Here is a 57,671-nt window from a genome sequence, read left to right as displayed (position 1 = left end):
AAATTTCCCGGTCAGCGCAAGTCCAAACACTACTTCCCGGTCGACAGACGTGATCCCCTGATCCCGCAGAACTCCCAGCTCACCGAACTGGGCAAGGCCTATGTAGTGGGCATCGATCAGACTCTGGTGGATATCGAAGCCCATGTGGATGAAGACTTCCTGAACCGGTACGGCCTGAGCAAGGGCCACTCCATGCTCATCTCCGACGAGGTGGCGGAGCTGGTCTACGACGAGCTCAAGGCCAACAACATGGTGGTGAGCGAATTTGCCGGCGGCACCATCGGCAACACCATGCACAACTACTCCGTGCTGGCGGACTCCCACTCCATCCTGCTTGGCGTCATGAGCCAGGACATCCGCATCGGCAGCTATGCCTACCGCTATCTGTGCAACACCTCCTCCCGGGTCAACCTCGACTACCTGCAGCCGGTGGACGGCCCGGTCGGGCGCTGCTTCACCTTCATCACCGAAGGGGGAGAGCGCAGCTTTGGCATCAACGCCGGCAAGATGGATCACCTGGATGTGGACCACATCCCCGAGACCATCATCAAGGAGGCCTCGGCCCTGGTGATCACCGCTTACCTGGTGCGCGGCGCCGACGGCACCCCCATGAAGGAGGCCGCCATGGCCGCGGTGCGCTATGCCCGCGAGGCCGGGGTGCCCGTGGTGCTGACTCTGGGCACCCGCTTCGTCATCGACGAGAATCCCCAGTGGTGGCGCGATTTCATCAGCGAGAACGTGACCGTGCTCGCCATGAACGAGGACGAGGCGGAGGCCCTGACCGGGATAAAGGATCCCCTCGGCGCGGCCGACAAGGCGCTGGACTGGGCGGACATGGTGCTCTGCACCGCCGGCCCCATCGGCCTCTACATGGCGAGCTACACCGACGAGGACTACAAGCGCGAGACCACCCACACCCTGCTGCCCGGCGTCATCCCCGAGTTCAACATGTACGAGTTCAGCCGCCCCATGGCCCGGGACAAGTGCCGCAAGCCTGCGCGTATCTACTCCCACATCTCCCCCTACATGGGCGGCCCGGAGAAGATCAAGAACACCAACGGGGCAGGGGACGGGGCGCTGTCCGCCGTGCTGCACGACATGGTGGCGAACGCCTACCACCGCATGAACGTGCCGAACTCCGCCAAGCATCTCTCGGAATTCCTGACCTACTCCTCTCTGGCCCAGGTGTGCAAGTACGCCAACCGGGTGAGCTACGAGGTGCTGGCCCAGAGCAGCCCGCGCCTCTCCCGCGGGTTGCCGGAGAAGGAAGACAGCCTGGAAGAGGTGTACTGGGAGCGGTGATACCTCTTCCTGTCGACCACGAGAAAGGGTGCCACTGGGCACCCTTTCTTGTTTTTGGGGCTGGATCATGTTTTTGGCATCGCTTTTGCTGACATCGTGGACAGCCCGCGTCGCGGCGGCATACCTTGTGTTAAGGATATGTAGCTGCTGCGGGGCGAGGGTATGTTGAGACAATGGAGTATCGGTCGGCGTCTGTCGCTGGTGACCCTGATGGTGCTGGCGCTGCTGGGACTGTTGCTGTTCTTCTGCCTGCAGATCTATCAGCAGGGGCTGATGGGTGAGAAGAGCCGCCAGACCCAGGCCCAGGTGGAGACCGCCTACAGCCTGGTGGCGGGGCTGGAAGCCAGGGTGCGCAAGGGGGAGCTGGACGAGGCGAGCGCCAAGGCCGAGGCGCTGGCGCTGATCAAGGGGTTGCGTTACGGCAACGATGACTACTTCTGGATCAACGACAGCCACCCCACCATGGTGATGCACCCCATGAAACCCGAGCTGGACGGCAAGGATCTCTCCGGGGTGGAGGACAAGCAGGGGCTCAGGCTGTTCGTCGCCTTCGCCGATCTGGCCCGGGCCCAGGGCGCGGGGGAGGTGGCCTACTACTGGCCCAAGCCGGGGGTGGACGAACCGGTACGCAAAATCTCCTACATCAAGCGCTTTGCCCCCTGGGACTGGATCATCGGCACCGGCGTCTATGTGGACGACGTCGAGACCCAGTACCGGGAGGTGCTGCACACCCTGCTGGGGATCGGGCTGGTGCTGGCCCTCCTGCTGTTTGCCGTGGTCGGCCTCATTGTGCGCAGCATCGTCGTGCCCCTCTCCCGCTCGGTCTCGGCCCTTGGCAACATCGCCAGGGGGGAGGGGGATCTGCGGGTACGTCTGCCGGAGTCGGGGCGTGACGAGCTGAGCCAGCTCAGCATCAACTTCAACCTCTTCGCCAGCCAGATGGCGCAGCTGGTGGCCCGCAGCCAGCAGATAGCGGATCAGAACCGGGTGCATGCCCACCAGCTGGCCGAGGTGGTGGAGCGTACCGGCGCCATCGTCACCGGCCAGGAGCAGGATACCCTGCGGGTGGCCAGCGCCATGGAGCAGATGACGGTGAGCAGCCGCGAAGTGGGCCAGCACGCGGCCCAGGCCGCCGACGCGGCGGACTCGGCCCTCAATCTGGCCCAGCATGGCCGCGAGGTGGTGGTCCAGACCCGGGAGTCCATCAGCCAGCTGGCGGACGAGATGGTGGAGACGGTACAGGCGGTGAGCCGCCTCGAGCAGGAGACTCAGCAGATTGGCTCCGTGCTCGACGTCATTCGCGGGGTGGCGGAGCAGACCAACCTGCTGGCCCTCAACGCCGCCATTGAAGCGGCACGGGCCGGGGAGCAGGGGCGCGGCTTTGCGGTGGTCGCCGACGAGGTGCGTACCCTGGCGACCCGCACCCACAGCTCCACCGACGAGATCCGGCAGATGATCCAGCGGCTGCAGGAGGGGGCCGGCAAGGTGGTCAGCGGCATCAGCCAGTTGCAGCAGCTCTCCCGCGCGACGGCGGACAGGGCCGGCGATGCGGATGTCGCCATCAATGCCATCGATGGATCCGTCCACACCATTACTGCCATGAATGGGCAGATTGCCACGGCGGCGGCGGAGCAGAGCCGGGCGGCGGAGGAGATCAACCAGCGGCTGGTGGCCATCACCCAGCTGGCGGCGGATGCCCTGGCCCAGAACCGGCTGACCGAGCAGGCATCCGGGCAACTGGCGCTGGCCTGCGACGAGCTGGGGGCCCTGGTGGCGAAATATCGCATCTGACGGCCTTTCTCCCCGCTTTTTCGGGATAAGGCTTGAGTCTGGGGGGCTTTTGGGACACCATCTGCCCCATTCTCGGCCAGCCTGGCCGACAGCCTGCCATTGCTTTGCAAGAGAGAGACCCCATGAGCAAACTAACTGACAATCTTGACGCCAATTTCCAGCTGTTCATCGAAGAAGTCCGCGAGTCGGGTCAGGTGTGGGGTCTGCGCTACGGTGAAGACTGGGTGGTGTGCCGCTCCGCCGAGTTCGAAGATGCGGACGTGATGCCGCTCTGGTCCGCCGAAGGGGATGCCCGCCTGCACTGCGTGGACGAGTGGGCGGATTACGAGCCGGAAGTGATCGAGCTCGAAGAGTTCCTGGACATCTGGATCAACGATCTGGACGAGGACGACGTGCTGGTCGGCCCGAACTGGAACGCCGATCTGGAAGGCCAGGAGCTCGAGCCCATCGAGCTGGCCAAGGCGCTGGTGGAACTGGACGCCTGAGTCTGCCGTCCTGCCGGATTGTGATGAACCGGCCCCCTTCGGGGGGCCGGTTTTTTATGGCCGCCATGGGCCATGAAAAGGCGATTTGCCTTTGCACCCGTCCCGGGGATGGGTCATCATCAACCCTTTGCCGATCGGGAGGTGCCATGTTTGTCTTTGACGTGACCACGAAGGCGGGGGCGCAGGGGAGGATCCAGGTGCAGGCGCTGGACTGGAGCCAGAGCGGCCCGGTGAGCTTTCAGTGTGACAGCGACGAGCTGGCCCTGGTGCTGCTGAGCGGGTGCCGCTGCGATGCCGTGGGGTACTTCAATCTACTGGGGGGCTGCAAGCCGCTCTACGTGGAGCAGTGGCTCACCTATTTGCAGGAGCGTGGCCAGCTGGAGAAGGTCACGGCCCGCCAGGAGAGCCCGTCCCAACCCGATTACCTGACCCGGGCCGGGCTGGCGGACGACGAGCTCAATGCCCTGCTCGGCCAGATCTACAAGGTGGCCGGGTTCAACCGCCTGCAGATCAACCGCTACCTCAAGCATCGCCACAACCCGACCATGCTGGCGACCCGTTACGATCAGAAGGAGCTGGAGCGCTATCGCCAGCTCAACGACATCATTCTGACCCTGTTGAAGCTGAAACCGTCTCCGTGAAGATCCCCATCTGACCGATCTCCGGTCCCAGCTCCTGGGGCCGGGCGATGAGGTAGCCCTGCAAGCCGTCCACATACATGCTCTGCAGCATCTGCTTCTGGCCTATCTGTTCCACCCCTTCCGCGATCACCAGGCAGCCCATGCGATGGGAGACGTCGACGATCATCCGCACGAACTGCTGGTTGGTGAGATCCTGCTCCAGCTCGGTGATGAGACCGGGGTCCAGCTTGATGTAGTCGGGTTTGAGCTCGCGAAACAGGCTGAAGGAGCCGATCCCCTTGCCGAAGTTGCAGATGGCCGAGCGGCTGCCGTGGCGCCTGAGCAGCTCGAACAGCCGCCTGGACCCGGTCAGGTTGCGCTCCAGGTGCTCCTCGTCGAGCTCGAACACCAGGTTGGCCCCGATGTCGGGGTCTTTTTGCAACTGGTGATCCAGCCAGATGAGAAAGGCGCTGTTTTGCAGCAGGGAGCCCGGCAGATTGAGACCCCACCGGCTGTTGCGGCCTCCGAAGGCGCGGTATTGGCGGATGACGTGGCGGATCACCATCTGGGCCAGGCGCAGTACCATGTCCAGCCGCTGCGCCATGGCGAGCAGGGTATCGCTTGGCAGCACGGTGCCGTCGCTGCTGCTGAAACGGGGATAGATCTCGTGGTAGGCGAGCATGCCGCGATGCAGGGGCTGGATGGGCTGGCAGGTGAAGCTGATGCTCTCCTGCTCCAGCAGATCGGTCAGCACCTGGGTCCAGTGACGCTGACCCTGCACCTCGACCACCTCGTCGTTCTGCTGGATGGCCCAGCCATTGACCACCTCTGTCTGGGCACGGGCCAGCGCGAGATCCGCCCGGGCCAGAATGGCCTCTATCTTCTGCTCGCTGCTCAGGCGGGTCATGCCCGAGTAGGCGGCGCTCTCGAGCTCGTGATCGTGCTGATAGCGATCGAAGGCGAGCTTCAGATCCCGTCCCAGCAGATGGGGCGGGATCTGGGCCAGGGGAGGCAGCAGGACGGCAAAATCGGCCCCCGAGATGCGATAGACCCGGTGGCCCGGGAAGCGGCTGACGGTGTGGCTGATGAGGGCGGCGATGTCCCGGATGTAGGCATCCCCGGACTGGAAGCCGCGCTGGGCGTTGAGGGTCCCGAGCTCGGTGGCGCGGATGAGCACCAGGATGGCGGTCTGGGTGTTTTCCTGTTGCAGCAGCTCGGTCAGATCGCGCCGGAAGGCGTGGCGGTTGCCAAGCCCCGTCATCTCGTCCCGGGTCGCCTGATTGTGCAATTCGGTGATCTGGCGGTGGGCATCGATCTCGGCCTCATTGAAGGATGCAAGGAGCTGGCGCAGAGCCGTTTGTGCCTGTACGCTGTCGAGCATGGCGGGATCCCGCTGCTGCAGCGCCAGCAGCCAGCGTTGCTCCTGCCTCGCCTTTTCCCCACGGCGCACGCTGTGGGTGAGAAAGAGCTGCAGGGCGAATCCCGTCAGGGTGGTCATCAGGACCAGCAGCAGGGTGAGCGGTGAGGCGGGGGGGGCGAGCAGCACTCCCTGCAACAGCAGCATGGGAATGCAGACCAGTGCGCTGACCAGCAGCAGGTTTCCCTCATGTTTATTCAACATCGTTTCATCCTTGATGATGTTCATGATGTAGAAATTCTAACCAAGTCGCTGGCGCAAAACATGAGTACTCACGCAACTCCACGATAAAGCGCCGGCGGAATGCAACTAAATGTGAGTGAAAACACTTTCATGGTCTGTAAAAAAAGCGAAGATGGGTTGAAAACAGCCCCAACAGAGCAGAGGTAGATATGTTGCTAGAACCCGTAGACACCGCCAAAGCACGGCAACTATTGAATCAGAGTATGGCCTTGGTGCTCGCAGGGGGACGGGGCAGCCGCCTGAAGCAGTTGACCGATAACCGCGCCAAGCCCGCCGTCCACTTTGGCGGCAAATTCCGTATCATCGACTTCGTGCTCTCCAACTGCATCAACTCCGGCATCCGCCGGGTGGGTGTGGTGACCCAGTACAAGTCCCACAGCCTGTTGCGTCACCTGCAATCGGGCTGGTCTTTCCTGCGCTACCAGATGAACGAGTTCATCGACCTGCTGCCCGCCCAGCAGCGGGTGGACGAGGTGCACTGGTATCGCGGCACCGCAGACGCCATCTACCAGAACGTCGACATCATCCGTGACTACGGTCCCAAGTACATCGTGGTGCTGGCAGGGGATCACATCTACAAGATGGACTACGCCGCCATGCTGCTGGATCACGTGCGCCTCGGTGCCAAGGTGACGGTGGCCTGTATCGAGGTACCACGCTGCGAGGCATCGGCTTTCGGCGTCATGGACATCGACGAGCAACGCAAGATCCGCGCCTTCGTGGAGAAACCGGCCAATCCGCCTGCCATGCCGGGCTGCGAGGATCGCTCGCTGGCCTCCATGGGCATCTACATCTTCGAGGCGGAGTACCTCTACCAGTTGCTGGAAGAGGACATCCACAACCAGGAGTCCAAGCACGACTTCGGCATGGACGTGATCCCGCGCATCGTGGGGGAGGGCAAGGCCTTTGCCCACCCGTTCAACATGTCCTGTGTCGGGGCCAAGGAGGGGCAAAAACCCTACTGGCGCGACGTGGGGACCCTGGATTCGTTCTGGGAGGCGAACATGGACCTTGCCTCCGTGGTGCCCGAGCTCGACATCTATGACGAGAACTGGCCCATCTGGACCAGCCAGAACATGTCGCCCCCGGCCAAGTTCGTGCAGGACAGAAACGGCCAGCACGGCATGACCATCAACTCCATGTTCGCGGGGGGCTCCATCGTGAGCGGCTCCTTCGTGCTCAACTCGGTGCTGTTCACCAACGTGCGGGTGCACTCCTTCTGTACCCTGGATCAGGCGGTGATCTTCCCCGGGGTCGAGATCGGGGCTGGTTGCCGCTTGCGCCGGGTGGTGGTGGACAAGGGATGCAAGCTGCCAGACGGCCTGGTGGTGGGGGAGAACGCGGACGAGGATGCACGCCGCTTCTACCGCTCCGAGCAGGGCATCGTGCTGGTGACCAAGCCGATGCTGGCCAAGCTCGGCTAACTTCGTCGACACAGACAAAAAAAGGGAGCCCTGGGCTCCCTTTCTATTGGTGGTCGATTTATTTCTCGCTGACCAGGGCCTTGCCGGCCATCACCATGGCGGTGCCATGCTTGCCACCGGCGGCGGTCACTTGCGGGACGCCATCTTCGTCGGTGTCGCTGCTGGCCCCCTCGATGACGTTCTCGCCGGAGTCGCCGATCCACTCGGCCATCTGCATGCCGCCGTTGACGGTGCCGCGGAACCAGCTCACGTAGCGCTGGGTCAGCTGGGCCAGCTCCAGCTCGGGTGCCTTCTCGGCCCCTTCGTTGCGCAGGTTCAGCATGGCAGAGCGCAGGGCGCCGGAGATGGCGGCCTGGGTCCAGGGGGTGTATTCACCCTGCTTGCCGGCGAGCCAGGTACCGGCCTTGGCATTGAAGTAGGCCTTGTCGGCGGCGATGAAGAGCTCGCGCGCCGCGGTGCGGTACTTGGCATCCGAGGTGGCCAGGAAGGCGGCGGTCAGGCCGCGGATGGCGGCGAACTGCGCGTCGATGGACTGACCGGCGTCAAGCTTGCCGCCCAGTGTCAGACCGTCATGGACCAGGCCGTTCTTGCCCTTGAGGTTGGCGAGGATGAAATCGGCCTGCTTGCGGACCAGTGCGATCGCCTGCTCACCCTGTGGGGTCTTGAGGTTCAGCTCGCCATTGTCACCGGCGGCGTAACCCACAGGCAGCGCATCCTGGGCGCGCTGGAAGATCTGCAGGGCGACCAGGGCGTAGGCGGCGTCGAAGGTGGTGACGTGCCCGGCCTGTTTGCCAGCTTGCCAGCTGTCGACCAGGGTGCCGGCCTTGGGCTCGAAGTGCAGGGCCAGCAGGTTCTTGAAGGTGAGGTTGGAGAGGTTCAGGGCCAGGGAGAAGGCATCGCTGCCCGCCACCGCCTTGCCCAGATCGTTGGTCTGGTTGGCAGCCGGAGCGGCGGCGAACGGGGCACCGTCAAACACGGCGTGGAAGGCCGGGTTCTGATTGGTGTTGGCCGTGCGCTGATCGCTGAAGGCGTAGAACTCGGAGAGGGGCCACAGCAGCATCCAGGCGTCGCGCAACTGGGCGGAGCCGTCCACGACCTCCAGCTTGCCGATGGCACCGGCGTCGTTCTTGCTGGTCTCGGTCACTTTCACCTGATGAGGGAAGTAGACAACCCCCTTGGCCGGATCGTACTGCGGGGTGATTTTGGCGCCCAGGGTCTTGCCGTCAAAGCCGAGCTGACCTTGCAGGATGGCGAGCTTGTCGATGGACTGCTCGGTCAGCATCATGCCGTTGAAGCCGTCGGCGGCAGAAACCCCCAGCTTGTGCTTGCCGTCCTGATCCATGGTGGCGGACGCGGCTTCCACCTCTTCATCGGTCTCGGCCACGTGCATGCCCCCGAGGAAGTCCTGGGACCACATCACTTCCTTGAGCAAGATGCCGCCCACGGCGGCCGGGACCAGCAGGTTGTCACTGCCGCTCCAGCGCAGGGTGGCGTAGTCGCGGAAGTAGGCGGGGACCTGGGTCTTGACGCTCTTCTCGTTGCCCTTGGCGGTCTTGATGGTGATCTGGTCACCGTTGACCGGGGTGGCGTTCACGGCCTGGGCGAACTCCGGGTTGGCGGAGGCGTAGGGCAGGGAGAGGGGATACATGCCCTGGGGAATTTCATCGGCGGGGAAGCCGACGGCCTCGGCCATGGCCAGTACCCGTTTGCCCAGGTCGGCCAGGGTGCCGCCACGGGCCTGGTTTTGCGGCCCGTTGACCAGATGGGGGCCCATGCCGGACTGGTAGTTGAGGGCGTACATTGCCTCTTCGGAGTATTCATAGGATTCGATGCCGGCGGCGAAGTCGAACGGGGTCGGCTCGTCGGCGCGGTTGGCGTCCAGCACATCCAGATCCAGACCGATGGCCTCGGCCAGCGGCTCGCCGGAGAGCTCGAATTCGGTGTAGGCCAGCATGTTGGCGGCGGTGTTGAACGTCTTGTCCTCCACCTTGACGGCAGCCTGTGCGGCGCTGCTGAGGAGTGCGCAGGCGATCGCCTGCACCAGTACGGTTTTTCTCATGTCCTTCTCACCATATTGTTGATTTTATTATGACGCTTCTCATGAATCTAAATGAGAATGGTGTGCATTATGGGGCAAAGGGCGGGGCTTGAGAAGAAAAAAACCGCGCCCCGGTGGGGTGAAGAGGAGGGGCGCGGCGGCAGGTGTCACATCAGTTTGAAGGGGATGACCAGTCGGCCCGGCTCCACCTTGAGGGCTTCGACCTTCTCCTTGATCCGCGCCTCGTTCTGGCGGCTGCCATCGAGCCGGTAGACGGGGGTCTGTGAGAGGAACAGAGAGAGGGACTGGTTGAAGGTGGGCAAGAGCGGGGAGAGGGCGGTGCCCACGTCCGCCGGCTCGGTCTTGACGGAGAGCAGCTCGAGATCGCGCAGATAGATGGCGCCCTGTTCGGCCACATAGTCCGGGCGTGCCCGCAGGGAGAGGCGGATCTTCATCTGCTGGCTGCCAAGGGGGCTTGCCACCTGCAGCTCGCCGGCGGCATCCAGCTCGACCTTGTCGGCCTGGCTGCGGCCGATGCGGCTTTGCATGTCATCGAGTCGGATCTTGCTCGACATGATGCCGGGGATCCCCAGCTGTTTCTCGAAGGCGACTCGCTCCTTGAGGTACTGGTTGATCTCCCCTTCGCTGACGCTGTACTGGGTCAGCGAGCAGGCCGCCAGCAGCAGGGCGAAGGGAAGCAGAAGCAGGTGTTTCAACATGGGAGGGTTCCATTTTCGGGGCTGTCACAAGAGGTGGCGCCATCTTAGAGGCAAAGCGGGTTGGCCGCCAGTGGGGCCTCTATGACCGGTTTCTGTCGCATCCCCCATATGGGGATGGCAATCCGTTTTCATTCGAGTAGCTGTTTCCCTTCACGGCCAGCAGGCCCGTCCTGGCGTCATCCCCGACATACCCACAGACAAGCTCCTGTTTTAACGATGCAAAATCCCATTGACCCCGCGATTTCAAAGCGAGTATTTTACCGCCGCACAAAGTCAAACTGATAATCATTATCATTTTGAATCTTCTTTGAGGGTATGACGTGAAGACTCGAGTAATGGACAATGGCGCACCTGCCGAGGCGAAGATGTCGCCTGATTTCTTGTTTACCTCGTGTCAGGGCACGATCAGTGCCACTGACCTGGGGCAACCCATCACCACCCCCGCCTGCGAGTGGCCCCTGCTGGCACAGCAGATAACCCTGGCCCTCGATGCCGCCAGGGCTGCCGGCCAGAGCAACCCCCTGCTCATCGGTGCTTTTGCGTTTGATCCGGCAGAGGCTTCCTGCCTCTATGTGCCCGGCCGCTATAAGCGGGGCGATCGCCCTGTCCCGGCAGCACAGGTGCCGGCAACAGCGGCGATGGCAGAGCAGGCCCCCGAGGCCAACCGGGTCATCTCGGTGCAGAGCACCCCGCCGGCAAGCGAATTTCAGGCCTCGGTCAGTGCGGCGCTGGATGCGTTTGCACAAGGTCGGCTCGCCAAGGTGGTGTTGTCGCGCAAACTCACCCTTACCCTGCACCAGCCTGCCGATCCTAAGCAGGTGATGGCCCGTTTGATGGCCCAGAATCCCCACGCCTTCCACTTCTCCCTGCCGCTCGGCCAGGACCGCCGCCTGCTGGGCGCCAGTCCGGAGCTGCTGCTGCGGGTCAGCGGGGGAGAGGTGTTCACCCATCCGTTGGCGGGCTCCGCCAGACGGGCGAGCGAACCGGCGCAAGACGAGATGGTGGCCCGGGATCTGCTGGCTTCTCGCAAGGATCAGCATGAACACCGCCTCGTGATCGACGAGATCCGCCGGGTGTTGACCCCCCACTGCCGCGAGCTGGCGATACCGTCCAGCCCCTCGCTGATGAGTACGGATACCCTCTGGCATCTGGGCACCCCCATCGCCGGGCGGCTCAATGGCGGCGAGGCATCGGTACTGTCACTTGCCTGCCAGCTGCATCCCACCCCGGCCCTGTGCGGCTATCCCACTGATCTGGCCCGCCAGTTCATCCGCGAGCAGGAGCCCTTCCGGCGCGCCCTGTTCAGCGGCATCGTCGGCTGGTGCGACAGCCAGGGCAACGGCGAGTGGGCCGTAGTGATCCGCTGCGGGGTGCTCGATGGCCATCAGGTCGAGCTGTTTGCCGGCGCCGGTATCGTCGCGGGCTCGGATCCCGCCATGGAGTGGGCCGAGACCGGCACCAAGCTTGGCACCATGCTCAAGGCACTGGGCCTGAGTCCGGAGGTGGCGCAATGAGCCAACTCAACCGCTTCCTGCCCTATACCCGCTGGCCCGAAGAGCTGGCCCAGCAGTACCGCGCCAAGGGTTACTGGCGCGGCGAGCCGCTGACCGCCATGCTGGCGCGTCAGTGCGAGCTGGCCCCCGACGCCGAGGCCATTCTCTGCGGCGAGCGCCGCGTCAGCTATCGTGAGCTGGACGCCGCCTCGAGCCGGCTGGCCGCGAATCTGGCCCGCCACGGCCTGGGGGTGGGGGACACCGCGCTGGTGCAGCTCCCCAACGTGGCCGAGTTCTATCTGGTGTTCTTCGCCCTGCTCAAGGCCGGTATTGCGCCGGTCAACGCGCTCTTTAGCCACAACCGGCTGGAACTCCTCTCTTATGCCGAGCAGATCACACCGCGCCTCTTTATCGGCTCGCTGGCTCATCCGCTGTTTGCGAGCAAGGGTCGCGAGAGCGAGCTGCTGACAACCATCAGCGCCGAGCTGGTGCTGCTGGATGGCGATGGGGGGGAGCTGGGGCTGACTCACTGGTTGACGAAGGGGGATGAGAGTGAGCCAGTGAAATATGGCCCGACCCCGGCGGACGAGGTGGCCTTCTTCCAGCTCTCCGGCGGCAGTACCGGCACTCCCAAGCTCATCCCGCGCACCCATGACGACTATTACTACAGCGTGCGCCGCAGCAATGAGATTTGTGGCCTCGGCTCCCATACCCGTTATCTGTGCGCCCTGCCGGCGCCCCACAACTTTCCCTTGAGCTCCCCTGGCGCCCTGGGGGTGTTCGAGGCGGGTGGCGCCGTGGTGCTCGCCCCCGACCCCAGCCCCATCAGCTGTTTCCCGCTGATCGCCCGCCACCGGGTCAACCTCACCTCGCTGGTGCCGCCGGCGGTCTCCCTCTGGCTGCAGGCCGCGGAAGCGGACCCCACCGCGCGCACCCAACTCGAGAGCCTCGACTTGCTGCAAGTGGGCGGCGCCAAGCTGGGGGAGGCGGTGGCCAGCAAGATTGGGCCGCTGCTCGGCTGCCGGCTGCAGCAGGTGTTCGGCATGGCGGAAGGGCTGGTCAACTACACCCGGCTCTCTGATCCCGACGAGAAGGTCATTCACACCCAGGGCCGCCCCATGAGCCCGGACGACGAGGTGCGCATCCTCGATGAGGCGGGCAATCCGGTTGCCCCCGGCGAGCCTGGCGCCCTGCACACCCGCGGCCCCTATACCTTCCGCGGCTACTACCAGAGCCCGGCCCACAACGCCCGGGTGTTCAATGCCGAGGGCTTCTACTGCTCCGGCGATCTGGTGGTACAGGATGCCGATGGCTACCTCACCGTGGTGGGGCGGCAGAAGGATCAGATCAACCGGGGCGGCGAGAAGATCGCGGCGGAAGAGGTGGAAAACCAGCTGCTGCACCACCCTGCCATCACCCATGCGGCCCTGGTCTCCATGCCTGACAGCGCCATGGGGGAGAAGAGCTGCGCCTTCATTGTCAGCACGGATCCCGCCTTGAAGCCGCTGGCCTTGCGCAAGTTTCTGCGCGAGCGCGGAGTGGCGGATTTCAAGCTGCCCGACCGCTTCGAAACCCTGGACGCCCTGCCCATGACGGCGGTGGGCAAGATTGACAAGCAGGGGCTGCGGGCACGCATTGCGCACGCCATCGCCGCCAACCAGCCTCTACAGCATAAAAACTAGTAAGGAATCATGACGTTATGGCTATCCCAACTCTGAACAATTACGCCATGCCCAGCCAGTGGAAGGCCAACAAGGTCAACTGGTCTCTGGATCCCAAACGTGCCGCCCTGCTGATCCACGATATGCAGGAGTACTTCACCGCCTTCTATGGCGAAAACAGCCCGCTGATCGCGGCGCTCACCGAGCGCCTGGCCGCCGTGCGCAAGCAGTGCAAGGCCCTCGGCATCCCGGTCTTCTACACCGCCCAGCCCAAGGATCAATCCCCTGAGGATCGCGCCCTGCTCAACGACATGTGGGGCCCGGGGCTCAACAAACGGCCCGAGCAGCAGCAGGTGGTGGCAGCCCTGCGCCCGGAGCGGGACGACACCGTGCTGGTCAAGTGGCGCTACAGCGCCTTCCAGCGCTCCGAGCTCGAGCAGATGCTCAAAGCGCTGGGGCGGGATCAGCTGATCATCGGCGGCATCTACGGCCATATCGGTTGCATGATGACCGCCTGCGACGCCTTCATGCGCGACATCCAGCCCTTCTTCCTGGCGGACGGGGTGGCGGACTTCTCCCTGGCCGACCACCAGATGGCGCTCGACTACGTGGCGACCCGCTGCGGCAAGGTGATCCGCTGCGAGGAGGTGCTGGCCCTTGCGCCGGTTGCCGCTTCTGCCGTCCAGAGCAATCCGTTGCTGACGTATGAGGGGCTCAAGGCGCGGCTGCTGAGTCATATCGACGAGGACGAAGATGAGTTTGACCCCGATGAGAACCTCATCGACTACGGTCTGGATTCGGTGCGGATCATGGCCCTGCTCACCGAGTGGCGCGCCGCCGGGGTCGAGCTCGGCTTCGTGGATCTCGCCAAGTTGCCGACCCTCAACGGCTGGTGGCGCCTGATCGAGGCCAGGCTGGCAGCCCAGGCGCTGGAGGTGACCCCATGAACCGCTTCCCCTTGACCATACCTCAGCAGGGGCTCTGGTCCGGACATCTGCTGAACGACGACAAGGCGATGTTCAACACCGCCGAGTGCATCGCCTTCGACGGCAAGGTCGAGGCGGCCGTGCTGGCCGCGGCCCTTGCCAAGGCGGTAGGGGAGTGCGAGGTGCTCAAGGGCCACTTCGAAGACGATAAGGAGGCGGTCTGCTTCGTCTCGCATGAGCTGCCCCTGGCCTATGAAGAAATCTCCCTCGAGCACGATGACGAGACGCTGGCCCGCGCCTGGGCCTGGGCCGATCTGCGCCGCCCGTTCGAGCTGACCCAAGAGGCACCCTGCCGTTTCGCCCTGCTGCGCGGCCCCGGCCGCGATTATCTCTACAGCTGCGTGCACCACATCGCCCTCGACGGCTTTGGCACCACCTTGCTGTTCCAGCGCATCGCCGAACTGTATGCAGAGGGGCTGGCCGGTGAGATGAACTCCCCATCCCCCTTCGGCTCGTTGGCTGAAGTGCTGGCAGAAGAGGCGAGCCGCGAGCAGAGCGGCAAGAACGACGCCGCCCGCGCCTTCTGGCAGGAGCAGCTGCAAGGCTGGCCCGAGGTGAAGTCCTTTGGCGAGACCCGCGCACCCATCGCGGCCGAATTTATCCGCGAGAGCCGCCCACTGCCGGCGGCGCTCTGGCAATCCCTGACCGGCTTTGCCGACGAGCACAAACTGGGCTGGCCCGATCTGCTGCTGGCCGGTATCTCTGCCCAGCTGTCGCTGTCGAGCGGCCAGGATAAGACCCTGCTCGGCCTGATGATGATGAACCGCATCGGCTCGGCGTCGCTGACCGTGCCCTGCATGCAGATGAACATCACCCCCCTTGCTCTGGAACTCGAAGAGGGGTTGAGTCTGGCGGGGGCCGCCGGCGCCGTGGCCAAGGCCAAGCGCGGGGTGCGCAAACACCAGCACTACCGCTACGAGCTGTTGCGCCGCGACCTTGGCCTGGTGGGGGGCGACAAACGCCTGTTCGGCCCGCTGGTCAACATCATGCCCTTCGATCACGCTCGCCGCTTCGGGCCGCTATCTGCCCATATTCTCAACATCAGCGCCGGCCCGGTGGAGGATCTCACCATCGAAGTGCAGGTCGGCGTCGATGGCCAGCCCAGACTGGATCTGGACGCCAACCCCGGCTGCTACCAGCAGGGAGAGCTGGCGGTCATCGCCGATACCCTGTTTGCCCTGCTGGGCCGCTGGCTGGCCGAGCCTGCTCAGACCCTGGGAACGCTCAAGGCCGACTGGCTGGCCGAGCAGCGAGCCAGGGCCCTGATCGCCGGCCCCTCCCATGAAGTGATCAAGGCACGGCCTGTGCTGGAGGCGATCTGCCACTTCGCCGCCCAGACACCGGACAAGATTGCCTTGATTCAGAGCACGGCGCAGGGAGAGGCCCGCTTCAGCTACGAGGCGCTGCTGGCCAGATCCGAACAGATGGCGGCTGCCCTGCAGGCCGCAGGCGTCGCCCCCGGCGACAAGGTGGGGGTCATGCTGGCCCGCACCCCCCAGGCCATCTTCGCCCAGCTGGCTGTGCTGCTGGCGGGCGCCGTCTATGTGCCGCTCGATCCCGAGCAGCCGCTGGAGCGCCAGGGCCATATCCTGCGACTGGGGGAGGTCAAGACCCTGATCACCCAGGCCGAGTACCGCCACAAGCTGGCCAGCCTGTTTGAGGGGCGCACCCTGCTGGCGGGGGATCTGGTGAGCGATGATCGGCTCAACCAGCCGACAGCCGGCCGCGCCGTCGCCTACCTGATGTTCACCTCGGGCTCGACCGGCCTGCCCAAGGGGGTGGCGGTGAGCCACGGCGCGCTGGATCACTTCGCCGCCGCCGCCCGCTGCCGTTATCACCTGAATGAAGAGGCGCGGATGTTGCAATTCGCCCCCTTCAACTTCGACGCCAGCATCGAGGAGGTGTTCGCCACCCTGAGCGCCGGCGCCACCCTGGTACTGCGCACCGACGCCCTGCTCGAATCCATGCCCGCCTTTGCGGCCGGGGTGGAGCAGATGGGGATCACCCACCTCGACCTGCCCACCGCGTTCTGGAACGAGTGGGTGGTGGCATTGACGGCGGGTCAGGCCCACATTCCTGCCGGGCTTACCACCGTCATCATCGGCGGCGAGGCGGTCTACCCCGAGCAGCTGGCCCAGTGGCAGCGCCAGGGTCGCTCCGATGTGCGCCTGTTCAACACCTACGGTCCCACCGAAACGACCGTGGTGGTGACCACTCAGGAGCTGCAACAGGAAGACCCGAGCCAGGCCCAGTTGCCCATCGGTCTGCCGCTGCCCGGCATGCAGGCGCTCATTCTGGGGGCGGGGGAGCAACCCGCCGAGGAAGGCGAGCTGGTACTGCTCGGCCCGCAGCTGGCCAACGGCTATGTGGGGGGCGTACAAGGCAGCTTCAATACCTTGCGGGTTGGCGCGGAGCTGATGCCCGTCTATCGCACCGGCGATCGGGTGCGCCTGGTGTCCGGCCGGCTGGTCTACCTCGGCCGGCGCGACAACGAATTCAAGATAAGCGGCTATCGCATCCAGCCCGGCGAAGTGGAGGCCCAGTTGCTGGCCCTGCCCGGGGTGGACGAGGCGTGCGTGCAGGGGGTGAGCATCGGCAGCGTGCGCCGACTGGTGGCCTTCGTGGCGGGGTCGGAGCGCGACAGCCGGGTCATCAAGGCGCAGCTGGCCAGGGTGCTGCCTGCCGCCATGATCCCCACCGACTATCGCCACTATGACCAGCTGCCCCGCACCGGCTCCAACAAGCTGGATCGCAAGACCCTGCTGGCCGCCTACCAGGCGGGCGGCGAAGCCCTGACCCTGGGCAGCGAGACCGAGAACCGGGTCGGCGCCATCTGGCAACAGATCCTGGGGCTCGCCACCATGGCGCCTGCCGACAACTTCTTCGAACTGGGGGGCCAGTCCCTGCAGACCATCCAGATCGTCAACCGGCTCGGCGCCGAGTTCGGGGTGCAGGTCAAGGTCTCCGACGTGTTCGATCACCCGCGCCTCGATGATTTCTGCCGTTTCCTTGACGGCCTGCTTTCCGAGGACGAAGAGAGCGTGGAGATGGTGTGGTGATGGATAAGGAGCAACAAGCAATGGCCTTTGATTTCACTGGCAAGCGGGTCTGGGTGACCGGGGCCGGGCGCGGCATCGGCCGCAAGGTGGCGACGCAGTTCGTGGCGGCCGGAGCAATCGTGGTGGGGCTGGATCTGGCGTTTCCCGAAGCCGACTACCCCTATGCCACCCGGCTGCTCGATATCGGCGATTCGAAGGCGGTCAACGCCTGCTGCGCAGCGCTGCTGGCGGACGGCGGGCTCGATGTGCTGGTGAACGGGGCCGGGGTCTTGCGCCTCGGCTCCACCGAGACTCTGAGCGATGACGACTGGCACGACTGCATGACGGTCAACGCCAGCGGCGTCTTCTATCTGCTGCGGGCCCTGGTGCCCCACTTCAAGGAGCAGCGGCGCGGCGCCATCGTCACCATCGGTTCCAACGCCGCCCATGTGCCGCGCATGCAGATGGCGGCCTACTGCGCCTCCAAGGCGGCGGTCACCAGCCTGACCCAGACGGTGGGGCTGGAGCTGGCCCCCTTCGGCGTGCGCGCCAACCTGGTGTCGCCGGGCTCGACGGATACCCCCATGCTGCGCGGCATGCTGCCAAGCGAGGAGGCCATGGCCCGCACCATTGCCGGGTTGCCGGAGCAGTTCAAGCTCGGTATCCCCCTGCGCAAGGTCGCCACCCCGGCGGAGATCGCCCATACCGTCCTCTTCCTGGCCTCGGATCTGGCCAGCCACATCACGCTGCAGGATCTGGTCGTCGACGGCGGCGCCACCCTGAGTGCCTGAGGCTTGAGAAACAGATGAACAATATGATTTTGCTGTTGAAACAGCTGGAACGGCAGGGAGTGAAGCTGGCGCTGAACGACAAGGGCCAGCTTATCTCCCAGTCGAGCAAGGAGGCGGTGACGCCGGCCATCGGTGCCACCATCAAGGCCCACAAGGATGAGCTGGTGCGCTGCCTGGCGGCCCGTGCCGCCTTCGAAGAACCTATCGCCGCCGAGGGCGCCCGGCAGGGGCCGCTCTCCTCGTCCCAGAGCGGGCTCTGGTTTATCGAGCAGTACGAGGAGGCCTCCCACCTCTACAACATGCCGGTCTATTTTCGCGTCAAGGGAGAGCTGGACACGGTGGCACTGGAGTTTGCCTTCGACCACCTGTTTGCCCGCCACCCCAGCATGCGTACCCGCTTCATCAAGGACGAGGCGGGCAGGGGGGCCCAGGAGATCCTGCCCCACACGCCCTTCAAGCTGCAGATAGAGGACGTGAGCACAGAGCCCGCTGCCGAGCGCGAAGCCTATGTGGCCAGGCGGGTACGCGAGGAGATCGGGCGCCCCTTCTCCCTGACCCAGGGGGAGCTCAGCCGGGTGCATCTTATTCGGCTGGGCAGCCGCGAGCACGTGCTGCTAATCACTCAGCACCACATCATCTCCGACGGCTGGTCGGTCAAGAACATGTTCGCGGATCTCAAGCGCGCCTTTCTTGCCCATCAGAACCGCGAGCCTCTGCAGGTGAGCGAGCTGCCGCTCACCTACATCGACTATGCCCGCTGGTTCAACTCGGACCGCTTTCTCGATTATCACGCCGAGTTCAAGCCGTTCTGGGTCGATCGGCTCGGTGGCAGCCCCGAGGTGCACGGTCTGCCGCTCGACAAGCCGCGCCCGGCCCATCAGGACAGCGGCGGCGAGCTGGTCTTCTCCACCATCGAGAGCGACCTGTGGGAGAGCTTCAAGCGCCTCTGTCAGCGCCACAGCACCTCCAACTTCATCGGTCTGCACGCCCTGTTTGCCCTGCTGATGGTGCGCCAGAGCGGCGAGAAGGAGGTGGTGATCGGCACCCCGCTCGCCTATCGCGAGCGCCACGAGATCGAGTCGCTGGTGGGCTTTTTCGTCAATACCCTGGTGCTGCGCACTCAACTTAGCGGCAAGCCCAGCTTTGTCGACTATCTACAGCAGTGCCGGGAGGAGGATCTGGCGGCCTTCGATCACCAGCTCTACCGTTTCGAGGCGCTGGCCGAGGCCATCGGCGCCGATCGCACTACTGCCATCAACCCCATCTTCCAGATCATGCTGGTCTATCAGGCCAAGGTGGACTTCAACGATCTCATCCCCGGCTGCCAGCTGGTGGAGGAGACCTCGCCGGTGCTGCCGGCCAAGACCGACATCTCGGTCAAGGTGACCGAGCTGATGGATTCGGTCAGAGTGGACTGGCTGTTTGCCACCGCCCTGTTCGAGCGAGAGACCATCCAGGCTTATGCCGATCGCCTGCTGCACCTGATGCGCGCCGTGGTGGCGGCCCCCGAGACCGACATCTGGCAGTTGCCGCTGGAGGAGGGCACCGACCAGGCCGCGCTGGCCGCCGAGCTTGCAGACCTGCCGCCGGATTACCCGAGCCGCGACACCCTGCTCTGTCATATCGAGCGGCGCGCTATTCAGTTGCCGGACGCGTTGGCGGTCAGCGACGGCGCGCAATCGTTGACCTATGGCGAGCTGGAGATGCGTGCCAACCGGCTGGCCCACTGGCTGCAATCCTGCGGCGTCACCCCGGGCGCCGCCATCGGCATCCAGGCCAGACGGGATGTCGCCTTCGTCATCGCCCTGCTCGCCTGCTGGAAGGCGGGGGCGGCCTATGTACCGCTGGATCCTGCCTATCCCGCCGAGCGGCTGGCCCATATCCTCACCGACGCTGACATCAGCCTGGTGCTGGGTGGCGTGCCGGACCCGCGGCTTGGCGAGGCGCTGGCGGGCACGACTGCCGAGTATCACGATCTGCACCAGCTTGCGTTGGACAAGATGCCAACCAGCACGCCCGCACTGCCTCGGGACGCCGCCATGCTGGCCCAGATCATCTACACCTCCGGCAGCACCGGCCTGCCGAAGGGGGTCATGGTGGAGCAGGGCAGCCTGGTCAACCTGATGGCGGATCACGGCGAGCGCATCGCCCTTGGGAAGGGTGGGGCCATGTTCAACTGCATGTCCCTCTCGTTTGATGCTGGCAACATGACCACCCTGCTGCCGCTCTACTGCGGCGCGGCCCTGCACTTTGGCGAGCCGGGCGAGGGGGTGATCGGTGCCGCGATCGCTCGGGGCGTCAGCCATATGATTTTGCCGACCGCCCTGCTCGCGAATCTGCCGCCACCGACGGATCTCGGTTCCCTCAAGGCCATCGGCTTTGGTGGCGAGGCGTGCCCGAGCAGCCTGGTGGAGCGTTGGGGGGAGCGGGTGGCGCTGTTCAACATGTACGGCCCGACCGAGTGCACCGTCACCGCGCTCTGCGCGCGGCTCACCCCGGGGGCGCCCATCACAATCGGTCGACCCGTCAACCACCTGAAGGCGCTGATCCTGGACGAGGCGGGCAACCTCTGCCCGGTGGGGGTGCCCGGTGAGCTCTGCTTGGCGGGGATGGGGCTGGCCCGCGGCTACCTCAATCTGCCAGAGCGCACCCAGGAGGCCTTTATCGAGCTGGCGCTGGCGGAACGTACCCATCGCCTCTATCGCACCGGCGATCGGGCCCTGCTGCGCCGCGATGGCAACATCCAGTATCTGGGCCGGATAGACGAGCAGATCAAGCTGCGCGGCTATCGCATCGAGCCGGGTGAGATAGAGACCCGGCTTGCCGAATTGTGTCCGACGATGCGTCAGATCAAGGTGGTGGTGCAGGAGGGGCGCCTGCTCGCTTACGCCTGTTTGCAGGCCGGGGCAAGGGAGCCCGACGGCGATGCCCTGCTGCAGCGGGCCGGCGAGTGCCTGCCCGAATACATGGTGCCGGCGCGCCTGTGCTGGCTGCCCGAGATGCCACTCACCCCCAACGGCAAGCTGGACTTGCGCCGACTGCCCGCCATCGTCTGGCAGCAGAGCAAGGGCGAGCCACAAAACGAACTGGAGCAGACCGTGCTCGCCATCTGGCAAGGGGTGCTCAAGCAGCCCCTCGGGGTGGAGGATGACTTCTTCCGGTTGGGCGGTGACTCCATCCTCAGCATCCAGCTCACCACCCGGTTGCGGGATGCGGGGCTGCACTGCAGCGTGAAAGACGTGTTCGAAGCCAAGACGGTGCGCCGCCTCTGTCGCCAGCTCGGCCAGCAGCAGGCGATCAGCCACAGGAGCGAGCAGGGCAGCCTGACCGGCGAGTTCCCGCTCCACCCCATTCAGCACTGGTTCTTCGAGCAGGGCTTTGCCAAGCCCGGTCACTGGAACCAGGGGGTGATCCTGCGCCTGCCGGCCGGGGTGGACGATGAGGACCTGCGCGGCTGGCTGTATGCCCTGTGCCAGCACCACGATGCCCTGCGCCTGGCGGTGACCCCGACCGGTCAGCGCTACCTGGCCGAACTGCCATTGCCGCCGCTGCCGACCCTGGATGCCGCCAATCTAGACGAGGCCGAACTGCAGGCCCGCCTGACCGAGCTGCAGGAAGAGCTCGACCCTGCCAGCGGCCACACCCTGGCCTGGGCCCGTCTGCGCAATCTCGTCCTTGATGGGGATCGCGAGAGCGAGACGGTGGAGGGGCTCTTCCTCGCCTTCCACCACCTGGTCATCGATGCCGTCTCCTGGCGCATCCTGGCCGAAGATCTGGCACGGGTGAGCAGGGGCGAGCCGCTGCCCGCCAAGGGCAGCAGCTATCGCCAGTGGGGTGAGGGGCTGGCGGCCTACGCCAAACGGGAAGAGGATCAGCTTGGCTTCTGGCTGGCTCAGGGGGAGGGCTGCGAGTCAGGCTTGCTCTCGGCGCAACGTGCCGCCGATGGCCGTGCCACCGCCAGCCTGCTGCAACTGAGTCAGGAGACCACGGCTCGGCTCATCGACGCCGCCAACCAGGCCTACTTTACCCGGGTGCCCGACCTGCTGCTGGCGGCCCTGACCCGTACCCTGAGCGAGCTGGGTTACGGCAATCGTCACTGCGTGATGCTGGAAGGACACGGCCGCGAGGCCATCGATGCTGAACTGGACGTGAGCCGTACTCTGGGCTGGTTCACCAGCATCTACCCGCTGGCGCTGGCGGATGCCAAGGAGTGGGATGCGCTGGTGTGCGCCACCAAGGAACAGCTGCGCGCCGTGCCGGACAAGGGGGTGGGCTTCAACGCCCTGCGACTGCACCACCCCCGTGGTTGGGCACTGCCCGAAGCCCTGATCGTCTTCAACTACCTGGGGGTCAGCCATCAGGGCGAGGCCGCTCAGCCCTGGCAGCCCCTGCCGCTGGCGCCGGGGGCACCTACGTCCCCTGACAACCTGCCGCGGGAACTGGTCAGTCTGCATGGGGGCGTGTTTGATGGCCGCCTCACCCTGCGCCAGGTGGGCGCCCTCAACCAGCAAGGGAGCGACGCTCTGATGGCGCGGCTGGCGGACAACCTGACGGCGCTGGTGGAGCACTGCTGCAACCTGAAGGCGCCGCGCCATACCCCGAGCGACTTCCCGGGGCTTGACCTCTCGCAAGCTGGGCTCGATCGGGTGCTGGCCGGGCGCGAGGTGGAGACCCTGCTGCCCATGACCTCGCTTCAGCAGAGCATGTTCCATCACAGGGCGCTGCTGCCCCGGGATCACGCCTATCACCTGCAGACCGAGATGGACTATCACCAGCCGCTGGACGTGGCGGTCTACCGTCAGGCCTGGCAGGGGCAGATTGCCCGCTGGCCGGCCCTTCGCAGCGAACTGGTACTGGCGGACGGGGTGGCGCTGCAGCGCATTCTCAAGCACGCCGAGTTGCCATTCCACTATGAGGACTTGTCCGAGGTGGGAAATGCAGAGACACGGGTCCAGGCATACCGCGAGCAGGATCTGGCCCGCCCGATCCCGCTGGAGCAGGCCCCCCTGCTGCGCCTTGCCTGTTTCAAATTGGCCCCCGATCACCACAAGGTGATCTTCAGCGCCCATCACGGCGTGCTGGATGGCTGGAGCGGTCCCGTGTTGCTGGGCTCCCTGCATCGCGGCTATCAGGCGCTGATGAACGGCCTGCTGCCACAAGCCGAGCCGGATACCGCCTGGCTCGAATTTGGCGGCCATATCGCCAGCCAAGCCCGCAGCGCCGAGGCTTACTGGCAGGGGCGTGGCGAGCTGCTAACAAAGCCTAACGATCTCGCCTGCCTGTTCGGGGTGACGCTGGACGCTGGCTCAAGCGGGCGCCATACCCAGCAGCGACCGGCGGTGTGCGCTAGGGTGTTGCCGGCCGAGGTGGCGACCCTGCTCGCCCATCGTGCCCGCGACCTTGGCGTGACCGCGGGCCTGTTGGCCCAATATGCCTGGCACCGTCTGCTGGCACGCCGCTCTGGCGATGCCGTCACTCTGGTGGGCAACGTGACCCCGGGCCGGGATTACCCCATCGAGGGGATCACCGCGAGCGTCGGGCTCTATATCAACAGCCTGCCGTTGGCCCTGGCGTGGCGCACCGAGCTGACCCTGGCCGAGCATATCGCCCGGTTGCAGGCCGATCTGATGGCACTCAACGAGCACGGCACCCAGTCGCTGGCGGCACTGACCAAAGGCCGGGCGCGTCTGTTTCAGAGTCTGTTCGTGTTCGAGAACTACCCCATACCGGCGGCCCCTGTCGCCCCCGAACCTCACCAGCTGGTGCCACGCTTTGGCACCGTGGTGGAGAAGGTGGAGCTGCCGCTCTCCTTGGTGGTCAGCAGCCGGGGTGAGACGCTCCAGCTGCGCCTCGAGTTCGATGGCGAGCAGATCCCCGAGGCACGGGCAGAGGCGGTGCTGGCTGACTGGCTGGTCGAGCTCGGCTGGCTGGCGCAGGCGGATCTGAGCCAACCGGCCAGTGTGGTGGCGACGGCACTGCCCCCGGTGATGCCGCAGGTGGTCGCCACCAGGACGGAGCCCGGTCTGGCTCAGCCGCCGGCCGAGGCCCGCGTGCTGGTGGCTCTGTGGGAGCGCCAGTGTGGCGTGCCCGGCATCTGGCAGCAGACCTTGTGTGAACTCGGGGTGGATTCGGTGCAGCAGCTCGCCCTGCTGGCGGCCCTCAACGAGGCGTTTGGCCAGGAGCGGGCGCCGCTCAGCCTGCAGACCCTCAAGGCCCATCCATCCCCCAGCCGGCTCTATCGGCACTGGCTGGTGCGCCAAACGGAGGCCGCACTATGACGGTGACCATCAAGCATAAGGCTCAACTCGTGCAAACCCGGCCCGCCCCCCGTGAGGGGGCGGCCAACCTGGGTGCGCGGCTGGCCGCCTGTCTGGCCGCCAGTCCGCTGGCCCCCGCCATCCGTATGGGCGGGGAGGGCATCAGTGAGGGCGGATCAGATGAGCAGTGGCTCAGCTACGGCGCGCTCAATGTCAGGGTCGGCGAGATTGCCGCCCGATTGCAGGGGCTGGCGGTGGGGGAGCGGGTCGGCCTCTATCTCTCCCGCAGCCCCGATCTGGTGGCCAGCCTGCTGGCCTGCCTGCGGCTCGGTCTCACCTTCGTGCCCCTTGAGCCGGACTTTCCGGTGGAGCGGCTGCAGGGGATCGCACGCCAGGCGCGCCTGTCGGCGGTGATCTGCGACGGCGACAGGCCGGCTCCCGCCTTCGGCTGTCCGCTGCGTACCCTCGATGGCCCGGCAGCGGCAGGGCCCGTCTCCTGGCCCCAGGTGGATGACGCCCTGGCTGCCTACATGATGTTTACCTCGGGTTCCACCGGCGAGCCCAAGGGGGTGGTCATCAGCCGGCGGGCCCTGCTCTGCTTCCTCGACGGGATCCGCGAGCGGCTCGGGCTTTCACCTGGCTGCCACTGGCTCTTCATCACCACCCCGGCCTTCGACATCTCGCTGCTGGAGATGCTGGGGCCGCTCTGGGGCGGTGGCCGGCTGACGGTGGCCGGCGGTGAGCACAACAAGGATCCCCTGGGGATGCTGGCCCTGCTCGAGGCCGACCCCTCCATCAACTGGCTGCAGGCCACCCCGGCCTGCTGGCGCATGCTGCTCAAGGCGGGCTGGCAGGGGCGCAATACCCTCACCGCCCTGTGCGGTGGCGAGGCGCTGGACTCAGGGTTGGCCGAGCAGCTCTGTGCCCGCACCCGGCGGCTGTGGAACTGCTACGGGCCGACCGAGGCCACCGTCTGGTCGCTGGTGAGCGAGGTGCGCTGGCCGCCGGTTGGCGGGCAGATCACCATCAGCCACAGCCTGCCCGGCTATCGTCACTGGGTGCTGGACGAGGCGGGGCAGCCGGTGGCAGAGGGGGAGTGCGGCGAGCTCTGCATCGAGAGCCCGGCCCTGTGCGAGGGGTACTGGCGCAAGCCTGCCTTGACCAGCGCGGCCTTCCTGCGCCTTGCCACCCACCGCCTCTATCGCACCGGCGATCGGGTGCGCCTCCTTGGGGCGGACCGCTTCCTCTATCTGGGACGGCGCGACGATCAGGTCAAGCTGCGGGGCTTTCGCATCGAGCTCGGGGAGGTGGAGGCGGGGCTGCGCCGCCAGGCCGGGGTGCAGGAGGCGGCGGTGCGTCTGGTGGGTGAGGGGGACGATGCCATGCTGGTGGGCTACGTGGAGGCGAAAAGCGGGGTGACTCTCAATCGCCTCGCCCTGCGCAAGGGGCTGCAGGCGACGCTGCCGCACTACATGGTGCCGGCGCGGCTCATCCTGCTGGATGCCCTGCCCAAGACCGGCAGCGGCAAGCTCGACAGAAAGGCGCTGCCATTACCGGGGTGACAAAGGGCTTGCAGGCTCGATGCCTCAATAACAGGGTGCTGGCACGGATCCTCTTGCTGGATGCCCTGCCCAAGACCGGCAGTGGCAAGCTCGACAGAAAGGCGTTGCCTTTGCATGAGTAAGCTGTCTTGCCGGATGGTAAGAGCGATGGATAAAAAGAAGCCCGCATCATGCGGGCTTCTTGTTGGCTGTAAACCGAGGGGGCTTAGTGAGCGATGGGGGCGGCATCCGGTTTGGTGAGCAGGCGCTCGACGTCGTCGATCACCTTGAGGGCCGCCTGGGGGCCGCCGGTGGAGGTCCAGAGAGACCCGTCCACGGCGCCGAAGCGCTTGCCCTTGATGGCGCCGAGCTGCTGGAAGGCCGGGGTCTGCTCGGCCTGCTTCATGGCATCCACCGCATCCCCGCTGGTGCTGAGGGTGCCGATCACCAGCCAGTCACCGTCCAGCAGGTTGAGGGATTCGAGGCTCAGGGCCGGGGAGTGGGGGCTCTTGTCGCCAATCTGGTGGGACGGTCGGGTGAGCCCCATCTCGGTGACCACGCTGCTGGCAAAGGTGCCGCCGTGCATGTAGCTCGGCCCCTTGGGGTTCCAGCGCACTATGCTCATCTGCTCCCCCTGATGCTTGGCGAGCTTGCTGCGGGCCTCTGCCAGGCGGGCCTCATACCGGGTGAGGAACGCCTTGGCCTCGGCCCCCCGGTTCATCGCGTCGGCGCTGCGACCGAACACGGTTTTCCAGGGCTCGCCCCAGTTGCCGGTGACGACGGTAGGGGCGATCTCCTTGAGCAGGGCCAGGAGCTCGGGCTTGGTCTGGCCGGTGAGGATGAGGTCCGGCTCCAGATCGATGAGGGTCTCCAGATTGGGGTTGTCCAGATCCCCGACCACGGCGATCTCCTTGCCCGCCTTGTCCAGCAGATAGCGGGGCAGGGTGGACTGGCCGCGTCCATTGACGGTGCCTACCGGCTGCACCCCCAGAGTCAGGGCGCTGTCGAGATCGAGTTCGCTCAACACGACGACCCGCCGGGGCGCATCGGGGACGCTCTGGGACTGGCCGTTGGCATCGATGACCTGGCGGCTGCCCGCCTGGGCCTGGAAGCCCGTCAGGCTGGCCAGCATGAGCAAGGTGGCCAGCGGGGAGAAGATCTTCATGGTGACATCCTTATGGGTGAAATCGGTGGGCCGGAGTCTGTGAAAAGTGCCTGAGAGCCGCCCGGCCAGCCCCGAATGGGCGGGGACATGCTACCACAAAGCAAGTGAGAAGCGTTGTCATTTGTATTTGTGGCATTACCTCGGCTTGCTTTGGTACCATCGCAGGCCCCTGTCAGGAGCCTTTCATGTTGCCTCGTTGTCCCTCACTCGATGGACCCTTTGTCCGTCAATTCGATACCTTGTGCCTGCCGGGTCTTGAGACGCTGCCTCTTCATCGGGTCTGTTTTGATCCCGCCGCCTTCTCGCCGGAGTGCTTTGGGGCGCAGGGCATCATCCTGCCTGCTTCATTGCAGGGGGCTGCCCCCAGGCGCCTCGGGGAGTTTCTGGCAGGGCGTCTCGCAGCCCGTGAGGCCCTGCGACCCTTCGGTCTTGCAGGATGCAGCGTGGCCATCGGCGCTGCCCGGGAGCCACTCTGGCCTGAAGGGGTGGAGGGGAGCATCAGCCACAGCCGGCTGGCGGGAGAGGGGGTGGCCCTGTGTGCGGTGCGTCCGGGCCAGGAGGGAATCGGGCTGGATCTGGAGGCCTGGCTCGATGGCGACCAAGGGGCGCAGCTCTGGCCCGGCATCATGGATGGGGAGGAGTGGGGGCGGCTGGAGGCGGGGGTTCACGACGCCCAGCTGAGCCTGGCAGAGGGACTGACCCTGGTGTTTTCCGCCAAGGAAAGCCTCTTCAAGGGGCTCTATTCCCGGGTGGGGCGCTACTTTGACTTTCTCGATGCCCGCTGGCTCGCCATGACGGCGCAGACTCTCACCCTGGAGCTCAAATGCCCGCTGACACCGACCCTGCCAGCTGGCTGGCGCTGCACCCTGCACTGGCAAGCCCTGCCGGGGGGCGTGCTCACCGTCTTGCTGCTGTGAGCACGATGCCAGCGCCCGGATAACGCCAACGCAAAGCCCAGAGAAAGAAACCGCCATCAGGCGGGTTCTTTCTCTGGCACAGGGTATGGCTCAGGCCGACACGCCATGGTCGGCGCGCAGGCGAGGCACTTCGTCAGCGCGTCGGCGGGGCACGATGACAGGGGCCCCGTCGCCGGGGGCGTGCAGTATGTCCACATCGGTCTGGTAGAGGCGATCGATGAGGGGCTTGGTCACCACCTCCCGGGCTGGGCCCATGGCCTGGATGGCGCCATCCCCCAGGGCAATCAGCTCGTCGCAGTAGCGGGCGGCGGTGGCGAGATCGTGGATGACGATAAGCACCGTCTTGCCCTCGGCGGCGACCCGATGGATGGCCTCCATCACCTCGGTCTGGTGGCCGATGTCCAGCGCGCTGGTGGGCTCGTCCAGCAAGATGATGTCCGCATCCTGTGCCAGCACCATGGCGAGCCACACCCGCTGGGCCTGACCGCCGGACAGCGAACTGGCGCTCTGGTGCCAGATGGCATCGAGCTGCATCCGCTCCCGGGCCCAGTCCACCATGCGGGCATCTTCCTCGCTCCACTGATTGAACCAGCCCTGATGGGGATGGCGGCCATATTGCACCAGCTGCTCCACCAGGATACCGGGGGGGACCAGGGGACGTTGGGGCAGATAGGCGAGTTCCCGAGCCAGGGCTTTGGCGCCATAGGCACCGAGTGGCTTCTCCTTGAGCAGGATCTCCCCGGACCGGGGCTGCTCCTGTCCCGCAAGGAGCTTGAGCAGCGTGGATTTGCCGCCGCCGTTGGGGCCGACGATCCCCACCAGTTTGCCCCGGGGGAGGGAGAAGGATATCTCCTTGAAGATGGTCTTTTGCGGGTAGCCGAACTGGAGTCGGTTCACGGTGAGCGTCATCGGGCGGCCCTCGGTCTGTATTGAAAATGGATGAATGCCATGGTCAGTCGGCCTTCTGGCGATCTTTGAGCAGGATGAAGAGCAGCAGCAGGCCGCCGAGAATGCGGGTCATGATGCCGGTAGCCACTTCGTGGGGGCTGGCCAGCACCCGCACCAGGGTGTCACTGGCGAGCAGCATCAGGGCGCCGCACAGGGCGGCAATCCAGAGCGGCACGATGCGATCCCGGCTGAGCCAGGAGGCAAGGATGGGGGCCGCCATGGCAATGAAGACCACGGGGCCGCCGATGGCGGTGCCAAGGGCTGCGACGATGATGGCCTGGGCCAGCACCCCGAGCTGGACCCGGTTCACGTTGACCCCGAGGGTGCTGGCCGTCACCGGTCCCAGGCGCAGCACGCCGAGGGAGCGGGAGAGACAGACGGTCCAGGGACAGATGAGCAGGAGCAGCAGGCTCACCGGTAGCAGGGTGCCATAGCCCTGACCGACGAAGTTGCCCATGTTCCACAGATAGAGGCTGGTGAGGTGCACCAGGGACTGGGTGGACATGACGAACTGGCCGAGGGCGTTCATCAGCTCCGAGACCCCGATGCCGATCACCACGAACAGGTAGCCCTGCTCCCCCGGCTTGTTGCACAGGGCATAGAGCACGGCGGCGGCAAACAGGGCGCCGAAGGGGGCGGCCCACCAGGGCCAGGTGCCCAGCGTCAGATAGAGGGAGAAGATGATGATGGCCAGGGATGCCCCCTCGTTGACCCCGATCATGTCCGGGGTGGCGAGGCGGTTTCGCACCAGGGTCTGCACCAGGCAGCCCGAGAGTCCCATGGCGGCGCCGGCCACCAGCACCGCCAACAGGCGCGGCAGGCGGATTTTGAAGACGGTCACCTGATCGAGTCGGCTTCCCTCCCCGAGCAGGGTCTGGATCACCCCCATCATGGTGATCTTGCCGGAACCCAGGGTGAGGGCCAGCAGGGAGAGCAGGGTGAGGGCGACCAGGAGCCCCAGGGTGATGAGCCAGGCGCGGCGGTGCAGCAACAGGGTGCGGCTGCCAAGGCGAAGGCAGAGGGTGCCGCTCGGGAGTGAGAGAGAGTTCTTCATGGGCGTGGCACCTTATTTGACGGCCAGCAGGGAGCGGAAGCCGCCGCTGCGCACCACCAGGATGAGCACGGGCGCCCCGATGAGCGCCAGAATGACGCCGTTGGGCAGCTCGTAGGGCTGGATAAGCCAGCGGGCCAGCACATCGGCACCGAGCAGAAAGAGCACCCCGAACAGGGCAGAGAAGCGCACCTGGATGGCGAGGCGAACCGGCTCCACCAGGCGGGCGCAGTAGGCGGCGAGGAAGCCGACAAAGCCGATGGGACCGGCGATGGCGATGGCGCAGGCGGTGAAGAGCGTTACGGCCAAGAGCACGCCGATCCGCACCCGGGTGGGGCGGATGCCGAGGGCCCTGGACTGGTGATCCCCCATCTGCATCAGGGTGAGAGGGCGACAGAGCGCCAGGGTCAGCAGCAGGGCGGCCAGGGCGAAGGGGACCACGGTGAGTACCGCTTCCAGACTGGAGGCGGCAAGGGACCCTAAGTTCCAGAAGCGGAACTGCTCCAGCACCACCCGGTTGGAGAGCAGCAGGAAGTTGGAAAGACCGCCGAAGGTGGCGGAGAGGGCGACCCCTACCAGGATGAGCTTGAGGGGGTTGGAGCGCCCCACCATGAGGCCGAGGCCCAGCACGATGAGGTTGCCGAGCAGGGCCCCCATGCCGGACCAGAGCAGATACCCGTAGGCGGATTCGACGCCAAACCAGGTGAGGCCGATCACCAGAGCAAAGACGGCGCCGGCATTGACCCCGAGCAGGCCGGGTTCGGCCAGAGGGTTGCGGGTGGCACTTTGCAGCATGGAAGCCGCCAGGGAGAGTGACGCCCCCACCACCAGGGCTGCCAGGGTACGGGGCAGGCGCAGGGTATGGACTATCATGGCGAGCTTTTCATCGGCCACGAAGGCGGGATCGCCCATCAGGAAACCGGCGACCTCGCGGCCACCATAGACACCGGCCCCGGTGGCCAGTGACAGACAAATCAGCAGGAAGAGGAGCAGCACGCCGAGCCAGAACAGCCGAGCTTGGTATCTGAGCACTCAATGACTCCTTGAATTCGGGGAGGCAGAAACGCAAAAAGGGAGCCCCGCGACCGGGGCTCCCGCATACAGGATGGATTACAGCTTGTAATCGACCCCTGCGTAGACGGTGCGACCTTCCAGGATGAAGTCGGCGTCGGTCGCCACCTCGTCACGCTGGGTGTTGGTGAGGTTGGTGATGCCGAGCTTGAAGTCCAGGGCCGGCGTGACGGTCCACTTGGTGTTCACGTCCAGGGTCTGGTAGTGCTTGGAGGTGAATGCCTGGGCGTTGCGGGCCGGCACCTTGATCACCTGGCTGCCGACATACTGCCAGGCCAGGTTGGCGCTGACCACGTCGCTCGCCTTCCAGTCCAGGCCGATGTTGCCGGTGTGATCCGGGGTCTTGGCCAGATCGTCACCCGTGCTCTTGTCTTCGGAGTCCAGCAGGGTCAGGTTGCCGGTCAGCTGCACGTTGTCCAGCACGTCGAACCAGCCGGTCAGCTCCAGCCCCTTGATGCGGGCCTTCTTGACGTTGAGGTAGGTCATGACGGTCGGACGGTAGCCCGGGCCCCACTGATCGCTCTGGATCAGATCCTCGATCTCGTTGTGGAAGCCGGTCACCCCTGCGCCGAAGCGATCGGCGTTGTAGGCGGTGCCAAGCTCGTAGCTGACGGAGGTTTCCGGCTTCAGATCCGGGTTGCCTATCACCTTGCAGGCGCCGCGGCAGGCGGTGGTGGCGAACCCTTCGCTGGACTGGGCCAGGGTCGGGGCCTTGAACGCCTTGCCGGCGCCGCCCTTGATCACCCACTCGTCACTCAGGGAGTAGAGGGCGTAGGCACGGGGGCTGAACTCGTTGCCATAGGTCTCGTGGTGATCCAGACGGCCGGAGAGCGTCAGGGCCAGATCCCCAAAGCCGAACTCGTCTTGCAGGTAGAGAGCGCTCTGGCTCGCATCCACGCTGCCGTTCTGGATGCTGCGGCTGTGCTCCAGCTCGGTCTTGCGGAACTCTGCACCCGAGGTCAGCAGGTGATCCCCGAGGTAGCCGCTCAACTGGCCATCCACCGTGTTGTTGGTCTGGGTGATGTCGGCGGCGCCACCGTTGAGCTGGGAGTCATCCATCAGATCGGTCTGCTCGAAGTAGTAACGAGCGCGGCTGTCGAAGTGTTCCCAACGGCCGTTGTGGGTCAGCCCCAGGCTCAGGCGATCGAGTTTCTGCACGTTGTGGGGGGTAGCCGGTGCGGTCGGGGCACGGGGCACGTTGTTGAAGTAGCTGTCCATGTCGTTCTGGTTGTAACCCAGATCGAAGTCGATGTCCTGGTTGTCGGCCACCAGCCACTTCAGGCTGGAGAGCACGTTGACCACTTCCCGTTTCTCCAGGGCGTCGGCATCCGGGTTGTTGGACTGCTCGCTCTTCCAGCGATCCCGCTGATAGCCTTCCACCACCACGCTGCCCAGCAGCTTGTTGTCGATCAGGGCGCCGGAGACGAAGGCGCTACCCTGGTTGGCATCCCCGCCATCCCCCTTGGTGGGCATGGTGTGGGTGTAGCCGACGGCCGCTTCGGTGTTCTCCTTGGCCTGGCGCAGGATCACGTTGACCACGCCGCCGAGGGCATCGGCCCCGTACAGGGAGGAGACGGGACCGCGGATCACCTCGATGCGCTCGATGGCGGCCATGGGGATGGAGCTTAAGTCGAAGTCGTTGCCAAAGGAGCTGCCCAGGGTCTCGCGGGCGTTGACCCGCTTGCCGTTGACCAGCAGCAGGGTGTAGTCACCGCCCATGCCGCGGATCTTGATCTCGTTGCGACCCGTGGGGTTGGTGCCGATGATGTTGACACCGGGCACGTGCTTGAGGGCATCGCCGATGTTGTTGACGTTCATCTTGTCCAGATCGGCGCGGGTGACCACGGAGACGCTGGCCGGGGCGGTCAGCTCGGTGTGCTTGGTCTGGGTGGCGGTGACCACCACCGTCTCGTTGGCCTTGACGGACTCGGCCTGGGCCAGGCCCGGTACGGCCAGCAGACCAAGGGAGAGCAGAATGGGGTTCAGTTTAAAGAGGCCGTGCTGCAACTGCATTGTCAAAAACTCCATGGATATAACTGAGGTTATGGGGTCCGGATTCTTCTGATCCGGTGCTCACTGACTTCCTTGTCTGGCGGTGCCAGAGGCAGGATTATTGTTATCTCTTGTGCGCTTCAGGCTCCGGATGAGGAACCAGACTCCGGCGCAGGCCACCAGGGTGCACGCAATGTTGATCCAGGCCAGGGTGGAGAAACCTTGCAGAGCGCCCCCCTCGTCGGAGACCAGATATCTGGCGGAGAACAGGCTGCCTAGGCCCGCCGCCACATTGGTGACCGAGCCCTGGAAAGACATGAAGGCGGCGCGCTGATGGGGGGCCGGAATGGCCGCCGTGACTGCGAGGGTGGTGCTGGCACGGGCGGAGCTCAGGGCCATGAAGAGGGTGAACAGCAGATATAGAGGCAGGCCTGCCGGCAAGGCAAAGCCCACCAGGGTGATCAGGGCCAGGGCCAGGCTGGTGAGCAGGATGGCGCCCTGGGCGCGACCCTGATCGATCCAGCCGCCGCACAGGCGCATGGTGGCCATGCTGGCAAGGCCGCCGCACAGATAGAGGCTGGCGATCTGCTCGCGCGGGAAACCCAGGTTGAACTGGAAGTAGTTGGCAAAGTGCGGAATGAGCAGGAAGTGGCCGAACATCTGCAGGCAGAGGATGAAGAGTGCTCCCTGGCAGAGTGGTGACCCCAGCAACTGGCGCATCCCCTGGCCTGCCGGGGCCCGGTTGACCGGCAGGGACGGCAGCCAGATGGCACACAGCAGGGCCAGCAGCAGGCCGCCTGCACCAAACAAGAGGAAGGGGCTCTGCCAGCCAGACCACTGGGCCAGCACGAGGGCCGCGGGCACGATCAGAATGGCGGCCAGGGAAAACGCCATACCCACGTAGGCGAGACGGCGGCCCCGCTCGGCGGGCGGTACCAGATCCAGCACCGCCGCCATCAGGATGGCCCCCAGGGGGCCGGCCACGCAGCCGGACAGGATGAAAAGCAGCAGCAGTGTCTGGCTATCCTCGGCCAGGGCGCAAGCCATCAAGAGCAGGAAGCGCAGGACCAGCAGTACCAGCAGAGCGGGTTTGCGGTTGACCCGATCGAGCCAGGGGGCGGCCAGGAGGCCCAGCAGAGCGGCGCCCAGGGTGGCGCCGCCGCTGAAGTAACCTGTCTGCTCCGGCAGCATCCCCAGGCGGGTTACCAGTTCCGGGCCAAGGGGCATCACCATCATCATGCAGCCCATGGAGAGCATGTTGATGAGCAGCGCCAGGTGGATGGCGGCAGGGGTGGATGCGACGGATTCTGGCTTCATCAGAGGCTGACTCGAAAAAATGAGTCCGAATTGTATCCGAGGGTTTTTGTTGTGACAACAAATGATAACCATTTTTATTTGTATTGATTGGTATCTTAACGAGTCTTTATCAGGTGCCTCTGTATGGGGTTGCATACCAGGCCCGTTGCAATCGGGGCGCCATGGACCATGATGGCAGGAAGCGAGAGGGTGGCGGTGAACGCCGGGAGGAGAAGATGCGCGCTGGATCAGGGTATTGGGGGCTGGGGTGCTGCCTGTTGCTGGCATTGCCCCTGAGGGCCGAAGTGAAGGTCATACCGGTATTCGAGGCGGATGCCGCGGTGCAGACGCTCAAGGAGATCTACCCGGATCTCGGGGTGAGCGCCATGGGCAACCAGCTGGTACTGAGCGGAACCCCCGCCCAGTTGCAGGAGGCCGAGCGTACCCTGGCGCAAGTGAACCAGCCGCCCCAAAGCCTGCTCATCGAGTGGCGGGTGGATGGCGCCTCCAGCCGTCAGCAGGCCGGAGTGGGGCTGGGCCTGGATGCCAAACGGCAGTGGCTGCTGGAGGGGGATGCCCGGCACTATGAACGCAGCCAGAGTGACAACTGGCAGGTGCGTGGCCTCTCCGGACGGCCCGTGTTGTTGCAGATGGGGTCCTATCAGCCGGTCACCTTTTACCAGTGGCAGGGGGGAAGGGTGGTGGGCATGATGCCGCTGATGAACGGTCTCTACGCCACCGCGACCCTGATAGGGGACAGGGTGCAGGTGGCCCTCAGCAGTGAACAGGTAAGAGTGGAGCGAGGCAACATACACACCGGCCAGAGTGCCACCGAGGTGAGCGGCGCCCCGGGCCAGTGGCTGACGGTGGGGGAGCTTTCCACAACCCAAGGCAGCCGGGAGGCCGCGATCGCCAATCCATCAGGCATGGGCGGGGCCAGCGGCAGCGAACGCCAGACTCTGCAGATCCGGGTCACGCGCCAGTGAACCAGCCTGTCAGTGGGGCTGATCCAGAGCGTAATCCCGCAACTGGCGGCTTCTCAGCAGATACCAGAGCGCCCAGAGGCTGGCGATGAGCACCAGGGCGGTGGGCCAGTTGAACGACCACTGCTGCAGATTGAGGCTGTGCAGTTGCATCACCAGGCCGCTCGCGGTGGAGCAAAGCAGCAGAGCGCGGCTGTGGCGTCTGAGCCAGGCTCTGGCACTGTGGGTCTGGCGATGGGTGCCGCCGCAGGCGAGCAGCGCCAGCATGGCGGGCACGTCCGTCAGCAGGCTGATATAGAGGGTGAGCTTGTCCGGGTAGAAGAGGGTCAGGATGGCGCTGCCACTCTCCCGGGTGACCCCCGCCATCAGAAACAGCCAGACCGAGCGGGTCAGCAAGAGGGCGATGGGCCAGAACCAGAGCGGGGGGCGCAACTGGCCGTGATCGTCGTAACGGTGTTCGGGGTAGAGGGTCATAGTGGCCCGGTATCCATTCATGCAGTGCGAGTGATGAAGGGGATATGGGGCACAGGGCAGGTCATTGCAAGGCCGGCAACGGCCGGGAATTAATCGGGGGGCCATGCCCCCCAATCCGCAGTCTTTAGTTGCCGGGTTCCGGCGTCACAGCCAGCCTTTTCGCTTGAAGAAGAGACCGGTGCCCAGCGATGACATCACCATCAGCACCAGGGAGAGGGGATAGCCGTATTCCCAGGCGAGCTCCGGCATGCGACCGAAGTTCATGCCGTAGATGCTGGCGATGAGCGTCGGCGGCAGGAAGATCACCGCGGCTACCGAGAAGATCTTGATCACCTTGTTCTGCTCCAGATTGGTCACCCCCATAGAGGCCTCCAGCTGGAAGTTGATCTTGTCGAACAGGAACTGGGTATGGGGCAGCAGGGATTCCACGTCGTGCAGCATCTCGTCGATCCACTTGTTCTGCTCCCCCGTCATGCGCTGGCGCAGACTGCGTTTGAGGAAGCGCAGGGCGCGGCGGGTATCGTGCAGGGAGAGACGGATCTGGCCGTTGGCCTCTTCCTGGGCCATCAGCTCCTTGAGCATGGGGTTGATCTGGTCCGGCTCGAAGATCTGATCGGCGGTGTTCTCCAGGGTCTTGTAGCCATCCTCGATCAGGTCTGAGAGGTACTCCACCTTGAGGTTCTGCACCTCCAGCAGGATGTCGAGGGCGTCTTCGACCTCCAGCCTGTCCTGGCGCATGTAGTGGCGCAGCAGACGCACCAGGCCGATGTCATCCTCGCGGATGCTGATCAGCAGGTTGTTGCGCAGGGTAAAGGAGACGTGCACACCCTTGGTGTCGCGACCGATGCGCTGGGGAAACAGGGAGTGGATGTGCAGACCGTCGGTGTCCCAGTAGAAGCGGGCGGATGCCTCGATGTCATCGAGCTCCTCCTTGTCAGGCACCTCCTCCAGGAACAGGCCCGTCAACCATTCTCGCTCCGCTGTGTCCGGCTTGTAGGCATCCAGCCAGACGGTGTTGTCGGGAACGATGTCATCCGGCCCGAGCGTGACTATGTCCAGCACCTTGTTGTTGAGAATGTAGGCGGTGATCATCTGTCCCCCCTTAAGAAGTCATGGGTAATCAGGGATGGTTGCACAGGTTCATGCGGCCTTAGATCGCACGGAAAGCGATCCCATGAAATAGCATAACGAGGCCGATGGACAACCTGAATGCGGCGAACTATACAGGGGCGGGACCCGCTTGTCAGGGCCTATTCATCAGGGGTTCAGCCTGTTCGCTCAAAAAATCGGCGAGGTCGGATCAGCCGTGGCGACCCTGATGCGGGTGATCCCGGCGTCGCCTCCTTTGTTCGCCCTGGAGTGGGGGAGGGCCCGAGCTCACCGGCGGGAATGGCGGGTTTATGGTCGCCCTGCGACAGTCCCCGGCCAAGCGCAGGAAACGGTCTCCGTGCGGTGTTCCGGGGCTGCGTCTCCTTGTTATCTGCTCTGGTGTGCGTGGGCAAGCCTGTTACAGATTGGGGTAGTTGGGGCCCGAGCCACCCTGGGGCGGCGTCCAGACGATATTCTGGCTGGGATCCTTGATGTCGCAGGTTTTGCAGTGAATGCAGTTGGCGGCGTTGATCTGCAGCCTTGGCAGGGTATCCCCATCAAGGATCTCGAACACCCCCGCCGGGCAGTAGCGCTGGGCGGGTTCGGCCCAGGTGGGCAGGTTGACCTCGACCGGAATGCGCGCGTCCTGAAGGGTCAGGTGACAGGGTTGATCCTCGTCGTGGCTGGTGCTGGCCAGATAGACGGAAGAGAGCTTGTCGAAGCTGAGCTTGCCGTCGGGTTTGGGGTAGTCGATGGGCTGGCAACGGCTGGCCAGGCGCAGCTGGCGGTAATCCGGTTCCTTGTCCAGCAGAGTAAAAGGAGAGGTCAAGGCAAAGAGTCGCTGCTCCAGCCAGTTGAAAGCGCCGCCGAGCCAGGGGCCGAAGCGGTGCAGGGCGGCCCCGACGTTGCGGGCCCTCTTCAGTTCCCGGGTCAGCCAGCTTTGCAGCAGCGCGTCCTGAAACTCGGCCAGATCCCGTCCCCCTTCATCCCCTCCTCGCAGTGCCATGGCGACCGTCGCGGCCGCCACCATGCCGGACTTCATGGCGGTGTGGATCCCCTTGATGCGGGAGAAGTCGAGGGTGCCCGCGTCACAACCGATGAGCAGACCGCCGGGAAAGTGCATGCGCGGCAATGAGTGCCAGCCCCCCTTGGTGATGGCCCGCGCGCCGTAGCTGATGCGCTCACCCCCCTGCAACGTTGCCGCGATGAGGGGGTGGTGCTTGAGACGCTGGAATTCGTCAAAGGGGCTGAGCCAGGGATTCTGGTAGTTGAGATCGACGATAAGGCCGACCGCCACCTGATCCTGGGCCAGATGATAGAGATAGAAGCCCCCCTGACTCTTGTTGCCCTTTCCCTCACCAAGGGGCCAGCCGCTGCCATGGAGCACCCGCCCAGGATGGGATTGCCCCACAGGCACCTGCCACACCTCCTTGAAGCCGATGGCGTAATGCTGCGGCTGGGCGCTATTTTCCAGATGGAATCGGGCGATCAGCTGTTTGCCGAGGTGGCCGCGCGCCCCTTCGGCAAACAGGGTATAGCGGCCATACAGGGCCATGCCGGGCACGTGATCCGGCTTGGGGTTGCCCTCCTTGTCGAGGCCAAGATCGCCGGTCACCACCCCGCGTACCCGGCCCTCCTCCACGATGAGGGTGCTCGCCGCAAAGCCCGGGTAGATCTCGACACCGAGGGCCTCGGCCTGCTTGCCGAGCCAGCGGCAGAGGGTGCCGAGGCTGATGATGTGGCTGCCGTCGTTGTGCATGCGGGGTGGCACCGCCCAGTGGGGCAGCTGCAGGGAGCGGCTGTCGCTTTGCAGCAGATGGACCTGATCATCCGTCACCGGCACGCCGAGGGGGGCCTCCTGCCAGCTCTCTGGCAGCAGCTCCCTGAGGGCGACGGGATCGAGCAGGGCGCCGGAGATCAGGTGGGCGCCGATCTCGGCCCCCTTCTCCAGCAGGCAGACCGAGAGGGCCGGGGCCTGCTGCTTCAATGCGATGGCGGCGCTCAGGCCTGCCGGGCCGCCACCGACGATGACGACATCAAATTCCATTGCTTCGCGTTCCATCTTGCCTCTGTGCTCGACTTGGCCTAGGGTAGTGTTGGTAGTTTACGTAAACGTAAACCACTTTGTCAGCAGAAAAGTGAGTGACGACAAGGTGGATCCACACAACAGGTATGAGGGATGACCGCCATGAAGCTGCTGGTCGCAGTCAAACGGGTCGTTGATTACAACGTCAGGATCCGGGTCAAGGGGGATGGCTCCGATGTGGAGCTCGCCAATGTGAAGATGGGCATCAACCCGTTTTGTGAAATCGCGGTGGAGGAGGGGGTCAGGCTGCGGGAAGCCGGCGTGGCATCCGAGCTGGTGGTGGTGACCTTCGGCCCCGAGGCGGCGGCCGAGCAGTTGCGCCATGCCCTGGCGCTGGGGGCGGATCGGGCGCTGCACTATGTTACCGACGAGACCCTGACTCCGCTCACCGTGGCCCGGGCCCTGCAAACGGTGTGCGGGCAGGAGCAGCCCGATCTGGTGCTGCTCGGCAAACAGTCCATCGATTCCGACAACAACCAGGTGGGGCAGATGCTCGCCGCCCTCAATGACTGGCCGCTTGCCACCTTCGCCTCCGCCATCAGGCTGGTGGAGGGGGAATTGCAGGTGACCCGCGAGATAGACGGTGGCCTCGAGACCCTCGGCATGGCGCTGCCCGCCGTGGTGACCGTGGACTTGCGCCTCAACGAGCCGCGCTTCGCCTCCCTCCCCAACATCATGAAGGCCAAGCGCAAGCCGCTGGAGAGCCAGCCGTTCGCCGCCCTCGGGGTGGTGCCGGCCGACCAGACACGGCAGCTCGGGGTGATGGCGCCGCCGGTGCGCAGCGCCGGCATCAGGGTGGGCTCGGTGGACGAGCTGCTGGACAAGCTCAAGCACGAAGCCCAGGTGCTCTGATGGGCAGGGGCATGAGAGGGATGCCTCCCGCAGGCGTGAGCGCCATGCATGGGGCTGCGGCCCCGGGGAGCAAGGGATCAATGGATGACATGAAGGTGCTGCCATGAGCGTACTTGTGATTGCGGAACATCATCAGGGGCGGATCGCCGACAACCTGGCCCAGCTGGTCACGGCGGCGGGGCGCCTGGGGGGCGAGGTGCACCTCTTGCTGCTGGGGCAGGGGCTGACGGAGGCGGGGAAGCAGGCCGCCGCCCTCACGGGGGTAAACCGGGTGCTGCTGGCAGAACATCCCATGCTGGCGGAGGGGCTCAACGACGGGGTCGACAGACTGCTCGCCGAGGTGGCCAGGGACTACCAGCACTGCCTGATGGCGGCCAGCAGCCAGGGCAAGGATCTGCTGCCGCGAGTGGCGGCCAGGCTCGGGGTGGAGATGATCGCCGAGGTGACCGGCATCGAGGGGCCCGACACTTTCCTGCGTCCCATCTATGCGGGCAACGCCATCGCCCGGGTGGCGAGCAGCGCCCCCGTCAAGGTGCTCACCGTGCGGCCTACCGCGTTCGCCAAGGCCGGGTCCGGGGAGGAGCGTGCCGTGATGGAATCGCTGCCGGTGGCCGAGGTGCGCTGCCGTACCCGGCTCATCGAGCGGCGTGCGGTGCGCTCCGCCAGACCCGAGCTCGGGGCGGCCCGGGTGGTGGTCTCCGGCGGGCGGGCACTCGGCTCGAAAGAGCACTTTGCCCTCATCGACGCCCTGGCGGACAAGCTGGGGGCTGCCGTCGGGGCATCGCGGGCCGCCGTGGATGCGGGTTATGTCTCCAACGACCTGCAGGTGGGGCAGACCGGCAAGGTGGTGGCCCCCGAGCTCTACATCGCGGTGGGCATCTCGGGGGCCATCCAGCATCTGGCGGGGATGAAGGAGTCCAAGGTGATCGTCGCCATCAACAAGGACGCGGAGGCCCCCATCTTCCAGGTGGCGGACTACGGTCTGGTGGGGGATCTCTTCACCCTGCTGCCGGAGCTCACCGCCAAGCTGTAAATTTGCCACAAAGGGGCGAACAAAGCCGTCCGTGCTGTCTCGCCCCCGTTTCCATGCATATTCTCTGCAAGCCCTGGCCCGTTCAGGGCTTTTGTCTGATGGGTGCCCGGTGGCGCCGGGGCAAAAGGTTGCGCTGGATCCCAAAAAGCCTTTGCCCCCACGGGGGGCTGTCGTGTAAAAACGTTCGAGTCACCGATCACACACATCCATTCACGGAAAGCGTCATGAGCAAACAGATTTACAACTTCTGCGCCGGCCCTGCCATGTTGCCGGTTGAAGTCATGGAGCGCGCCCAGCGCGAATTTTGTAATTTCCAGGGGCTGGGAGCCTCGGTCATGGAGCTTTCCCATCGCGGCAAGCCCTATATGGCGGTCGCCGAGAAGGCCGAAGCGGACCTGCGCGACCTGCTGGCGGTGCCGGACAACTACAAGGTGCTCTTCATGCACGGCGGTGGCCGCGGCCAGTTCTCCGCCGTGCCCATGAACCTGCTGGGTGGCGCCAACAAGAAGGCGGATTACCTGGTGACCGGCGTCTGGGCCCAGAGCGCCGTGGATGAAGCCCAGAAATACGGTGACATCCAGACCTTCCAGGGGGTGGCCAAGAACGAGCAGGGGGTCTCCCACCTGCTGCCGACGCCGGCGTTTCGCGCCGATGCCGCCTATGTGCACTACTGCCCGAACGAAACCATCGATGGCATCGAGATGTTCGACATCCCGGCCACCGGCGATGTGCCCCTGGTGGCGGATCTCTCCTCCACCATCCTCTCCCGTCCCCTCGACGTGAGCCGCTTCGGCATCCTCTACGCCGGTGCCCAGAAGAACATAGGCCCCTCTGGTCTGGCCATCGCCATCGTGCGCGATGACCTGCTGAACCAGGCCCGCGCCGATGTGCCGTCCATCTTCGACTACCAGCTCACCGCCAAGAACGACTCCATGTTCAACACGCCCCCCACCTACGCCTGGTACCTGGCCGGTCTGGTGTTCGAGTGGCTCAAGGAGCAGGGTGGCCTGGCGGCGATGGAAGCACGCAACAAGGAGAAGGCCGACTTCCTCTACGGCTACCTCGATCAGTCGAGCTTCTATGGCAACAAGGTGGATGTGGCCTGCCGCTCCCGCATGAACGTGCCCTTCCAGCTGAAGAACGAGGCCCTGGACAAGCTGTTCCTGGCGGAGTCGGAAGCGGCCGGTCTGCTGGCCCTCAAGGGACACCGCATCGTCGGTGGCATGCGCGCCAGCCTCTACAACGCCATGCCCCTGGAAGGGGTCAAGGCCCTGGTCAGCTTTATGGATGACTTTGCCAAACGCCACGGTTGAGGCGTGCCTCCCCATTGCCAGACGCCGGGGACTCCCCGGCGTCTGTTTTTCAGACCCATCCTGACCCAGGCTGCCCTCTCCCGCGGTCGTGCCACTGTCGAACTTGCCGCGGGGGACGCGGGCTGTTAACGTCCGGTCAGGTGATTTAATTGAGATCGAACAGGAAGTCTATGAATTCGTTGCGTTTGGAACCCATTTCTAGCGTGGCCGGGGTGGTCAATCTGCCCGGCTCCAAGAGTGTCTCTAACCGGGCCCTGCTGCTGGCGGCCCTGGCCCGGGGCACCACCCGGCTGACCAACCTGCTCGACAGCGATGACATCCGCCACATGCTGGCGGCGCTGACCCAGCTCGGCGTCAAGTACAAGCTCTCCGCCGACAAGACCGAGTGCACCGTGCACGGTCTGGGTCGCAGCTTCGCGGTCTCGGCACCGGTCAACCTGTTCCTCGGCAATGCCGGTACTGCCATGCGCCCCCTGTGCGCCGCCCTGTGCCTGGGCTCCGGCGAGTACACCCTGGGCGGCGAGCCGCGCATGGAAGAGCGCCCCATCGGCCACCTGGTGGATGCCCTGCGCGAAGCGGGTGCCCACATCCAGTACCTGAAGAAAGATGGCTATCCGCCCCTGGTGGTGGATGCCAAGGGGCTCTGGGGTGGCGATGTCCACATCGACGGCTCCGTCTCCAGCCAGTTCCTGACGGCGTTTTTGATGGCGGCCCCCATGGCGGCCGGCGACACCCGCATCCACATCAAGGGGGAGCTGGTCTCCAAGCCCTACATCGACATCACCCTGCACATCATGAAGCAGTTCGGGGTGGTCATCGAGCACGACGACTACAAGGTGTTCTACATCAAGGGCAACCAGACCTATGTCAGCCCGGGGGACTTCCTGGTGGAAGGGGATGCCTCCAGCGCCTCCTACTTCCTCGCGGCGGGTGCCATCAAGGGCAAGGTGCGGGTTACCGGCATCGGCAAGCACAGCATCCAGGGGGACATCCACTTCGCCGACGTACTGGAGAAGATGGGGGCCCGTATCACCTGGGGCGATGACTTCATCGAGGCCGAGCAGGGGCCGCTCAAGGGCATCGACATGGACATGAACCACATCCCGGATGCGGCCATGACCATCGCCACCACGGCGCTGTTTGCCGAGGGCACCACCACCATCCGCAACATCTACAACTGGCGGGTGAAGGAGACCGACCGCCTGCACGCCATGGCGACCGAGCTGCGCAAGCTGGGCGTGGAAGTGGAGGAGGGGCACGACTTCATCACCGTGATCCCGCCCGCACAGCTGACCCACGCGGCCATCGACACCTACAACGATCACCGCATCGCCATGTGCTTCTCCCTGGTGGCGCTCTCCGATACGCCTGTCACCATCAATGATCCGGGTTGCACCTCCAAGACCTTCCCGGACTACTTCGACAAGCTGGCCAGCGTCAGTCAGGCCTGAGCCCTTTCGGCCCGCTTCGTGCGGGCCTTTTCATCTCTGCCCCCCGCTTTTTTCATGCCTCCTAGCAGCATTATGCAAACTTGCAAGGTGCGATAATAAAATTCCTTGCCGAAGAATGTAATTTTCTATTTACACCGACCCGGCACAGGGCTAGATTGAGATCTCTTTATCGCAGTCATCTAGCAGGAAACTTGGTCATGCAGCATCAAACCGACGACGTTCGTATCAGTGAAATCAAAGAGTTATTGCCCCCGGTTGCGGTGCTTGAGAAGTTTCCGGCGACCGACACCGCCTCGGCCACCGTGTTTGAATCCCGTCAGGCCATCCACAACATCCTGGCCGGCGACGATGATCGCCTGCTGGTGGTGATCGGCCCCTGCTCCATCCACGATCCGGTCGCCGCCCTGGAATACGGCAAACGCCTCAAGGTGCTGCGCGACGAGCTGAAAGATCAGCTGGAGATCGTGATGCGGGTCTACTTCGAAAAACCCCGTACCACAGTGGGCTGGAAGGGGCTGATCAACGACCCCTACCTCGACAACAGCTGCCAGATCAACGACGGCCTGCGCCTGGGTCGCAAGCTCTTGCTGGATCTCAACGACATGGGGCTGCCGACCGCCTCCGAGTTCCTCGACATGATCACCCCGCAATACGTGGCGGATCTGATGAGCTGGGGTGCCATCGGCGCCCGTACCACCGAATCCCAGGTACACCGCGAGCTGGCCTCCGGTCTCTCCTGCCCGGTGGGCTTCAAGAACGGCACCGACGGCACCATCAAAGTGGCCATCGACGCCATCGGCGCCGCCAGCGCCCCGCACCACTTCCTGTCGGTGACCAAGTACGGGCACTCCGCCATCGTCTCGACCGCTGGCAACCCGGACTGTCACATCATCCTGCGCGGTGGCCGCGAGCCCAACTACAGCGCCCGTCACGTGGATGAGGTGGTGAGTGGTCTGGACAAGGCCGGTCTGCCCCAGAAAGTGATGATCGACTTCAGCCACGCCAACAGCAGCAAGCAGTTCAAGAACCAGATGCTGGTGGCCGAGGACGTGGCCGGTCAGCTGCGTGCCGGCAGCAAGGCGGTGTTCGGCGTCATGGTGGAGAGTCACCTGGTGGAAGGGCGTCAGGATCTGGTGGACGGGTGCGAGCTCACCTTCGGCCAGAGCATCACCGACGCCTGCATCGGCTGGGCCGATACCGAGGTGCTGCTGCGCAACCTGGCGGACGCCGTGGCCGCTCGCAACGCCCTCTGAGCCCAAGGCGCCCCGTTGGCGGGGCAATAAAAAAGCGCGACCCTGGGTCGCGCTTTTTGTTTGGCCATCTCTCGGCAGGTCGCGGTTTACTTGGCCCGCTCCTGGTGGCCGCGCAGGCGGATGTTGATCATCTCCACCACCAGCGAGAAGGCCATGGCGAAGTAGATGTAACCCTTGGGAATGTGCAGATCCAGCCCTTCGGCCATCAGCGCCACCCCGACCAGGATAAGGAAGGAGAGGGCCAGCATCTTGATGGTGGGGTGGGTATCGACGAAGTCGCCGATGGCCTTGGCGGCAAACATCATGACGCCGACGGCGATGATGATGGCCAGCACCATGACAGGGACATGATCCGCCATGCCCACGGCGGTGATGACGGAGTCCAGGCTGAAGATGATGTCGAGGATGGCGATCTGCACCAGGGTGGACAGGAAGCCCGCGGTCTTGCTCACCACACCCGCCTCTTCGGCGGCCCCTTCCAGGCTCTGGTGGATCTCGTGGGTGCTCTTGGCGATGAGGAACAGACCCCCCACCAGCAGGATGAGATCCCGTCCCGAGATGGCTTCCCCCAGCACGGTGAAGAGGGGCTCGGTGAGGCGCATCACCCAGGCCAGGGAGAGCAGCAGCAGGATGCGGGTGCCCATGGCGAGCCCCAGCCCCAGGATGCGCGCTTTCTGGCGCTGGGCTTCCGGCAGGCGACCCACCAGGATGGAGATGAAAATGATGTTGTCGATGCCGAGCACGATCTCGAGCAGGGTCAGGGTGGCGAGCGCGACCCAGGCGGAGGGGTCAGCAATCCATTCCAGCATGATTGAACCTTGGTTGAACAGTGATTGAGGTAGAAGCCGCGCATTTTAGCAGGGGGTCATGGCTTGTCCCAGTGGCGGGAAAAGATAAAAATGGCGGCGATCCAACAGGAGGGAAACATGTTTCGATTAGGGCTCATCATCAACCCCGTCGCCGGCATCGGCGGGGCCGTCGGTCTCAAGGGCAGTGACGGCATGGTCGCCGAGGCGCTGGCGCGCGGGGCCGTCCCCAAGGCCCGGGAGCGGGCCCGCCAGGCCCTGTTGCCCCTGTGCGAGCTGACCACCCCCTTCGAGCTGCTGACGGTGGCCGGTGAGATGGGGGAGACGCTTGCCGCAGAGCTCGGGCTGCCCCATCGCATCGTCCATCGGCCTGCCGGGGCGCAGACGAGCGCCGAGGATACCCGGGCCGCCGCCCTGGCCCTGCGCGATGCCGGGGTGGATCTGCTGCTCTTCGCCGGTGGCGATGGCACCGCCCGTGACATCTGCGCGGCGGTGGGGGAGTCCTGCCATGTGCTCGGCATCCCGGCGGGGTGCAAAATCCACTCCGGGGTCTACGGGGTGACGCCGGCGGCGAGCGGCCGGGTGGCGGCCAGAATGATCGCAGGGGAGCTCCTGAGCCTGGTGGATGCGGAGGTGATGGACATCGACGAGGAGGCGTTTCGCGCCGGCAAGGTGCGCGCCCGCCACTACGGCCAGTTGCTGGTGCCCGGTGATCTGCGCTACGTGCAGGCGGTCAAGCAGGGGGGACGGGAGTCCGAGGAGCTGGTGCTCGCCGATCTCGCCGCTGGCGTGGTGGAGCAGATGGAGCCCGATACCCTCTACCTGATGGGGTCGGGGAGCACGGTGGCCGCCTGCATGGGGGAGCTGGGTCTGGAAAATACCTTGCTCGGTGTGGATCTGGTGGAAAATGGCCGGCTTATCGGGCAGGATCTCAGCGCCGCCGAGATCCTGACCCGGATCCGCGGCCGTCGCTGCCGTCTGATCATCACCCTGATCGGCGGTCAGGGACATCTGTTCGGGCGCGGAAATCAGCAATTGAGTCCAGACGTGATCCGGGCCGTCGGGCGCGAGCATATCCAGGTGCTCGCCACCAAAGCCAAGCTGGCGGCGCTAGAAGGCCGTCCGCTGCTGGTGGACACCGACGATCCGGCACTGAACCGGTCGTTGAGTGGTTATCTGCGCATAACCACGGGATACAAGGATCAGGTCATCTACCCGGTGGCCAACCCGGAATAGGACATCAAGGATGCGGCTGGCCTGGCGCCAGAGAGCCGCGATCAACCGGATCGCGGTTCCACTCCCCGAATTTTTTGCCGGCAACCCCGGAAATGAGGCTGCGTTAAATGACGATTCACGATTTTGAACACAAGTTGTTGGGACTGATCGACGCCATGGTCGCCACGGCCAGCGAAGACGAGCTGTTTGCGGGTGGCTATCTGCGAGGGCACATCTCCCTTGCGGTGGCGCGCGCCGAGCTGGAGGGCAAGACCCTGGTGCGGGACGTCAAGAGCTATGTGCTGCGCAGCCTGAACGAGGCCATCTTGCAGGGTGAGCTCTCCGAGCAGGACGAGGTGCTGGTGCAGGAGATGTGGAAGCGTCTGCAGGCCCAGGCGGAAGCTTGATCCCATTCGCAGTTCAAACACAAGTTTAAGTAATCTGCTTCCCTGAGTGTTATCAAAAGGTTAATAATGAGGCTCGCCTTTTGTTTCAGGGATTAAACCATGGCCTCCACCTCACGCATTGCCACCAGACTGCCGCTCGAGATGCTCTATCACTGGGAGCGGCAGTGTCCCGACCGAATCTATCTGCGTCAGACCATCCACCGCGAATACGTCGACTTCACCTGGGGTGAGGTTGCCGACGAGGCGCGGCGCATGGTGACGGCACTGCGCGCCCTGGGCCTGGTGCCCGGTGACAAGGTGGCCCTGCTCTCCAAGAACTGCGCCCAGTGGTTCATTGCCGATCTGGCGATGCAGATGGGGGGATACGTGAGCGTGCCCATCTACCCCACCGCCAACGTCGACACCATCGAATACGTGCTGCGTCACAGCGAAACCAGGGCGATCTTCGTCGGCAAGCTGGACGACTGGAAGAGCCAGGAGGCGGGGGTGCCCGGGGATCTGCTGCGTATCGCCCTGCCTTACGACACCATGCCGGCCGCCCACCAGTGGGACGATCTGCTGGCGCAATACGACCCCATCCCGGACAGCCCGGTGCAGGCGCCGGATGCCCTGCTGAGCCTGGTCTACACCTCCGGCAGCACCGGCAAGCCCAAGGGGGCCATGCTGAGCGTGGAGCGCTACGCCTGGTCCTGCGAGAAGCTGGTGGAGGCGGTCTCCCTCACCGCCGAGGATCGCGGCTTCTCCTACCTGCCCCTTGCCCACATCACCGAGCGGGTCTACATCTACGGCGGCAGCCTGTTCAGCGGTGCCACCATCGCCTTCCCCGAATCCCTCGACACCTTCATCGAGGACGTCAAGCGCTGCCGTCCCACCGTCTTCATCTCGGTGCCGCGGCTCTGGGCCATGTTCCGCATCAAGATCCACGAGAAGCTGCCCCAGAAAAAGCTGGCGCTGCTGCTCAAGATCCCCCTCGTCTCCAACCTCATCAAGAGCAAGCTGCAAAAGGGGCTGGGGCTGGATCAGGCGCGGGTGCTGGGCTGCGGCTCGGCGCCGGTGGCCCCGGCGCTGCTGGAGTGGTATCACAGCATCGGCATCCATATCACCGAGGCCTGGGGCATGACCGAGAACCACGCCTACTCCACTCTCAACTACCCGTTCCGGGCGGACAAGATAGGCACCGTCGGCAAGGCCGGGCCCGGGGTGACCATCAAGATCTCCGACGAGGGGGAGATCCTCTGTCGCTGCGGCGGCATGATGGTGGGCTACTACAAGGATCCCGAGCACAGTGCAGAGGCCATCGACGCCGAGGGCTGGCTGCACACCGGTGACATGGGCAAGCTGGACCGGGAGGGTTACCTCACCATCACCGGCCGCATGAAGGACGTCTTCAAGACCGCCAAGGGCAAGTACGTGGCCCCGGTGCCCATCGAGGGGATGCTCGGGCAGGAGCCCATCATCGAGCAGCTCTGCGTCATCGGCTACGGCATGCCGCAGCCGGTCGCCCTGGTGCAGCTCGCCGAGAGCGCCATGAAGGGGGACAAGGCCGGGGTGGAGGCCCAGTTGGAGGCTGCCCTCAATCGGGTCAACGACAAGCTGGAATCCCATGCTCGCCTGCGGGGCATCCTGGTGGTCAAGAGCCCCTGGAACATCGAGAACGGGGTGCTGACCCCCACCATGAAGATCCGCCGCCACCTGCTGGAACAAAAATACGCGGACATCGGCGAGCGCTGGTCCGGCAGCCAGCGCATCCTGTGGGAGTCCTGACAGGGACCGGCGCCGCCATATGGGCCACATCAATGACAGTCGGGGGAGCCAGTGGCTCCCCCGCTGTATTTCAGGGGGAAGCAGCCGACAGGGGCGGGGCTGAGGCATTGACCCCTTACCCGAGGTTTCCCGCCGCCATGCCGCCCCGCGTCGGGGGAATCGGCAGGGAAAGGTATTTGCAAAATCCATGGAGAGGCGGGATCCCAGTGGCTTGGCAAATGCATCTTGGGGTCACACACGGGGGCCGCCAGGGGCGGGGGCGGGCATTGACCCCTTCCCCGACGTTTCCCGCTGCCGCCATACCGCCCTGCGTCGAGGGAACAAGCAGGGAAGGTATTTGCAAAATCCATGGAGAGGCGGGATCCCAGTGGCTTGGTGAATGCATCTCGGGGTCACACACGGGGGCCGCCAGGGGCGGGGACGGGGTATTTATCCCTTTCCCGATATTTCCCGCCGCGGCCATACGGCCCCGCGTCGGGGGAACAGGCAGGGAAAGGTATTTGCAAAATCCATGGAGAGGGGTGATCCCAGTGGCTGGGCGAATGCATCTTGGGGTCACACACGGGGGCCGCAAGAGGCGAGGGCGGGGTCTTGACCCCTTAACCTAGGCTTCCCGCTACCGCAGAGGAGGTCTGCCAATAAGGTCATCGGAGGGAGGTCGCTCTCACATGGGGCAGGGGGGCATCTGATGCACGGCGCCAGAGGCGCAGAGAAAGGGGGTGAGGGGCAGGATGAGAGCCGCAGAGAGCAAGAAGGGGAGCCGCAGCTCCCCTTCCCGTTGGTGGATGCCGGGGTCAGACGGCTTTGTACTCAAGCTCGACCGAGCCCAGGGCCTTCAGGGTGGACTGGGCCGAATCCCGCTGACTGATCTGGCCATCCTTGCTCTCCAGCAGCACGGCGCGGCGCACGGTGGCGAGATCCTCGCCACCCAGCACAGCGTGGGCGCAGGCCATCTGCATCGGCGGCAGGCTCGGGTTGAAGGCGGCGTTCTCGGCATAGCGGCCGCAGAAGATGCGCCCGTCCTCGAACTGCAGCGCCACCGCGGCATAGCCCTGGCTGTAGGGGGCATAGCTCTGGCGGGCGGCGGCGAGCGCAGCCTGCCACAGGGGGTCGTCGCTCTCGAGCACCAGCTCGTCATGGGCCTGGGGGCTCATCAGGGCATCGGTGATCTCGAGATCGGCGGGGCCGAAGGAGTGGGGCAGGAAGGATTGCAGCTCGCTAAGATCGTCCGGCAGGGAGACCTTCAGGGTCTTGGCGGTGCTCAGCTCGTTCATGAACTGGCGGCAGTGGCCGCAAGGGGTGTAGTTCACGGTGATCTCGGAGATCCCGGTCTCGCCACCCAGCCAGGCGTTGGAGATGGCGGACTGCTCGGCGTGGACCGAGTGGAACAGCCCCTGGCCCGCGAACTCCATGTTGGCGCCAAAGTACCAGGTGCCGCTCAGGCCGCAGGCGATGGCGCCGACGAAGAACCTGGAGATGGGGGCCACCGAGCAGGCGGCCGCCAGCGGCAGCAAGGCCAGACGCAGGGCCCTGTCATCCAGCCCGGTGGCGGCTTTCAGGGTCGCGACCTGGTCCGGGGTGAAACGGGCCTGGAAATCGTCCCCCAGCATGGGCAGCAGGGCGGCCTGGAGCGGGGCGGAAAGGGTCTCGAATGGCTTGGCAAAGCGGGGATGCATACTGTGTCCTCAAAGGCCAATTGGGGGGCCATTGTAGGGAGCAAGCGCGGCGAATTGTGTGAGCGCGCTCACGCCTTGATGGGTAAAGGGGCGGGGATGGTAAAGGAAACGTTTGTCTTTCGCAATCTGTGCGCCAGCTCCCGGCATCAGGGAGGCGAGGGTATCGGATGGAAACGGTGAAAGGGCACAGAGGCCATGGCCGCAAGGGCGGCCATGGCAACGGGGATCAGGTCAGCCAGTGGTAGAGGGCGAACAGCAGGGGGGCGATGGCCGCGGTCAGCACGCCGCACACCACCATGGCCAGCGACGAGAAGGCGCCCTGGGTCACCCCCTGCTCGGCGGAGGCGGCGGTGCCGATGGCGTGGGCGCAGGCTCCCATGGCGAGCCCCTGAGCCTCGGGGTCGGTGACCCGCATCAGCTTGAGCAGGGGGTAGCCCGCCAGGGCCCCCAGGATCCCCACCACCACCACCACGGCGGCGGCGATGGCGGGAATGCCGCCGAGGGACTGGCTGACGCTCATGGCGAGCGGCGTGGTGATGGACTTGGTGGCGATGGAGGCGAGCAGCGCCGGATCCGCCCCCATCAGGTGGCCGACCCCCAGGGTGGTGCAGACCGAGATGAGCACCGCGGTGAGGGTACAGGCCAGGATGGGTGTGAGCTTGTCGCGGATCTGGCGCGCCTGCTGGTACAGCGGCAGGGCCAGGGCCACCACGGCGGGTTCCAGCAGGGCGGTCAGGGGTGAGGCCCCCTGCTGGTACTGATCCAGAGGCAGATCGAGCCAGAGCAGCAGGCCGATGATGACGGCGGTGGGGATCAGCACCGGATTGATGACGGGCCAGGGCAGGCGGCGGTAGAGGGCCCGGGTCATGAAATAGAGGGCCAGGGTGAGGGGCAGGGCGAACCAGAGGATCATGGCTTGTTCATCCTTTGATAGAGGTGGCCGACCGCGCCCAGGATGAGCACGATGCCGAGCACGACGCAGAACATGATGAGACCGAAGGATTGGCGCAGGGGCTCGAGCCAGGCCACCAGGCCCACCGCCACCGGCACGAACAGCACCCCCATGTGGCGCAGCAGCAGGCCGCCCCCCAGCTCGACCCAGGAGAAGCGGACGATCTGCAAGGAGAGCAGCACGAACAGCAGCAGCATGCCGATGATGCTGCCGGGGAAGGCGAAGGGCAGGATGGCCGTCACGGCCTTGCCTGCCAGCAGACAGGCGATGATGACCAGAAAATCACGAAGGTAGCGCAGGGTGCGTTGCAGCAGCACGGGGGCCTCATCTTGGCAAGTGTGAGCAAGGTCGCAGTTTAACAGGCACGGGGGGGAGGGAACAGGGTCAACTGGCCCGCAGGGGATACAATGGCCCGGCTTCAACCCCATTCACAAGAAGGAGTTCCCATGTCGACCCCCTCTCTCCTGGCCCGGTTGCGCCAACTGCCCGCCGATCCCGCCCTCCCTGACACCCTGCTGCAAACCCGCCAGTGGGAGGGGCCGCTTTGCCGGGTGAGGCTCGACAACACCGGGAAGCAGTCCGAGGCCGTCCACCACTGGCGGCTGTTTGAGGGGGATCTCGGACTTGCGCCCGACGCGGCCATCTACGGGGAGGGATTCCAGATGCTGGCCCAGACCGGGGGACGCTGGAACGCCCCCGAGCACCTGGGCCGCTGCCCCGATGCGTCTGTCTATCGCATCACCGCCGACCATGGCTACCACACGGTGCACAACCTGCTGCTGGTGGCGCAGGAGGGGGGTTGGCTGCTGCTGGCCTTTGCGAGCTGCCAGCGCTTTGGCGGGGAGTTTCGCCTCCATCCCGACGGGCGCCTCGAGATCGTGATGAACACCGAAGGGCGCACCCTGGCGCCGGGTGCGTACTGGCAGAGCGAGGCGCTGATCTGCCTGGAGGGGCCGGACAGGGAGGCCCTGCTCGCGACGCTGGCGCAGCATATCGCCGCCGAGCACGGCTCCCTGGTGGGGGAGGTGCCCACGCGCCCGAGCGGCTGGTGCTCCTGGTATCACTACTACGCGAACGTGAGCGCGGCGGACATTCGCGAGAACCTGGCGGTGCGGGCCGAGCGTTTCCCGGCCCTGCGCTACGTGCAGATAGACGATGGCTATCAGGCCAGGATGGGGGACTGGCTCACCCCTTCCGCCAAGTTCGAGGAGGGAGTGGCGGCCCTGGCAGGGGAGATCCGCGCCGCCGGTTGCGAGCCTGCGCTCTGGGTCGCCCCCTTTATCGCCGAGCCCGGCTCCCGAGTGTTCCAGCAGCACCCTGACTGGTTCGTGAAAGGGGAGGATGGCCTGCCGCTCCCCTCGGAGCGGGTCACCTACGGGGGCTGGCGCTGCACCCCCTGGTACGTGCTGGATGGCACCCACCCCGAGGTGCAGACGCACCTGGAGCAGGTATTTCGCACCCTGCGTACCCAGTGGGGCATTCACTACTTCAAGCTCGATGCCAACTTCTGGGGGGCCATCCACGGTGGTCGCTTCCACGACCCCGCCGCCACTAGGGTGGAGGCCTATCGGCGCGGCATGGCCGCCATCCTGCGCGGCGCCGGGGAGGGGGCCTTCCTGCTCGGCTGCAATGCGCCGCTGTGGCCGAGCCTCGGCCTGGTGCACGGCATGCGGGTGAGCGATGACGTGGAGCGCCAGGGCCCCCGTTTTCGCCAGATAGCGCGAGAAGCCTTCTGCCGCGCCTGGCAGCACGAGCGGCTCTGGGTGCTGGACCCCGACTGCGTCTGCCTGCGGGATATCCCGGGCCAGCACGGGAGCCGCGCCGAGTACGACTTCCACCTGGCCGCCCTGGTGGCGAGCGGTGGCATGGTGCTGGCGGGGGACAGATTGCAGGATCTGGACGAGGCGCAAGGGGCGCGCCTTGGCAAGCTGCTCGCCCTGTGCGCCGCGCGCACCCCGGCGGCCCGCTTCGAGGGGATGGCATTCGAGCGCGGGCGGGTGGCGCTGCCCGGGGGCGGCGAGCTGCTCTGCCTGTTCAACTGGGGGGAGCACGCCTGCGAGTTCCCGTTGACGCCGGGGGGCACGGACTTCTGGGACGAGACGCCCCTGGGGAGCCCCCTGGTGCTGCAAGGGGGGCAGGGGGCGGTGATCCGCTACCCCTGATGGCGTTGCACTGCAAAAAGGCTCCCTCGGGAGCCTTTTTTATGTGGCGAAATGGTCTCTAGAAGTGCCACTCCATCCCGATGGCGTAATTGGCGGAGCCATAGCCCGGGATCTCGTTGCTGGAGGCGAGCGCCTTGACGGTGAGGCGAGTTGTCAGGGGGATGCCGAGCCCCATGCCGATGGCGATCTCGTCGCTCTGATCCCCCATCATGTCCACCCGCAGGGTGCGATAGAGGGAGAGATCCTGGCTCATCTGGGCATAGATCTGGGACGACTTGTTGTAGAGCTGGCCGAACACCTCCATCTGGAAGCCGTTTTGCGGCGTGATGGCCAGGGGAATGCCGGCGAAGCGGTAGAGATCCGAGTGGTTGAAATAGCTGTTGGTGATTTGCGGGGTGAAGTCGGTCTGCTGGTAGAGGGTGCTGAAGTTGTGCTCGATGAGCCGGTAGGTCTGCTCCGGCAGGCGCAAGAGGTAGTCTGGCACCTCGAACCGGGCGCCAGCGAGGGCGGCCTGGGGCAGCAGGGCACAGGCGACGAGTGTCAAAGCAGGCAGAGCTGAACGCATAAAACGAGAGTTCCCCAACAGTCGAAAGCACGGCATCCATGCCGTCAGCGCATCTAAATATTCACACTATCAGGAGCTTGGGCTCCCTGCCCATTATGTCGCGAGCCGGGGAAACGCATCGGTTTTTAACTGTGAAACGGCTCACATCTCATAGATTTTCAAGGTAGTGATAGAGACTCTTTAGAATCGCAAAGTTCCGTTCGTTCCCCTGGTTCTGTTCCGCCAGGGCTTCCAGGCGCGGCACATAATCCGGCAGACGGCGGCTGAAGTAGTCGCTGCAGTGCAGGCGCCAGCGCTTCTGCTCCGCTTCGCTCAAGGTGTGGGGCCAGTTGCGGGCGCGGTAACGGAACAGCATCTCGGGCAGACGGGGATCCGTGAAGGCAAACTCCCGCTCCCCCAGCAGATCCGCCGGGGTGGCGCGCACCAGATCCATGGTGGACTTGTCGCCGTGGCCGAAGAAACCGGCGTAGAGCTGGGTGTCGGGGTCGCCGTCATTGCTGCCGGCAAACTCCTGGTTGAACACCTCCACCAGTTTTTCCCGCACCTCGGGGTGGGCCCGCAGCAGATCCAGGCTCTTGCGGCACTGAGCCCGGTTGATGCCCAGCTCGTCCGCCCGCTCCGGCGTCAGGGTGGCGGCCGGGGCCAGCACCGGGCACTTGTTGATGTGCACCAGTTTGACCGGAATGCCGGCCAGATCCCCCAGCTCCTCTTTTTTGGTGTAGAGGCGCTCGCGGATCTCCTCGCAGGAGAGCTCGATAAGCGGAGTGGGGTCACGGGTCAGATCCACCATGATCACCGCGTTCTGGTTGGTGGGGTGCCAGGCGAGCGGCGACACCCAGCTTGCACACCCCTGCCAGGGGGAGAACATGCCGGAGACGTGCACCAGGGGTTTCATGGTCACCACGTCGATGAGGGCCTTCACCTTGTTCTTGTTGCGAAGATCAAAGAGGTACTCGAAGAGCTTGGGCTGAGCCTTTTTCACCAGCCTGGCCATCTCGATGGTGGCCAGCACATCCGAGAGCGCATCGTGGGCGTTGGCGTGGGCCACGCCGTTGGCGACGGTGAGCTTCTCCAGCCTGAAGCTCGGCTTGCCCTCGTCGTCAAACGCCCACTCTATCCCCTGCGGGCGCAGGGCGTAGCAGGCCCGCAGCATGTCGAGGATGTCCCAGCGGGAGTTGCCGTTCTGCCAGGCGTAGGCATAGGGGTCATAGAAGTTGCGATAGAGGGTGTAGCGGGTCACCTCGTCATCGAAGCGGATGCTGTTGTAGCCGAGCACGCAGGTGCCCGGGGTGGCGAACTCTGCGTGGATCTGGCGGATGAAGTCCGCCTCGCACAGGCCGTCCTTCATCGCCTTTTGCGGCGTGATGCCGGTGATGAGGCAGGCTTCCGGCTCCGGCAGGTAATCCGCCGGCGGCTTGCAGTAAATCACCAGCGGCTCGCCGATGACGTTGAAATCCCCGTCGGTGCGAATGCCCGCAAACTGCGCCGGTCTGTCTTTGGCCGGACTGATGCCGAAGGTCTCGTAGTCGTGGAAGTAGTAAGTGGGCTGGGTGGTCTGCTTCGCTGATGTGCTCATGTGTTCTTGTATGTTCGCGCTTCTGATTGATTTTTCAGGGTTTAGTGCTGTTCTGGTGAGGTGCAAATTCCGAAGACACTTTCATCGTTCACCCAAACCTGACGTTGTTCAATGGCCTGCTGGTACATTATCTGGTACAAAACACCCCATGAGAGTGGTACAAAATTTTAATGGGGTAGCAATGGCGTTATCAGATAGCTGGCTTCGAGGGGTGAATGGTAAACCATATGCTGGCCCGAGCGAAGTGAGCGACGGTGATGGGTTGAGTGTCCGGGTCTCACCGAAGGGGGTGGTTGCGTTCCAGGTTCGGCATGTGGTCGACGGGAAGCGGGTTCGGACCTCTCTTGGTCGGTACCCGGCTCTGACCTTGCGAGAGGCCCGGATAAAGGCCGATGAGCTCAAAAGCGGTGTTGCGCCGATCAGTGCCTCGGGCGATGAGCCTACGCCTGCAGCCTTGTTTGATGAGTGGTTCGAGAAGTACGTGATGCGGGAGTGCCGAGAAGGCACCCAGAAATACTATCGCTATACCTTCTCGTCAGTGAAGAACCGCTTGCCTGACCGGCCAATCAACCAGATCACCATGGACATGTGGTTGAGCTATTTCGATGCCATCAGTGAGCGGGCACCAGGGGTAACCCGGGCTGTGATCACGGCATTGAAGGCGTGCTTCAACTGGCATGCTCGCCGCGGCACGATCTATATGCCCAACATGATGAGTCTGCGGGCCAGGGATGTAGGCGCTCCCGCCAAGACCGGTCACCGGGTGTTGACGGTGCCAGAGGTTGCGAAGATCTGGCGGGCCATCGAGGCCAGCCGGGCTGGCACCGGCAACAAGGTGATTCATCTGCTCTGCCTGGTCTATGGGTGCAGGCTTTCCGAGGCCAGAACGCTCAAGCGTCAGGACCTGGATTTCGAGTCTATGGTCTGGACTGTGCCGGCGGAGATCAGCAAGACCGGCAGGCCTATCCGCCGCCCCATTACATCGGTGGGCAAACAACTGTTCGAACGAGCCGCGATGGCGTCGGTGGACCCGGTCTATCTGTTCCCAGGTCAGGGGGAGGGGAATGGGCCGTTGGAGATCCACTCGTGCAATCGGCTGGTGAGCCGCTTGCGCAGCAGCCTGGGGATCCCCCATTGGCGGATTCATGATGCTCGTCGAACGCTGTCGACCCGGTTATCGGAAATGGGGGTGTCGCCCCATATCACCGAAGTGATGCTGGGGCACACCCTGCTTGGCGTGATGGCTGTTTACAACAAACATGACTGGCTTGAGGATCAAGCGGCTGCCTATGAGCGCTGGTGGACAGTGATCCAGCGGGAGCTAGGCGTTGCCACTGATCCGGTTGTGGCTGTCAATCCAGGCCATGATGTGTGATTTGATCCAGCGCAGTGGCTGGTGTACAGATCTAGTTATCACCTGACACCGGCCTCAAACCGGTGTCTTGTTTACGCTACTTTAGTGCGCACTTCCTTCGGTATCAATTTCAGACCCTTTTTGAACATGCTGTAGGGGGTTTGACCCTCCATCATCCTGCCCTGATGTGGCCGCTGGGTGTTGTAGTGATCCAGATAGCTGTCCAGGTCTGTCTGCATCTGCTCCACTGATTCATACTAGGTCGTCCTCCCCTTGATACGGAAGTGTTCATCCAGCAGGGTGCGATGTAGCCGCTCGATAAAGCCGTTGCTCTGCGGCCTGCGTACCTTGGTGGTCCGGTGCGCAATCCCCTCCAGTTGCAGGAACAGCTCGTAGGGGTGATGGTCAGGGCGC

Annotated in this window: 42 protein-coding genes and 1 pseudogene (1 of these 43 running past the window's edge); 24 read left to right on the top strand and 19 right to left on the bottom strand. The window is 64.8% G+C overall.

The window, feature by feature from the left end; translation table 11 throughout:
- The 4 genes from J9893_RS12680 to J9893_RS12665 all read left to right on the top strand — a co-directional run.
- A protein-coding gene (locus tag J9893_RS12680) for an inosine/guanosine kinase (RefSeq protein ID WP_010674425.1) crosses the window boundary here: on the top strand, positions 1-1,302 show its 3' portion. The gene continues 3 nt to the left of window position 1, outside the view; the window shows 1,302 of its 1,305 coding nt (coding positions 4-1,305); its start codon lies off the left edge, out of view; it ends in the stop codon at positions 1,300-1,302.
- Positions 1,303-1,464: 162 nt separating this feature from the next.
- A complete protein-coding gene (locus tag J9893_RS12675; protein ID WP_234924001.1) occupies positions 1,465-3,093 on the top strand; it encodes a methyl-accepting chemotaxis protein in 1,629 nt (542 codons plus the stop codon).
- Between the two features lie 122 nt (positions 3,094-3,215).
- A complete protein-coding gene (locus J9893_RS12670; RefSeq protein ID WP_010674427.1) occupies positions 3,216-3,578 on the top strand; it encodes a DUF2750 domain-containing protein in 363 nt (120 codons plus the stop codon).
- 146 nt (positions 3,579-3,724) lie between these two features.
- Positions 3,725-4,219 carry a hypothetical protein gene (locus J9893_RS12665; RefSeq protein ID WP_010674428.1) on the top strand — a complete coding sequence of 165 codons (495 nt, stop codon included), beginning with the start codon at positions 3,725-3,727 and terminating at the stop codon, positions 4,217-4,219.
- Here the strand turns inward: J9893_RS12665 and J9893_RS12660 are convergent.
- Positions 4,182-5,819, bottom strand: a complete 1,638-nt coding sequence (locus J9893_RS12660; protein ID WP_041212924.1) for a GGDEF domain-containing protein — start codon at positions 5,817-5,819, stop codon at positions 4,182-4,184. The genes J9893_RS12665 and J9893_RS12660 overlap by 38 nt on opposite strands.
- Before the next feature lie 188 nt (positions 5,820-6,007).
- Here J9893_RS12660 and glgC point away from each other — a divergent pair, with 188 nt between their 5' ends.
- Positions 6,008-7,282 carry a glucose-1-phosphate adenylyltransferase gene (glgC, locus tag J9893_RS12655; protein ID WP_039038908.1) on the top strand — a complete coding sequence of 425 codons (1,275 nt, stop codon included), beginning with the start codon at positions 6,008-6,010 and terminating at the stop codon, positions 7,280-7,282.
- A 58-nt stretch (positions 7,283-7,340) separates the two neighbouring features.
- On the opposite strand, the gene J9893_RS12650 is transcribed toward glgC, so the two are convergent.
- Together J9893_RS12650 and J9893_RS12645 are read right to left on the bottom strand one after the other, a co-directional pair.
- Positions 7,341-9,341, bottom strand: coding sequence for a hypothetical protein (locus J9893_RS12650; RefSeq protein WP_041212925.1), 2,001 nt, complete (start codon positions 9,339-9,341; stop codon positions 7,341-7,343).
- A 146-nt stretch (positions 9,342-9,487) separates the two neighbouring features.
- Positions 9,488-10,039 (bottom strand): lipoprotein, encoded by a 552-nt coding sequence (locus J9893_RS12645; RefSeq protein WP_039038906.1) that lies wholly within the window; start codon positions 10,037-10,039, stop codon positions 9,488-9,490.
- A 320-nt stretch (positions 10,040-10,359) separates the two neighbouring features.
- Here J9893_RS12645 and J9893_RS12640 point away from each other — a divergent pair, with 320 nt between their 5' ends.
- The 7 genes from J9893_RS12640 to amoH are packed head-to-tail and all read left to right on the top strand — an operon-like array spanning position 10,360 to position 25,827.
- Entirely contained in the window at positions 10,360-11,553 is a 1,194-nt protein-coding gene (locus J9893_RS12640) for an isochorismate synthase (protein WP_041212926.1), read from the top strand.
- Positions 11,550-13,214 carry an amonabactin biosynthesis (2,3-dihydroxybenzoyl)adenylate synthase AmoE gene (amoE, locus tag J9893_RS12635; RefSeq protein ID WP_041212927.1) on the top strand — a complete coding sequence of 555 codons (1,665 nt, stop codon included), beginning with the start codon at positions 11,550-11,552 and terminating at the stop codon, positions 13,212-13,214. The genes J9893_RS12640 and amoE overlap by 4 nt, the downstream gene beginning before the upstream one ends.
- Positions 13,215-13,231: 17 nt before the next feature.
- Positions 13,232-14,140 carry an amonabactin biosynthesis bifunctional protein AmoB gene (amoB, locus tag J9893_RS12630; protein WP_041212928.1) on the top strand — a complete coding sequence of 303 codons (909 nt, stop codon included), beginning with the start codon at positions 13,232-13,234 and terminating at the stop codon, positions 14,138-14,140.
- The gene (gene amoF / locus J9893_RS12625; protein ID WP_143237423.1) at positions 14,137-17,238 is read left to right on the top strand and encodes an amonabactin biosynthesis non-ribosomal peptide synthetase AmoF; all 3,102 of its coding nucleotides are present in this window, start codon (positions 14,137-14,139) and stop codon (positions 17,236-17,238) included. Before amoB ends, amoF begins: the two co-directional genes overlap by 4 nt.
- 20 nt (positions 17,239-17,258) lie before the next feature.
- Entirely contained in the window at positions 17,259-18,008 is a 750-nt protein-coding gene (gene amoA / locus J9893_RS12620; protein ID WP_041212930.1) for an amonabactin biosynthesis protein AmoA, read from the top strand.
- 14 nt (positions 18,009-18,022) lie between these two features.
- Entirely contained in the window at positions 18,023-24,286 is a 6,264-nt protein-coding gene (locus J9893_RS12615) for a non-ribosomal peptide synthetase (RefSeq protein WP_210600558.1), read from the top strand.
- Positions 24,283-25,827, top strand: coding sequence for an amonabactin biosynthesis glycine adenylation protein AmoH (gene amoH / locus J9893_RS12610; protein ID WP_010674439.1), 1,545 nt, complete (start codon positions 24,283-24,285; stop codon positions 25,825-25,827). Before J9893_RS12615 ends, amoH begins: the two co-directional genes overlap by 4 nt.
- A gap of 205 nt (positions 25,828-26,032) precedes the next feature.
- On the opposite strand, the gene J9893_RS12605 is transcribed toward amoH, so the two are convergent.
- Positions 26,033-26,971, bottom strand: coding sequence for an iron-siderophore ABC transporter substrate-binding protein (locus J9893_RS12605; protein WP_010674440.1), 939 nt, complete (start codon positions 26,969-26,971; stop codon positions 26,033-26,035).
- Positions 26,972-27,156: 185 nt separating this feature from the next.
- On the opposite strand from J9893_RS12605, the gene J9893_RS12600 reads away from it, so the two are divergent.
- Positions 27,157-27,888: a 4'-phosphopantetheinyl transferase superfamily protein gene (locus tag J9893_RS12600; RefSeq protein WP_029314400.1), complete on the top strand. Its 732-nt coding sequence runs from the start codon at positions 27,157-27,159 to the stop codon at positions 27,886-27,888.
- 90 nt (positions 27,889-27,978) lie between these two features.
- Here the strand turns inward: J9893_RS12600 and J9893_RS12595 are convergent, their stop codons facing one another.
- From J9893_RS12595 to J9893_RS12575, 5 genes are all read right to left on the bottom strand, one after another.
- Positions 27,979-28,797 carry an amonabactin ABC transporter ATP-binding protein gene (locus J9893_RS12595; RefSeq protein ID WP_010674442.1) on the bottom strand — a complete coding sequence of 273 codons (819 nt, stop codon included), beginning with the start codon at positions 28,795-28,797 and terminating at the stop codon, positions 27,979-27,981.
- A 43-nt stretch (positions 28,798-28,840) separates the two neighbouring features.
- Positions 28,841-29,890 carry an amonabactin ABC transporter permease subunit 1 gene (locus J9893_RS12590; protein ID WP_010674443.1) on the bottom strand — a complete coding sequence of 350 codons (1,050 nt, stop codon included), beginning with the start codon at positions 29,888-29,890 and terminating at the stop codon, positions 28,841-28,843.
- Positions 29,891-29,902: 12 nt separating this feature from the next.
- Positions 29,903-30,919 carry an amonabactin ABC transporter permease subunit 2 gene (locus J9893_RS12585; protein ID WP_202211848.1) on the bottom strand — a complete coding sequence of 339 codons (1,017 nt, stop codon included), beginning with the start codon at positions 30,917-30,919 and terminating at the stop codon, positions 29,903-29,905.
- Between the two features lie 78 nt (positions 30,920-30,997).
- Positions 30,998-32,971, bottom strand: coding sequence for a siderophore amonabactin TonB-dependent receptor (locus J9893_RS12580; protein WP_010674445.1), 1,974 nt, complete (start codon positions 32,969-32,971; stop codon positions 30,998-31,000).
- A gap of 60 nt (positions 32,972-33,031) precedes the next feature.
- Positions 33,032-34,267: an MFS transporter gene (locus J9893_RS12575; RefSeq protein WP_010674446.1), complete on the bottom strand. Its 1,236-nt coding sequence runs from the start codon at positions 34,265-34,267 to the stop codon at positions 33,032-33,034.
- A gap of 215 nt (positions 34,268-34,482) precedes the next feature.
- On the opposite strand from J9893_RS12575, the gene J9893_RS12570 reads away from it, so the two are divergent.
- On the top strand, positions 34,483-35,232 hold the full coding sequence (locus J9893_RS12570; protein WP_069784851.1) for a hypothetical protein: 750 nt from the start codon (positions 34,483-34,485) through the stop codon (positions 35,230-35,232).
- Between the two features lie 9 nt (positions 35,233-35,241).
- Here the strand turns inward: J9893_RS12570 and J9893_RS12565 are convergent, their stop codons facing one another.
- The 3 genes from J9893_RS12565 to J9893_RS12555 all read right to left on the bottom strand — a co-directional run bounded on the left by J9893_RS12565 (position 35,242) and on the right by J9893_RS12555 (position 38,854).
- Positions 35,242-35,703 carry a DUF2919 domain-containing protein gene (locus J9893_RS12565; protein ID WP_043155869.1) on the bottom strand — a complete coding sequence of 154 codons (462 nt, stop codon included), beginning with the start codon at positions 35,701-35,703 and terminating at the stop codon, positions 35,242-35,244.
- A gap of 144 nt (positions 35,704-35,847) precedes the next feature.
- Complete coding sequence (gene corA / locus J9893_RS12560) at positions 35,848-36,795, bottom strand: magnesium/cobalt transporter CorA (protein ID WP_005301617.1); 948 nt, start codon at positions 36,793-36,795, stop codon at positions 35,848-35,850.
- A 415-nt stretch (positions 36,796-37,210) separates the two neighbouring features.
- Positions 37,211-38,854: an electron transfer flavoprotein-ubiquinone oxidoreductase gene (locus J9893_RS12555; RefSeq protein ID WP_182976549.1), complete on the bottom strand. Its 1,644-nt coding sequence runs from the start codon at positions 38,852-38,854 to the stop codon at positions 37,211-37,213.
- Between the two features lie 126 nt (positions 38,855-38,980).
- Between J9893_RS12555 and J9893_RS12550 the strand changes: the two genes are divergently transcribed.
- From J9893_RS12550 to aroG, 5 genes are all read left to right on the top strand, one after another.
- On the top strand, positions 38,981-39,730 hold the full coding sequence (locus J9893_RS12550; RefSeq protein WP_160836922.1) for an electron transfer flavoprotein subunit beta/FixA family protein: 750 nt from the start codon (positions 38,981-38,983) through the stop codon (positions 39,728-39,730).
- Positions 39,731-39,833: 103 nt separating this feature from the next.
- The gene (locus tag J9893_RS12545) at positions 39,834-40,763 is read left to right on the top strand and encodes an FAD-binding protein (RefSeq protein WP_119197721.1); all 930 of its coding nucleotides are present in this window, start codon (positions 39,834-39,836) and stop codon (positions 40,761-40,763) included.
- 224 nt (positions 40,764-40,987) lie between these two features.
- A complete protein-coding gene (serC, locus tag J9893_RS12540) occupies positions 40,988-42,076 on the top strand; it encodes a 3-phosphoserine/phosphohydroxythreonine transaminase (protein WP_010674452.1) in 1,089 nt (362 codons plus the stop codon).
- 170 nt (positions 42,077-42,246) lie between these two features.
- Positions 42,247-43,527 (top strand): 3-phosphoshikimate 1-carboxyvinyltransferase, encoded by a 1,281-nt coding sequence (aroA, locus tag J9893_RS12535; protein WP_042863731.1) that lies wholly within the window; start codon positions 42,247-42,249, stop codon positions 43,525-43,527.
- Positions 43,528-43,724: 197 nt separating this feature from the next.
- Positions 43,725-44,780, top strand: coding sequence for a 3-deoxy-7-phosphoheptulonate synthase AroG (gene aroG / locus J9893_RS12530; RefSeq protein ID WP_041212942.1), 1,056 nt, complete (start codon positions 43,725-43,727; stop codon positions 44,778-44,780).
- A gap of 86 nt (positions 44,781-44,866) precedes the next feature.
- On the opposite strand, the gene J9893_RS12525 is transcribed toward aroG, so the two are convergent.
- Complete coding sequence (locus tag J9893_RS12525) at positions 44,867-45,589, bottom strand: TerC family protein (RefSeq protein ID WP_010674455.1); 723 nt, start codon at positions 45,587-45,589, stop codon at positions 44,867-44,869.
- A gap of 117 nt (positions 45,590-45,706) precedes the next feature.
- Here J9893_RS12525 and J9893_RS12520 point away from each other — a divergent pair, with 117 nt between their 5' ends.
- From J9893_RS12520 to J9893_RS12510, 3 genes are all read left to right on the top strand, one after another.
- On the top strand, positions 45,707-46,822 hold the full coding sequence (locus tag J9893_RS12520; RefSeq protein WP_210600557.1) for an ATP-NAD kinase family protein: 1,116 nt from the start codon (positions 45,707-45,709) through the stop codon (positions 46,820-46,822).
- A 107-nt stretch (positions 46,823-46,929) separates the two neighbouring features.
- The gene (locus J9893_RS12515) at positions 46,930-47,208 is read left to right on the top strand and encodes a YfcL family protein (protein WP_010674457.1); all 279 of its coding nucleotides are present in this window, start codon (positions 46,930-46,932) and stop codon (positions 47,206-47,208) included.
- A gap of 99 nt (positions 47,209-47,307) precedes the next feature.
- A complete protein-coding gene (locus tag J9893_RS12510; protein WP_210600556.1) occupies positions 47,308-48,972 on the top strand; it encodes an AMP-binding protein in 1,665 nt (554 codons plus the stop codon).
- Between the two features lie 794 nt (positions 48,973-49,766).
- Here the strand turns inward: J9893_RS12510 and cdd are convergent.
- The 3 genes from cdd to J9893_RS12495 form a co-directional block, all read right to left on the bottom strand.
- Positions 49,767-50,648 carry a cytidine deaminase gene (gene cdd / locus J9893_RS12505; protein WP_010674459.1) on the bottom strand — a complete coding sequence of 294 codons (882 nt, stop codon included), beginning with the start codon at positions 50,646-50,648 and terminating at the stop codon, positions 49,767-49,769.
- Positions 50,649-50,874: 226 nt separating this feature from the next.
- Entirely contained in the window at positions 50,875-51,561 is a 687-nt protein-coding gene (locus J9893_RS12500; protein ID WP_041212945.1) for an LrgB family protein, read from the bottom strand.
- The gene (locus tag J9893_RS12495; protein ID WP_210600555.1) at positions 51,558-51,917 is read right to left on the bottom strand and encodes a CidA/LrgA family protein; all 360 of its coding nucleotides are present in this window, start codon (positions 51,915-51,917) and stop codon (positions 51,558-51,560) included. Before J9893_RS12495 ends, J9893_RS12500 begins: the two co-directional genes overlap by 4 nt.
- A 129-nt stretch (positions 51,918-52,046) precedes the next feature.
- On the opposite strand from J9893_RS12495, the gene J9893_RS12490 reads away from it, so the two are divergent.
- Complete coding sequence (locus J9893_RS12490; RefSeq protein ID WP_210600554.1) at positions 52,047-53,762, top strand: glycoside hydrolase family 36 protein; 1,716 nt, start codon at positions 52,047-52,049, stop codon at positions 53,760-53,762.
- 58 nt (positions 53,763-53,820) lie between these two features.
- Here the strand turns inward: J9893_RS12490 and J9893_RS12485 are convergent, their stop codons facing one another.
- Positions 53,821-54,327: a hypothetical protein gene (locus J9893_RS12485; RefSeq protein ID WP_010674463.1), complete on the bottom strand. Its 507-nt coding sequence runs from the start codon at positions 54,325-54,327 to the stop codon at positions 53,821-53,823.
- 148 nt (positions 54,328-54,475) lie between these two features.
- Positions 54,476-55,903, bottom strand: coding sequence for an exodeoxyribonuclease I (gene sbcB / locus J9893_RS12480; RefSeq protein ID WP_041212947.1), 1,428 nt, complete (start codon positions 55,901-55,903; stop codon positions 54,476-54,478).
- Positions 55,904-56,084: 181 nt separating this feature from the next.
- Here sbcB and J9893_RS12475 point away from each other — a divergent pair, with 181 nt between their 5' ends.
- Positions 56,085-57,278, top strand: coding sequence for a site-specific integrase (locus J9893_RS12475; protein WP_049832160.1), 1,194 nt, complete (start codon positions 56,085-56,087; stop codon positions 57,276-57,278).
- 71 nt (positions 57,279-57,349) lie between these two features.
- Here J9893_RS12475 and J9893_RS21705 read toward each other — a convergent pair.
- Positions 57,350-57,671: pseudogene (locus J9893_RS21705) on the bottom strand (integrase core domain-containing protein); the annotation flags it as partial.

The organism is Aeromonas sp. MaB10011B (assembly GCF_017939325.1).
GTDB lineage: Bacteria > Pseudomonadota > Gammaproteobacteria > Enterobacterales > Aeromonadaceae > Aeromonas > Aeromonas caviae.
This window is presented reverse-complemented; position numbering and strand designations above follow the sequence as displayed.

What these genes read in the sequence shown, in the direction of transcription:
- J9893_RS12525 (WP_010674455.1), bottom strand. Translation starts at nt 45,589, where the DNA reads ATGCTGGAATGGATTGCTGACCCCTCCGCCTGGGTCGCGCTCGCCACC.
- J9893_RS12660 (WP_041212924.1), bottom strand. Translation starts at nt 5,819, where the DNA reads ATGTTGAATAAACATGAGGGAAACCTGCTGCTGGTCAGCGCACTGGTC.
- J9893_RS12605 (WP_010674440.1), bottom strand. Translation starts at nt 26,971, where the DNA reads ATGAAGATCTTCTCCCCGCTGGCCACCTTGCTCATGCTGGCCAGCCTG.
- sbcB (WP_041212947.1), bottom strand. Translation starts at nt 55,903, where the DNA reads ATGAGCACATCAGCGAAGCAGACCACCCAGCCCACTTACTACTTCCAC.
- J9893_RS12490 (WP_210600554.1), top strand. Translation starts at nt 52,047, where the DNA reads ATGTCGACCCCCTCTCTCCTGGCCCGGTTGCGCCAACTGCCCGCCGAT.
- J9893_RS12645 (WP_039038906.1), bottom strand. Translation starts at nt 10,039, where the DNA reads ATGTTGAAACACCTGCTTCTGCTTCCCTTCGCCCTGCTGCTGGCGGCC.
- J9893_RS12595 (WP_010674442.1), bottom strand. Translation starts at nt 28,797, where the DNA reads ATGACGCTCACCGTGAACCGACTCCAGTTCGGCTACCCGCAAAAGACC.
- J9893_RS12580 (WP_010674445.1), bottom strand. Translation starts at nt 32,971, where the DNA reads ATGCAGTTGCAGCACGGCCTCTTTAAACTGAACCCCATTCTGCTCTCC.
- J9893_RS12575 (WP_010674446.1), bottom strand. Translation starts at nt 34,267, where the DNA reads ATGAAGCCAGAATCCGTCGCATCCACCCCTGCCGCCATCCACCTGGCG.
- J9893_RS12550 (WP_160836922.1), top strand. Translation starts at nt 38,981, where the DNA reads ATGAAGCTGCTGGTCGCAGTCAAACGGGTCGTTGATTACAACGTCAGG.
- J9893_RS12675 (WP_234924001.1), top strand. Translation starts at nt 1,465, where the DNA reads ATGTTGAGACAATGGAGTATCGGTCGGCGTCTGTCGCTGGTGACCCTG.
- J9893_RS12570 (WP_069784851.1), top strand. Translation starts at nt 34,483, where the DNA reads ATGCGCGCTGGATCAGGGTATTGGGGGCTGGGGTGCTGCCTGTTGCTG.
- J9893_RS12500 (WP_041212945.1), bottom strand. Translation starts at nt 51,561, where the DNA reads ATGATCCTCTGGTTCGCCCTGCCCCTCACCCTGGCCCTCTATTTCATG.
- J9893_RS12475 (WP_049832160.1), top strand. Translation starts at nt 56,085, where the DNA reads ATGGCGTTATCAGATAGCTGGCTTCGAGGGGTGAATGGTAAACCATAT.
- J9893_RS12670 (WP_010674427.1), top strand. Translation starts at nt 3,216, where the DNA reads ATGAGCAAACTAACTGACAATCTTGACGCCAATTTCCAGCTGTTCATC.
- J9893_RS12650 (WP_041212925.1), bottom strand. Translation starts at nt 9,341, where the DNA reads ATGAGAAAAACCGTACTGGTGCAGGCGATCGCCTGCGCACTCCTCAGC.
- J9893_RS12545 (WP_119197721.1), top strand. Translation starts at nt 39,834, where the DNA reads ATGAGCGTACTTGTGATTGCGGAACATCATCAGGGGCGGATCGCCGAC.
- J9893_RS12615 (WP_210600558.1), top strand. Translation starts at nt 18,023, where the DNA reads ATGAACAATATGATTTTGCTGTTGAAACAGCTGGAACGGCAGGGAGTG.
- glgC (WP_039038908.1), top strand. Translation starts at nt 6,008, where the DNA reads ATGTTGCTAGAACCCGTAGACACCGCCAAAGCACGGCAACTATTGAAT.
- J9893_RS12600 (WP_029314400.1), top strand. Translation starts at nt 27,157, where the DNA reads ATGTTGCCTCGTTGTCCCTCACTCGATGGACCCTTTGTCCGTCAATTC.
- serC (WP_010674452.1), top strand. Translation starts at nt 40,988, where the DNA reads ATGAGCAAACAGATTTACAACTTCTGCGCCGGCCCTGCCATGTTGCCG.
- J9893_RS12590 (WP_010674443.1), bottom strand. Translation starts at nt 29,890, where the DNA reads ATGAAGAACTCTCTCTCACTCCCGAGCGGCACCCTCTGCCTTCGCCTT.
- amoB (WP_041212928.1), top strand. Translation starts at nt 13,232, where the DNA reads ATGGCTATCCCAACTCTGAACAATTACGCCATGCCCAGCCAGTGGAAG.
- amoH (WP_010674439.1), top strand. Translation starts at nt 24,283, where the DNA reads ATGACGGTGACCATCAAGCATAAGGCTCAACTCGTGCAAACCCGGCCC.
- J9893_RS12555 (WP_182976549.1), bottom strand. Translation starts at nt 38,854, where the DNA reads ATGGAACGCGAAGCAATGGAATTTGATGTCGTCATCGTCGGTGGCGGC.
- aroG (WP_041212942.1), top strand. Translation starts at nt 43,725, where the DNA reads ATGCAGCATCAAACCGACGACGTTCGTATCAGTGAAATCAAAGAGTTA.
- aroA (WP_042863731.1), top strand. Translation starts at nt 42,247, where the DNA reads ATGAATTCGTTGCGTTTGGAACCCATTTCTAGCGTGGCCGGGGTGGTC.
- J9893_RS12665 (WP_010674428.1), top strand. Translation starts at nt 3,725, where the DNA reads ATGTTTGTCTTTGACGTGACCACGAAGGCGGGGGCGCAGGGGAGGATC.
- J9893_RS12565 (WP_043155869.1), bottom strand. Translation starts at nt 35,703, where the DNA reads ATGACCCTCTACCCCGAACACCGTTACGACGATCACGGCCAGTTGCGC.
- amoF (WP_143237423.1), top strand. Translation starts at nt 14,137, where the DNA reads ATGAACCGCTTCCCCTTGACCATACCTCAGCAGGGGCTCTGGTCCGGA.
- J9893_RS12510 (WP_210600556.1), top strand. Translation starts at nt 47,308, where the DNA reads ATGGCCTCCACCTCACGCATTGCCACCAGACTGCCGCTCGAGATGCTC.
- corA (WP_005301617.1), bottom strand. Translation starts at nt 36,795, where the DNA reads ATGATCACCGCCTACATTCTCAACAACAAGGTGCTGGACATAGTCACG.
- J9893_RS12520 (WP_210600557.1), top strand. Translation starts at nt 45,707, where the DNA reads ATGTTTCGATTAGGGCTCATCATCAACCCCGTCGCCGGCATCGGCGGG.
- J9893_RS12485 (WP_010674463.1), bottom strand. Translation starts at nt 54,327, where the DNA reads ATGCGTTCAGCTCTGCCTGCTTTGACACTCGTCGCCTGTGCCCTGCTG.
- amoA (WP_041212930.1), top strand. Translation starts at nt 17,259, where the DNA reads ATGGCCTTTGATTTCACTGGCAAGCGGGTCTGGGTGACCGGGGCCGGG.
- cdd (WP_010674459.1), bottom strand. Translation starts at nt 50,648, where the DNA reads ATGCATCCCCGCTTTGCCAAGCCATTCGAGACCCTTTCCGCCCCGCTC.
- J9893_RS12515 (WP_010674457.1), top strand. Translation starts at nt 46,930, where the DNA reads ATGACGATTCACGATTTTGAACACAAGTTGTTGGGACTGATCGACGCC.
- amoE (WP_041212927.1), top strand. Translation starts at nt 11,550, where the DNA reads ATGAGCCAACTCAACCGCTTCCTGCCCTATACCCGCTGGCCCGAAGAG.